The 44,304-nt window shown below is 46.4% G+C and carries 35 protein-coding genes and 1 other annotated feature (1 of these 36 cut by a window edge); of the genes, 1 reads left to right on the forward strand and 34 read right to left on the reverse strand.

All coding sequences use genetic code 11. The features are described from left to right. The 7 genes from BLR65_RS14730 to BLR65_RS14760 all read right to left on the reverse strand — a co-directional run. Window positions 1-27 carry the 5' end (the start) of a DRTGG domain-containing protein gene (locus BLR65_RS14730; protein ID WP_093794951.1) on the reverse strand. Its footprint begins 315 nt before the window's first position, so the window shows 27 of its 342 coding nt (coding positions 1-27); its start codon is at window positions 25-27; its stop codon lies off the left edge, out of view. 35 nt (window positions 28-62) lie between these two features. After that, window positions 63-1,391 (reverse strand): [Fe-Fe] hydrogenase large subunit C-terminal domain-containing protein, encoded by a 1,329-nt coding sequence (locus tag BLR65_RS14735; protein ID WP_093794952.1) that lies wholly within the window; start codon window positions 1,389-1,391, stop codon window positions 63-65. Between the two features lie 38 nt (window positions 1,392-1,429). After that, window positions 1,430-1,858: an ATP-binding protein gene (locus tag BLR65_RS14740; protein ID WP_093794953.1), complete on the reverse strand. Its 429-nt coding sequence runs from the start codon at window positions 1,856-1,858 to the stop codon at window positions 1,430-1,432. Then, window positions 1,837-2,217 (reverse strand): DRTGG domain-containing protein, encoded by a 381-nt coding sequence (locus BLR65_RS14745; RefSeq protein ID WP_093794954.1) that lies wholly within the window; start codon window positions 2,215-2,217, stop codon window positions 1,837-1,839. The genes BLR65_RS14740 and BLR65_RS14745 overlap by 22 nt, the downstream gene beginning before the upstream one ends. 282 nt (window positions 2,218-2,499) lie before the next feature. Next, entirely contained in the window at window positions 2,500-3,738 is a 1,239-nt protein-coding gene (locus tag BLR65_RS14750) for an O-antigen ligase family protein (RefSeq protein WP_093794955.1), read from the reverse strand. Window positions 3,739-3,838: 100 nt separating this feature from the next. Then, window positions 3,839-5,122 carry a bifunctional folylpolyglutamate synthase/dihydrofolate synthase gene (locus BLR65_RS14755; protein ID WP_093794956.1) on the reverse strand — a complete coding sequence of 428 codons (1,284 nt, stop codon included), beginning with the start codon at window positions 5,120-5,122 and terminating at the stop codon, window positions 3,839-3,841. A gap of 130 nt (window positions 5,123-5,252) precedes the next feature. After that, a complete protein-coding gene (locus BLR65_RS14760; RefSeq protein WP_093794957.1) occupies window positions 5,253-7,916 on the reverse strand; it encodes a valine--tRNA ligase in 2,664 nt (887 codons plus the stop codon). A gap of 49 nt (window positions 7,917-7,965) precedes the next feature. After that, window positions 7,966-8,190 (reverse strand) — a binding site (T-box leader). 466 nt (window positions 8,191-8,656) lie between these two features. Between BLR65_RS14760 and fdhF (BLR65_RS30940) the strand changes: the two genes are divergently transcribed. After that, a complete protein-coding gene (gene fdhF / locus BLR65_RS30940) occupies window positions 8,657-11,338 on the forward strand; it encodes a formate dehydrogenase subunit alpha (RefSeq protein WP_093794958.1) in 2,682 nt (893 codons plus the stop codon). A gap of 168 nt (window positions 11,339-11,506) precedes the next feature. Here the strand turns inward: fdhF (BLR65_RS30940) and BLR65_RS14770 are convergent, their stop codons facing one another. From BLR65_RS14770 to BLR65_RS14895, 27 genes are all read right to left on the reverse strand, one after another. After that, a complete protein-coding gene (locus tag BLR65_RS14770; protein ID WP_093794959.1) occupies window positions 11,507-12,013 on the reverse strand; it encodes a 4Fe-4S dicluster domain-containing protein in 507 nt (168 codons plus the stop codon). Between the two features lie 3 nt (window positions 12,014-12,016). Next, window positions 12,017-13,387: a [FeFe] hydrogenase, group A gene (locus BLR65_RS14775; protein ID WP_093794960.1), complete on the reverse strand. Its 1,371-nt coding sequence runs from the start codon at window positions 13,385-13,387 to the stop codon at window positions 12,017-12,019. Between the two features lie 12 nt (window positions 13,388-13,399). Then, window positions 13,400-13,945: a 4Fe-4S dicluster domain-containing protein gene (locus BLR65_RS14780; RefSeq protein WP_093794961.1), complete on the reverse strand. Its 546-nt coding sequence runs from the start codon at window positions 13,943-13,945 to the stop codon at window positions 13,400-13,402. 23 nt (window positions 13,946-13,968) lie between these two features. After that, window positions 13,969-16,128, reverse strand: coding sequence for a formate dehydrogenase subunit alpha (fdhF, locus tag BLR65_RS14785; protein ID WP_483880993.1), 2,160 nt, complete (start codon window positions 16,126-16,128; stop codon window positions 13,969-13,971). 439 nt (window positions 16,129-16,567) lie between these two features. Beyond that, window positions 16,568-17,782 (reverse strand): molybdopterin molybdotransferase MoeA, encoded by a 1,215-nt coding sequence (locus BLR65_RS14790; RefSeq protein WP_093794963.1) that lies wholly within the window; start codon window positions 17,780-17,782, stop codon window positions 16,568-16,570. A 14-nt stretch (window positions 17,783-17,796) separates the two neighbouring features. Further along, window positions 17,797-18,822 (reverse strand): molybdopterin-binding protein, encoded by a 1,026-nt coding sequence (locus BLR65_RS14795; protein ID WP_245692807.1) that lies wholly within the window; start codon window positions 18,820-18,822, stop codon window positions 17,797-17,799. 33 nt (window positions 18,823-18,855) lie between these two features. Then, window positions 18,856-19,659, reverse strand: coding sequence for a formate dehydrogenase accessory sulfurtransferase FdhD (gene fdhD / locus BLR65_RS14800; protein WP_093794964.1), 804 nt, complete (start codon window positions 19,657-19,659; stop codon window positions 18,856-18,858). Window positions 19,660-19,663: 4 nt separating this feature from the next. Further along, entirely contained in the window at window positions 19,664-20,593 is a 930-nt protein-coding gene (locus tag BLR65_RS14805; protein WP_245692808.1) for an aminotransferase class IV, read from the reverse strand. Beyond that, window positions 20,535-21,941: an aminodeoxychorismate synthase component I gene (gene pabB / locus BLR65_RS14810; RefSeq protein ID WP_093794966.1), complete on the reverse strand. Its 1,407-nt coding sequence runs from the start codon at window positions 21,939-21,941 to the stop codon at window positions 20,535-20,537. Before pabB ends, BLR65_RS14805 begins: the two co-directional genes overlap by 59 nt. Continuing rightward, the gene (gene pabA / locus BLR65_RS14815) at window positions 21,941-22,543 is read right to left on the reverse strand and encodes an aminodeoxychorismate/anthranilate synthase component II (RefSeq protein ID WP_093794967.1); all 603 of its coding nucleotides are present in this window, start codon (window positions 22,541-22,543) and stop codon (window positions 21,941-21,943) included. Before pabA ends, pabB begins: the two co-directional genes overlap by 1 nt. Before the next feature lie 115 nt (window positions 22,544-22,658). Continuing rightward, entirely contained in the window at window positions 22,659-24,404 is a 1,746-nt protein-coding gene (locus tag BLR65_RS14820; RefSeq protein WP_093794968.1) for an NADH-dependent [FeFe] hydrogenase, group A6, read from the reverse strand. Between the two features lie 2 nt (window positions 24,405-24,406). After that, on the reverse strand, window positions 24,407-25,708 hold the full coding sequence (locus BLR65_RS14825; RefSeq protein ID WP_093794969.1) for a complex I 51 kDa subunit family protein: 1,302 nt from the start codon (window positions 25,706-25,708) through the stop codon (window positions 24,407-24,409). Further along, entirely contained in the window at window positions 25,696-26,220 is a 525-nt protein-coding gene (locus BLR65_RS14830) for an NADH-quinone oxidoreductase subunit NuoE family protein (protein WP_093794970.1), read from the reverse strand. The genes BLR65_RS14825 and BLR65_RS14830 overlap by 13 nt, the downstream gene beginning before the upstream one ends. 249 nt (window positions 26,221-26,469) lie before the next feature. Beyond that, complete coding sequence (locus tag BLR65_RS14835; protein WP_093794971.1) at window positions 26,470-27,423, reverse strand: methylenetetrahydrofolate reductase; 954 nt, start codon at window positions 27,421-27,423, stop codon at window positions 26,470-26,472. Continuing rightward, window positions 27,420-28,097, reverse strand: a complete 678-nt coding sequence (locus BLR65_RS14840) for a methylenetetrahydrofolate reductase C-terminal domain-containing protein (RefSeq protein WP_093794972.1) — start codon at window positions 28,095-28,097, stop codon at window positions 27,420-27,422. Before BLR65_RS14840 ends, BLR65_RS14835 begins: the two co-directional genes overlap by 4 nt. Window positions 28,098-28,118: 21 nt before the next feature. Then, window positions 28,119-28,526 (reverse strand): hydrogenase iron-sulfur subunit, encoded by a 408-nt coding sequence (locus tag BLR65_RS14845; protein ID WP_093794973.1) that lies wholly within the window; start codon window positions 28,524-28,526, stop codon window positions 28,119-28,121. Then, window positions 28,527-31,364 (reverse strand): FAD-dependent oxidoreductase, encoded by a 2,838-nt coding sequence (locus BLR65_RS14850; RefSeq protein ID WP_093794974.1) that lies wholly within the window; start codon window positions 31,362-31,364, stop codon window positions 28,527-28,529. It lies immediately after the preceding gene. Between the two features lie 113 nt (window positions 31,365-31,477). After that, window positions 31,478-32,341: a CoB--CoM heterodisulfide reductase iron-sulfur subunit B family protein gene (locus tag BLR65_RS14855; protein ID WP_093794975.1), complete on the reverse strand. Its 864-nt coding sequence runs from the start codon at window positions 32,339-32,341 to the stop codon at window positions 31,478-31,480. Then, complete coding sequence (locus BLR65_RS14860; RefSeq protein ID WP_093794976.1) at window positions 32,338-32,931, reverse strand: 4Fe-4S dicluster domain-containing protein; 594 nt, start codon at window positions 32,929-32,931, stop codon at window positions 32,338-32,340. The genes BLR65_RS14855 and BLR65_RS14860 overlap by 4 nt, the downstream gene beginning before the upstream one ends. 33 nt (window positions 32,932-32,964) lie before the next feature. Then, window positions 32,965-33,756: a methyltetrahydrofolate cobalamin methyltransferase gene (locus BLR65_RS14865; RefSeq protein ID WP_093794977.1), complete on the reverse strand. Its 792-nt coding sequence runs from the start codon at window positions 33,754-33,756 to the stop codon at window positions 32,965-32,967. A 96-nt stretch (window positions 33,757-33,852) separates the two neighbouring features. Then, complete coding sequence (gene cdhD / locus BLR65_RS29845; protein WP_094607893.1) at window positions 33,853-34,821, reverse strand: CO dehydrogenase/acetyl-CoA synthase subunit delta; 969 nt, start codon at window positions 34,819-34,821, stop codon at window positions 33,853-33,855. Between the two features lie 21 nt (window positions 34,822-34,842). After that, window positions 34,843-35,598 carry an ATP-binding protein gene (locus BLR65_RS29850; RefSeq protein ID WP_094607892.1) on the reverse strand — a complete coding sequence of 252 codons (756 nt, stop codon included), beginning with the start codon at window positions 35,596-35,598 and terminating at the stop codon, window positions 34,843-34,845. A gap of 38 nt (window positions 35,599-35,636) precedes the next feature. After that, complete coding sequence (locus tag BLR65_RS14875; RefSeq protein WP_093794978.1) at window positions 35,637-37,607, reverse strand: ASKHA domain-containing protein; 1,971 nt, start codon at window positions 37,605-37,607, stop codon at window positions 35,637-35,639. 75 nt (window positions 37,608-37,682) lie between these two features. Beyond that, the gene (gene acsC / locus BLR65_RS14880; RefSeq protein WP_093794979.1) at window positions 37,683-39,026 is read right to left on the reverse strand and encodes an acetyl-CoA decarbonylase/synthase complex subunit gamma; all 1,344 of its coding nucleotides are present in this window, start codon (window positions 39,024-39,026) and stop codon (window positions 37,683-37,685) included. 126 nt (window positions 39,027-39,152) lie between these two features. Then, window positions 39,153-41,279, reverse strand: coding sequence for an acetyl-CoA decarbonylase/synthase complex subunit alpha/beta (gene acsB / locus BLR65_RS14885; RefSeq protein ID WP_093794980.1), 2,127 nt, complete (start codon window positions 41,277-41,279; stop codon window positions 39,153-39,155). Window positions 41,280-41,353: 74 nt separating this feature from the next. Then, window positions 41,354-43,294 (reverse strand): anaerobic carbon-monoxide dehydrogenase catalytic subunit, encoded by a 1,941-nt coding sequence (gene cooS, locus BLR65_RS14890; protein ID WP_093794981.1) that lies wholly within the window; start codon window positions 43,292-43,294, stop codon window positions 41,354-41,356. A 201-nt stretch (window positions 43,295-43,495) separates the two neighbouring features. Further along, the coding region (locus BLR65_RS14895; protein WP_143122586.1) for a formate--tetrahydrofolate ligase at window positions 43,496-44,304 on the reverse strand (809 nt) is incomplete at its 5' end.

Consider the following 44,304-nt stretch of genomic DNA (forward strand, 5'->3'; position numbering starts at 1 on the left):
AGCTTTCGTTAATTCTTGAACATTCACGAATACTCCTCCCAACACGGATTTATTAAAACAACCTACTTATCTTGATCCTTATCAAGCGGAGGGGGCAGCTTATCAGCCAAGTTTACCATTTCATAAGCCAAATCCCGAACCTTTTTGCGCAACAAAAATAAACAGTCCGTCATACTGGCCCGTCCTTGGGCAATGTCTTCAGCTAAAGCCTTGCAATTCGGCGAGCCACAGGATCCACAATCAAGTCCCGGTAAACTTTTCAAGGTAACATCCATCATTTCAATTTTGGACATCGCCTTATTTATATCTGCATCAAGACGAAGAGCGGGTTTGGGTTCGATCGCCCGCCGCCCGGCTACGCCGAGTTCAAATTCCGAATAATCAGAGCGTGGTCGTATGCCCAGTTTAGGATCCTGTGTCTTCTTCCTTTCAATCCGTTTTTTCATGCGATGTTCGGCCACATAATGATTTTCAACGGTCAGTGGACCGCCGATACAACCACCGGCACAGGCCAGTACTTCAATATAATCAACACTTTTCAATTTGCCTAAGGCAACTTGTTCCAACACATTCGTAACATTGTAAATATCATGTACAACCAATGTGTTGTCAACACCAATAGCAGATGTCTCGCCACCGGGCGCGGCCCAGCCGACACCTACCCAGGAAGCCTGGCGGCGGGCATCTTGATCATCGACAGATACAACCTTGGATAACTCGTGATAGATCTTGCTGATCGCAATAGCGCCACTAATACTCGATTTTTCCGTGCCAAGCGGCTGGTAAACTGCTGTCATTTTTGCCGGACAGGGCGTAATAAACCACGTACCAATCTCTTCCGGTTTAAAGTCATATAACCTTTCGGCTTCCGCCCTGGCTAACCGACCGGCCACTTCTACCGGAGCGTCAAACGGTACAATATGATCAATAATCTCAGGAAACTTGACCTGAATAAGCCTTACTACGGCCGGACAGGCCGAAGAGATAGCCGGGCGCAAAATATCAAGACGTTTGAGATAATCTTTGATCGCCAACGAGACAATTTCCGCTCCATGGGCAACCTCAAATACCTCATTAAAGCCCAGTTTTAATAAACCTGACAAAATGGCTTTAACCGGAATATCTTCATTAAACTGCCCATAAAGCGACGGTGCAGGCAAGGCGATATTATATTTATATTTTTGCAAATCAATCAAATCGTCTGTCACTGCCATTTTCGCATGGCTGGGACAATGACGGATACATTCACCGCAGTCGATACACCTGGACGATGTTATATGCGCCTTGCCACCGCGAATTCGGATGGCTTCGGTCGGACATCGTTTCGTGCAATTCACACATCCTTGACATCGTTCAGGTGCCAGCCTTACTGAATGATAACGCTCTTCCATCACTTTCACCACTCACCCTAGATATAGTTAAAACTCTATTAGTGGTTGATAATCATACTAAGTTTTGTTCCTATTCCTGGTGTAGTTTGAATATCTAACGTATCTGTGCAACGCGCCATATTAGGCAAGCCCATGCCGGCCCCAAATCCCATTTCGCGAATATGATCAGGTGCAGTCGAGTAACCTTCCTGCATAGCAAGATCAACATCACGAATTCCAGGACCTTCATCCTCTACACATAATTCAGTGCGATCCGAAAATATTTCTGCCCGAATGACGCCGCGATACGCATGGATAATTACATTCATTTCGGCTTCATATGCACTAATAGCAATTCTTCTAATAATCTCAGGACGCACACCAAGTTGCTGAAGAGTCCGCTTTATTTTGCTTGATGCTTCGCCTGCGCTGTCAAAGTCTCCGCCGATGAGGCTAAATTCCAATACTATTCCGTGTCGTGGCAGCAAAGAATTTCCTCCTTCGGCGAACACCCCGCCAACCCATCTTTATATAACATGCCGCAGGCTTCATACATTTGCCGTTCCGTCAGCAGTAGTGGTATCTTCATTTTTTTAGCCATTTCAATTACTTCTGAACCCGGCCTTTTACCGCGCACAAACATGATGGCGGCCAAATCACTCATTTCCGCAGTACGAATAACTTGAACATTAGTCAAACCAGTCAGTAACAGTGCATGTTCCTGAGTAAAAGCCAAAACGTCACTCATAAGGTCTGAACCACAGGCACTTTTTACTTCTCTGTTAAGCCACTCCGCCCCATAGAGTACTTCGGCATCCAGCAAGTTTTTGATATATGCTAATTTCACCACAGCACCTCCATGAGCTTCTATCTTAACCGGATTGTGCGAAAATTCACATGATTTCGCACAAAAAATTAAAGAGGGGATCAATCCTCTATATTAAAACCTAAGTGAACTAATATTTTTGATATATTCGCCCTACTTATTATAAATCCTGCTGCCAATTGTAATTTAATTAAGATTTTTACAAAAAATTACACAATATATTTGTTTTAGAAAATGATTCTCTTAAATATTATATAGGATATAACCCGCTACGGCAAAATGATAATTTATGCAAATAAGGTATTATTTGTAACGGCAATCAATATTCCATACGGCAACAATAATCGCATTTAAAAACCAAAATAACATCGACATCTGGATATTAAACATAATATAATCAGTAAACCCGTTTACCGCCAAACCAAGAATCGCCGCAACCACTCCCAGCATAACACCGGCTACCCATTTATTTTTCGTCCAGGTCAATATATTGATTGCCAGCTTAGTATGTTTATAGACAATGGATAAAAACACAATAAGTCCCGGAATGCCGATTTCAGCAGCAATATGCAAATACATGTTATGGGCATGGACAATTCTGGCAGCAGGGTTATTTAAGAAGAAATCGTATTCGGGATATACGAGCCAATAAGCACCCCAGCCTATACCTAAAAAGGGTTTGTCGCAGATCATGGCAACAGTACTTTCCCAAAGTGCTAGTCGCAGGGTCGATGAGGTGTCTGTCGGATTAAAGATGGACAGCAAGCGTTCCATAACAGCATCTTGGCAGAAAAATACAGCCAACGGAATAAGTAAAAAAAGCCATAACATTTTCCGGCTGTACAAGTGTCCACAAATCGCGATGACAGCCACAATGCTAAGCCATGCGCCACGCGAATAGGTAAGAACTAAACATATCCCCAACACCACTATAAGCGCAGCCATCAGTAACCTTTCTTTAGTTGATTCACTATGTAAGCCAAGACCGGCAGCCAAAGACATTACCACAACCAAAAAGCCGGCCAGTAAGTTCGGGTTCTGCAAGGTTGAAAAAACCCGTACTTTTAATTCGGGAAATTGTTCGCCATCTACCCATTGAAATGTCGATATATCCACTCCGTGAATGTATTGGTAAAACCCATAAGCAGACACAACAACAGCGGAAGCTAACACAGACCACACTAAACGCCGAAGCTGATACAGGGATGATAAATTATTAATAACTAGATAATAGGTTAAAATATACCGCCCCATTAAATGGTAATAATTATAAAAACTAAAGTTTTTGTCAGGCGATCCAGCGATTGACGCAGCCGATAAAATGACTAAAAGCCCAATAATTTTATCAAAGGGAGTATGTTTCAATAGCAATTTTCTAGATAATATCATCTTAGCTATCCATAGCAAAGTCCCTGCACTAAGAAACAGTGTTGTCAAGTTTAATGACAGCGGTAAAAAAAAGGCCACCGCTAAGATGCAGTGCTCGATCAGATAGTCAAGCCGATATTGATTTTGAGTATTAAACGAATATGCAATATGCACGGCTTCACCTACGATTAAAATTTTAAAGCCAAAGCATCACTGGCGCTTGAACTATGCCCCAAGCGCCAGTATTTATTATATACAATTATGGGGAGTTTGTCTACTTTCTAAAGATAATCTGCCGGGCTTCGCCAATCAAATACAAGGAACCGGCCACACAAACAATACCATTAGGCCCGGCAAGTTCTTTGGCTCGATCAATGCCCTGCTCAATAGAAGCAGCCGCTTCCACATGTCGGGCCTCTATTTCCTGGGCAATTTCTTCCGGTGTAGCTGCCCGATAAGAAAGCGGCTGAACAGTTACCACCGTATCACTGGTGCGAATAAGCTCACGGATTATTCCGGAAACATCTTTATCCCGTAAAATTCCCAAAGCAAATGTTATTTGTTTTCCCGGAAATACCTGATCGAGATTTTGGCGTAAGACCCTGGCACCATCAGGATTATGGGCACCATCGATAATAATAACTGGCTCACCGGGCACGATTTCAAACCGTCCGGGCCACTTGACTGTACTAAGGGCGCTCTTGATTGTCTCCGGAATAACACGCTGATCATTGGTTGCCATTAACAGCGCCGTCGTAACAGCTACCGCACTATTTTCCACTTGATGACAGCCAATAATATTCAGATCACTTTCCAGTTGACCCAAGCTGCCGGCGTTTATGGCGACTCGTTGTTTTCCGTCGGTCAAGCCTTTAAATTCACTAAAAAACTGTTCTTCTTTTACATAGACCGCAGCATGTTTCTCTTTGGCCGTCCGTTTGATAATAGCGAGTGCCTCGCCTCTTGCCGCCGTTACTACCGGCACACCCTCTTTAATAATGCCGGCTTTATGCCTGGCCACATCGGCAATCGTGGAGCCGCAGCGGTCCGTATGCTCAAGTGTGACATTCGTTATTACGGATATTTCCGGAATAATAACATTGGTAGAATCTAAAAGTCCGCCTAAGCCAACTTCAATAACAGCATACTCTACGCCAACGGCAGCAAAGTAGTAGAAGGCAGCAGCAGTAAGCACCTCAAACTCTGTCGGTTGTTCAAAACCGTCTTTTAACATTTGCTCAACAAAATGACTTGTATAAGTAACTGCCTGCGCAAATTCTTCTTTGGTTATTTCTTGTCCATTGACTACCATACGTTCCGGATAGTCATGCAGATGCGGTGACGTATACATGCCATTTTTAATTCCGCTGGCAGATAAAATGGCAGACAGCATCGCGGTTGTAGATCCCTTGCCGTTCGTACCGGTAACATGCAGGGATTTGAAACGACGTTCCGGATGCTGCATGAGCTCCAGCAACCGCTCAATGCGCGCCATTCCAAGGTTAATACCAAACTTACTTAGATTCTCAAGGTAGGCTAACGTTTGTTCATAATTCATCTGCTGCACCTCCGCTTTTTCGCATTATCAGCAAGGCTAACCTTGCTGATAATAAGTAAGAACGACTAAAGCTTCTGCCGGCGTCCTGAAGGACTTGGCACAAGCCAAGTCTTTTCTTAATACTGGATATCTATAAATGAGCCAAATAGGCCAAGCGTTCTTTAATTGCTGCTTGCTTCTCCAAATATTCGGCTTGCTTGGTTTTTTCCTTCTCGATGACATCGGCAGGAGCCTTGGCGGTAAAGCCGGGATTATTAAGTTTGCCGCTGATCCGCGCTAACTCTTTGTCAAGACTGTTTAGCTCTTTGTTTAGACGAGCAGTCTCTTTTTCCACATCAATAAGACCTTTAAGCGGCAAATAAATTTCCACACCGCTCACTACGGCCGTCATAGCGTTCTCAGGAATATCATCACGGCCGGTAAGAATAGTAATTGGCTCAGCAACAGCTAAGGTCTTAATATAAGCGGCATTGGCCTCTATTTGGTCTTTTAGCTCCCCTGACGCTATTTTGAGAATAACTTGACTCTTCTTACCCGGATGCACATTGACTTCGGCTCGCATATTGCGAACAGATTTTATTGTCTCCATGATAACGTTCATGAGCTGTTCATCCTGATGGTTAGCCAGTTTTTCATCTTCTCGCGGCCAAGTGGCCGTCATAATGCTAATTCCCCTGTGAGGCAGGTTCTGCCAGATGGCTTCGGTGATAAAAGGCATAAACGGATGCAATAGCTTTAAGGTGTTGCTCAGGACAAAACTTAACACATACTGAGCCACTTTGCGGCTGACCGCTTCGTCTTTATTATAAAGGCGGCTTTTGGCCAATTCGATATACCAATCGCAAAACTCATCCCAGATAAATTCGTATATCAGGCGGGCGGCTTCCCCTAGTTCAAAGTGCTCCAGATTGCGGGTTGCATCCAGGATGGTGGCATTATACCGGCTCAAAATCCAACGATCGGCAAGTGTGAACTGATTCGCATCAGGTTTGAAGTTCGAATCAAACCCTTCCAGGTTCATCAGAACAAACCGGGATGCATTCCAGATTTTATTGGCAAAGTTCCGGCTTGACTCAACCCGTTCCCAATAAAAGCGCATATCATTACCCGGGGTATTGCCGGTTATCAACATAAAACGCAACGTATCCGCGCCGTATTTGTCAATCACTTCCAGCGGATCAATGCCATTGCCGAGCGACTTGCTCATTTTCCGGCCCTGGCTGTCCCGGACCAATCCGTGAATAAATACATGCTTAAAAGGAATATTCTCTTGAAACTTAAGTCCCATCATAATCATTCTGGCTACCCAGAAAAAGATAATATCATAACCGGTTACTAAAACACTTGTCGGATAAAATTGTTGGAGTTCGGCTGTAGCTTGAGGCCAGCCCATGGTAGAAAACGGCCATAGCCCTGAACTAAACCAGGTATCAAGTACATCCGGGTCTTGTTCCACCTTGCCGCCGCATTTGGGGCAGGCTGTTACGTCCTCCCGGGACACAGTTACTTCGCCGCAATCTTCACAGTACCAGGCCGGAATCCGGTGTCCCCACCAGATTTGCCGGGAAATACACCAATCCCGGATGTTTTCCAGCCAATTTGTATAAATTTTTGTAAACCGTTCAGGTACAAATTGAATTTGGCCTGAATTTACCGCCTCGATGGCCGGTTTAGCCAGTGGTTCCATCTTCACAAACCATTGCTTGGAAATTAACGGTTCAACTACTGTGCTGCAACGCTGGCACTGGCCGACAGCATGGCTATGTTCATCAATTTTTACAAGATAACCTTGCTCTTTTAAATCGTTGACCAACACTTTACGGCATTCGTAGCGGTCCATACCGGCATATTTACCGGTGTCGGCCGCCATTGTGCCGTCCGGATTGATAACAACAATCTCGGCAAGCTTGTGTCTGAGACCCATTTCAAAGTCATTAGGATCATGAGCCGGGGTAACCTTGACGGCGCCTGTTCCGAAAGATGGATCTACATATTCATCTGCCACCAAAGGCAACCGGCGGCCAATTAACGGCAGAATCAAGTATTTACCAACCAGACGTTTATAGCGCTGATCCTCAGGATGGACAGCTACGCCGCTGTCTCCCAAAATGGTTTCCGGCCGGGTAGTCGCTACCGTAACATACTCATCGTCAGTACCCTCTACCAAATACCGTACATGGTAAAGATGACCCGGCTTTTCCTCATGTTCAACTTCAATATCACTGAGTGCGGTATTGCAGCGCGGACACCAGTTCGTAATCCGGGTTCCCTGATAAATAAGGCCCTGCTCATACAAAGTGACAAAAACTTCACGTACTGCTTGGGAGCAGCCTTCATCCATTGTAAAGCGCTCCCGTTCCCAGTCACACGAAGCGCCTAACCGTTTAAGCTGGTTAATAATCCGGCTGCCGTACTGGGCCTTCCAATCCCAAACCCTGTCAATAAATGCTTCCCGTCCCAGATCGTAGCGGGTCTTGCCTTCCTGTGCCAGAACCTCCTCCACTTTAATCTGCGTGGCGATACCGGCATGATCGGTCCCGGGCATCCACAGGGTATTATAGCCCTGCATACGTTTAAACCGAATAAGAATATCCTGCAGGGTTTCATCAAGCGCATGTCCCATGTGAAGTTGACCGGTTACATTAGGCGGCGGTATAACAATGCTAAAGGCTTGTTCTTCGGGGGCAACTTCCGCATGAAATAACCTGTTATCTTCCCAAAACTTGTACCATTTGGCCTCCACCGCCTGCGGGTCATAAACAGTAGAAATATTGTTAATCTGCTCTTGTTCCATATGGCCTCCTAAATAACACTTCTTAGTAATATAAAAACTCCTTCATCCACATAAGGACGAAAGAGCTTTGCTTCCGCGATACCACCTTGATTTCCGGCAAAAATGCGCCGAACACTCACATTGCCATAACGGGGCAGTCCGGCCACGCCTACTACATAACATTCAGCGAGGCGGCTCCTGGGTGACTTTCAACTTGCACATTGAGAAGCCTTTCAGCCAAGGGCTTCCTCTCTAGGCAGATATGCAAGCTTACTTTTCCATTCTTCGCCGTTTTTGCCTATAATTCATTTTTTATACTTACCCCGATAAATAAGTTACACGACTTCGCGAACAAAATCTAAGCTTTTTCCATGGAATTTTTAAAACTGTACTCCATCTTACATAGACATTTTGTTTAATTATAATAAATGGTAATTACAATGTCAATATTAGTATGTACTCCCTTATCGGGCAAAATATGTTCTTGAAAAATTACACATTATTTCCACTTTGTTGCCATTTCAGCCAAAAGCGATCTCGTTTCGGCGTAATATTCTTGCCCTTCAGAATAATCAGTTGACGCCATGCTCAATCAGTTTCTATAATAGGCTTAAGTTACCTCAACAGTTTAGATGCGCTACCCCTATATACACGAAAGGAGGATATTATTAACTAAATGTAGAAATTGATTCTTCTTAAATAATTTTCATTCAATGGTTTCTGTATTCTCTATACTATAGCAAGGAGTGTGATTGCAGTTAATGGTCAAACTAACAATTGACGGCCAGGTCATTGGCGCCGCTAAAGGAAGCACTCTATTAGAGGCTGCCCGGCAAGCAGGTATAACGATTCCTACTTTGTGCCATCTGGCTGATTTAACCCCGGAAGGTGCTTGCCGGGTCTGTGTTGTAGAAGTAGAGGGAGCCAGAGGGCTTGTTACCGCCTGTACCTATCCTGTCTCCGAAGGCCTAGTAGTACGGACGAACACGGCGGCAATCCGGGAAGCACGTAAAAGTGTAGTTGAACTTATTTTAGCCAACCACCCGCAAGATTGTTTATCCTGTCAACGCAGCCTGGATTGCGAGTTGCAGTCGCTGGCCAATCAACTGGGCGTCCGGGAAATTCGCTTTAACGGTGAACGCCGTAAATATGCCATTGATGACAGCAACCCCTTTATTATTCGCGATAATAATAAATGTATTTTATGCGGGCGCTGCGTCCGGGTCTGCCGGGAAATCCAATGTTGTGACACGCTTGAATGGACAAACCGGGGTTTTGATACCAAAGTAGCACCGGCTTATGACGTACCGCTTGTCGATTCAGCCAGTTGTGTGTTTTGCGGAACTTGTGTATCTGCCTGCCCGGTAGGTGCCCTTACTGAAAAACCAATGCACCAAGCAGGTTTACCGGATAAGAAAGTCAAAACAACATGCCCATTCTGCGGCGTAGGCTGCAATTTTGATCTAAATGTCAAAGATGATAAGGTTATCGGTGTTACCTCCAATGTAAACAGTCCGGTTAACGGCCGCCTAACCTGCGTAAAAGGCCGTTTCGGCATTGACTATATTCATAGTCCTGAGCGCCTGACCACGCCGTTAATTAAGAAAAACGGCAAATTTGTGGAGGCGAGCTGGGATGAAGCACTTGATTTAGTTGCTACAAGGTTTAATGAAATAAAATCCGTCCATGGCGGCGATGCGCTGGCAGCGCTTAGCTCTGCCCGCTGTGTCAATGAAGATAACTATCTTATGCAAAAATTCATGCGCGCAGTGATTGGCACTAATAACGTTGATCACTGCGCACGTACCTGACACGCCCCCACTGTGGCCGGTCTGGCCACTTCATTCGGCTCAGGTGCCATGACAAATTCCATCAACGAAATACCCCACAGCAAAGTCTTGTTTGTTGTCGGCGCCAATCCAACAGAAGCGCATCCTGTCATCGGCGCGAAGATGCGCCAGGCGCTCCGTAACGGTGCTACGCTGATTGTTGCTGATCCCCGCAAAACGGAACTGGCTGGCAAATCCCATGTCTGGCTGCGCCTGAAACCAGGCACTGATATTGCTTTAATCAATGGGTTAATGCATATTATCATTCAATCCGGCTGGCATGACAAAACCTTTATTGAATCCTGCACCCACGGATTTGACCAGGTTGCCGAAACCGTAGAAAAGTATACGCCGGAGTATGTGGAGCACATTACCGGTGTTCCCAAACATTTGTTGTTCGCAGCGGCGAAGATCTACGGCACTGCCGAACGGGCCCAGATTTTTTATACGTTAGGAATTACCGAACACGTTTGCGGCACAGACAATGTTATGAGTTTAGCCAACCTTACTCTATTAACAGGCAATATCGGCAAACCCTATACCGGCCTAAATCCGCTCCGCGGTCAAAATAACGTTCAGGGTGCCTGCGACATGGGCGCTTTGCCCAATGTCTATCCGGGCTACCAAAAGGTTGATTTTCCCATGGTTCAGGAGAAGTTTGAAAAAGCTTGGGGAGTTACGTTATCCGCTAAAGTTGGTCTCATGATTCCTGACATGTTCGACAAGGCTATCAGTGGCGAATTAAAGGCCATGTATATTATGGGTGAAGACCCTGTTTTAACAGACGGCGATGCCAATCATGTCCGCAAAGCGCTCAACCATTTGGATTTTCTGGTTGTCCAGAATCTCTTTCTCACCGAAACGGCGAAATTAGCCGATGTCGTATTGCCGGGAGCATCCTTTGCCGAAAAAGACGGTACCTTTACCAATACGGAGCGCCGTATCCAAAGGGTTCGCCAGGCCATCAGCCCGATTGGCAACAGCCGCGCCGACTGGCGTATCCTGACAGATTTATCCAGCCGCATGGGCTATCTGATGTCTTATAATCATCCGAGCGAAATCATGGACGAGATGGCTTCGCTTAGCCCGATCTATGCGGGTGTCTCCTTTGATCGCCTGGAAGAAGCGGGCCTGCAATGGCCGGTTCCGGACAAAACTCACCCCGGCACTCCGTATCTTCATGACAAAGGCAAGTTTACCTGCGGTATCGCCAGGTTTAAAGCCATTGACCACCAGCCTCCCGGCGAAGAACCGGATGCTGCTTATCCGTTCCTGCTGAGTACCGGCCGTATTCTCTACCACTATAACATCACTACCCCCGGCTACTCCAAAACACTGACCGACTTCCGTTCCGAAGAACAGGCCATGATTCATCCGGAAGATGCCAAGCGCCTAAAAATTCAGGACCAGGATAGTATTCGTGTTTCCTCGCGGCGCGGCCAAGTGCAAACGAAAGCCTGGGTTACAGACCGTGTCCCGCCGGGAGTTATCTGGATGTCCTTCCACTATCTTGCAACCCCGACAAATGAACTTACCAGCAGCAATGCAGATAAAACAACCAAAACCTACGAATATAAAGTATGTGCGGTTAACGTCGAAAAACTAAATGGCTGATTAACAAACAAACATCTGTGGCCTTTACTAAAAGTGCCACAGATGTTTTCTTAGTTAAACAGAGTTTATAACAGAATTCTGTTGACATAAGTGCAACCAGCGATTAGCGCTTTCGCCAAAGGCTCAGCGTTAGCCGGGTTTTCTAATACCTGGAGATGTAATCGTTTTTTAAGCGTTCCGTACGGCATTGACCCGTTTTTCTTTTACACTGCTAGCAATTGATTCCGGCAGCATAATCTTCAAGGCCTTAGTCGGACATTTTTGCACACATTGTGGCCCGTCAGGTATTTCGGCACACAAATCACATTTATAAGCCGTTTTTTGAGGAGCGTTTTCGGCTGTACGCGTCAAATAAACAGCCCCTATCGGACAAGCCAGCAAACAGTTTTTGCAGCCGACACATTTCTCGGCAAGCACATAAATTGCCTGCCCTCGATGCACAATGGCCTTCTCGGGACAAGCCTCCGCACAGGGGGCGTCTTCACATTGGCGGCATTGAATAGGGACGCTGATATCTTCTGTTTTAACTACCGACAATCGCGGTAAGAACGGCACGCTCTTAATTTCTTCGGTGCCAAGCTGCTTTTTGGTATGCGCTAACACACACGCAAGCTCACACGTGCGGCAGCCTATACATAAGTCAGGGTTGCCGATAACAAAAGCTGTGTCCAGCATGCTCTATCCCCTCCTTACGTAATGTGTGTGTAATAATTCATGCGATTTATGCCCCAGCGGTTTACCCAGAAAGTCCTTATAAAGTTTAGCCACCTCAGGATTCTCATGCGATTTTCTCAGCGGCAACTCTTCATCATGTTTATACATAGAATCCATGCGTTTGGCATAAACGTCTGTACGTTCGGTCTCTAACAGCACTTTCGGCTGACCGCCGCCGCTAATACACCCCTGCGGACAAGCCATAACCTCAACAAACTGGAAATCGGCGGTACCATTTTTTATTTGTTCAAGAACAGGCTCAACATTGGCCAAACCGGCAACAACGACTGTCTTAATCGTTAAATCGCCTACCTGAATAGTAGCCCGTTTTACTCCCTGGCTGTGGCGAACCTCCAGGATGTTGACATCATCTATGGGTTTACCGGTAATCAGTTCATAGCCAGTACGCAGTGCAGCTTCCATAACCCCGCCGGTAACGCCGAAGATATGCCCGGCACCGGTATAGTTTCCCAGTACGGAATCCGGTTTGCCAGCCTCAAGGTGTTTAAAATCAATGCCGGCATACTTAATTAAATTAGCTAATTCTCTGGTAGTCAGAACAAGATCGACATCCTGAAACCCGCTTGCTTTCATTTCCGGACGGGCAGCTTCAAATTTTTTGGCGGTACAGGGCATAACCGACACACTGACTATTTTCTTGGGATCTATCTTATCTACCTGAGCGCCGTATGTCTTGAACAACGCACCCGCCATCTGCTGGGGAGATTTACAACTGGACAGGTTTGCCTGCAAATCGTAATGCTCTTGCTCAACATATTTTACCCAAGCCGGACAACAGGAAGTAAACATCGGCAAAACACCATTTTCCTGTATCCGCTTAATAAGCTCACTGCCTTCTTCCATAATGGTCAGATCGGCTGTGAAATTGGTATCATAAACCTTGTCAAAACCTAATTTTCGCAAGGCGGTAATCATTTTGCCGGCCACCAGTTCACCGGATTCCATACCAAAGTCTTCTGCCAGGCCAACCCGGACAGCCGGAGCACATTGCACCATTGTCACTACATCAGGATCATTAAGCGCTTGCCATACTTGCTGCACGTGCCCCATATTATGTGCGGCAAACAATGGCTCTTTCACATTGTCTAGCAGACCGCGCTCCTGCATCTTAATTTCCCGGGGCTTAGTGGTCTCCGATTTATATTCCTGATAGGCACTGCAAATCTGCACACACTGGCCGCAGAAGCAGCATTTATCATAATTGATATCTACCGGCATTCCTTCCGGTCCGCCAATCGCGCCGACAGGGCATACATTCGTACATCGCTGGCAGCCGGTGCATAATTCCTGATCAATTTCAATTGTATATTGCATAGTACTCACCTCCTATTTTTTAAACATGCCGACAATTGTCGCGACAGCTTTTTTATTCTTTTCTTTTTTTTCCTTATGCGGCTCTACCAGCCGCAATGCTTTTTCCGGACAAACTTCGACGCAGATAGGACCTTTTTCACGGGTATGGCAAAGATCACATTTATTACCATATAATAGCGGTTTGCCTAAATTCTCCTGCATGACCTCTTGTCCGTTTATGAAACGGGGTACGAGTTCCACGGCGCCAAACGGGCAGGCCACCAGGCAGTCTTTGCAGCCTTTGCATTTTTCTGTCTGAATTAAGACTTTATCGCCTTCAAAATAAATTGCTTTTTGCAGGCACGCCTGCGCACAAGGTGCATCCTCGCAATGATGGCACTGCACCGGCATAGTCACCTCATCCACGCGGGTGACAAACAACTTGGGAAATACAGGGGTGTCAATGTTGCCTGCCGTAATCCCCTCAACATTATGGGATACATGGCAAGCGATTTCACAGGCCTTACAGCCTATGCATTTCTCCCCGTCCCCAACAACAAACGGGCTCAACTTTTCCATATTTACCTCCTTAGCAATAAGTTTTACTCCGCAACAACAGCACCCAATTTACGTTTAAGGTCGTTATAGGCGGCAGTAAGCTCCTCTTCGGCCTTTTTCTGATCTTGGATAGCTTCCACTTTGACTGCACAATACTTATATTCAGGAGTTTTGGAGATGGGATCGACAACATGAATGGTCAGTTCATTGCACGCTCCTATCCACCACTGATACGTCATATATACAACACCGGCGCGTACCCGGTCTGTCACCAAGGCTCTGGTAACAACCGAGCCACGGCGGGACGTCACACGTACCAGTTCTTCTTCCTCAATACCAAGTTTTTCGGCATCGTCAGGATGAATTTGGAGATAGCCCGGCTCATCGGCTAGCTTGGCGAGTCCCCAGCAGTTGCCGGTCATCGTGCGCGCGGAATAATGTCCAACTTCGCGCACGGTGGATAGAACCAGCGGATATTCCGCATCAGGCTTCTCAACCGGCGGTCGCCATTCAGTGGCAAAGAAATTGCCTTTCTTGCTAGGAGTTTGGAATACATTGCCTTTGAACAAATAAGGTGTGCCTGTATCCTCTGCTGTTCGGCACGGCCACTGGATACTGCTCAACCGTTCAAGTTTTTCATAGGTTGCCCCGGCAAAGCTGGGAGTCAAACTAATCATTTCATTCCAAATTTCCTCGGTATTTTTATAGTTCATTTCATATCCGAGACGTTTTGCTAATTCGCCAATAATTACCCAGTCGTCCTTAACGTCGCCTTTAGCTTCTACCGCTTTACGGAAGCGCTGGAACCGGCGGTCCGCACCGCTAAATACTCCGCCATGTTCCCCCCAGGCGGTCGCCGGTAGAATGACATCGGCATGCAAAGCCGTTTTGTTCATGAAAATGTCCTGCAGGACGACTAACTCTAACTCGTCCAAGGCCTTTCTCACGCCGGCGGCATCCGGGTCGCTCTGGACAGGATCTTCGCCAATAATATAAAAAGCTTTTAACTTTCCTTCTTCCACACAGTGGGGAACATCAGTGAGTGCATACCCCACTTTATCCGGTAAACTCTTCACACCCCAGGCCTTGGCAAATTTTTCGCGATTTGCCGGATCGGTAACCGACTGGTAACCGGGGAACACATTCGGCAGTGCTCCCATATCACAGGCACCCTGCACGTTGTTTTGTCCGCGCACAGGCCCAATGCCTGAACTGGGTTTGGCAATTTGTCCGGTTAACAGGCACAAACTGCCCAATCCTTTAACCACGTCAACGGCTTGGTTGTACTGGCATACACCCATACCATAGAGGATAAATGATCTTGCCGATTTGGCGTAAATTTCCACGGCTTGTTCCACAAGTTTGGGATCAAGGCCTGTAATCTGCTGTGCATACTCTGGCGTATATTTAGCCACAGTTTTTCTGTATTCTGCAAAGCCTGCCGTATACTTTTCTATATATTCTTTATTTTCCCAGCCTTTTGCCAGAATTACATTAGCAAAACTATTAACCGCCGCCATGTTGGAACCATTCTTTATCGGCAGCCAGATATCGGCAATTCTGGCGGATTCCGTTTTCCGGGGATCGATAACAATAATCTTGGCCCCTTTTTCTTTGGCTTTTACAATCCGCCGGGCCACCAGCGGGTGAGCGTCTGCTCCGTTATAGCCAAAAATAAACAAACAAGTGGCATCTTCAATTTCCGGAATGGAATTTGTCATCGCTCCGCTACCAAATGATGCAGCCAGACCGGCTACAGAGGGAGCGTGTCAAACACGGGCGCAATGGTCGACATTATTGGTGCCGATCACCGCGCGCATAAATTTTTGCATCAGATAATTAGGTTCGTTACCCATCCCCCGGGCCGATCCGGAACCCATAATTGCATCAGGCCCATATTTCTCTTTAATCGCCTTTAGTTTAGCAGCTACAAAATCCAGTGCTTCATCCCAGCTAACTTCCTGAAATTCATCACTCCGATTGTACCTGAGCAACGGCTTGGTCAGACGTTTGCTCGCAATTTTAGTGTCGTTTAGAAAATCCCAGCCATAGTGACCCTTCAAGCAGAGTTCACCTTCATTAATGTGTCCGTTTGCTGGCTCAGCACCGACTACTGTGTCGTTTTCCACCAGTAAATACATCTGGCAGCCAGCGCCGCAATACGGACATACTGTCAGAACTTTTTCCAAAGTTCTCCCCCCCAACTAGAATTTTTAGCACTTGAGTAGGCTTTTCCTGCAATTCAGTCTAAAATTATTGCTTTTGGGATCGAAATATTAATCTTTTGGTTTTATTCCATCTTTTTGAAAAAACTCCTGCACGATTTTGAAAAAATTTTCACAAAGTTTTTTCTAGTCACACTATTATTTACCAAATTGCTGCCCGTGTCCGCTTGGTTACTGATAATCCAACATAATAATCGTCGATCCAAAAAGCTTTCCCCAATGATTGTTTTCTGCGAAAAACTGCTTTCCGGAAAGAATATGACAAGCTTACTAAAAGAGAAAAACGACTGTCTATCTCAGCCGTTTTTATTAAGCAACAGAATGTATAACTTCATTCTGTAGACATAAGTATAGTCTTGGTTAACGTTTTCGTCAATGGATCAGTGTAGCCAGTTTTCTGGTATGACAAATTTTCTATTTAAGCATCCGCTAGTAAAATTACTTCTACCTCGGTTCCTGCCGATAATGGCGGCGAATTTTCGGGAACAACGATTAATGCATTCGCTCTAATAGCCGCTTTCAGCATGCCGTTGCCTTGCCTATGTAATGGCTCCACTAAAATATTGGCATCTGTTTGCCAGCACCGCGCCCAGACAAAACGCTTGGCACCCGTCTTTTTCATAAAAGGTGAAGCCAATACAGCCCGGATCTGCGGCCGCCACCAAACCTTACGGCCTCCCATTTTCATTAACGCCGGCCGAACTAATTGTTCAAATGAAATTGCGGCCGCTGCGGGGTTGCCTGATAGGCCAATATACAGCTTGCCAGCCCGGATTCCCGCCAGCACAGGCATTCCCGGCTTCATGCTGACCCGGTCAAACAGCAGCGTAATCCCCATCTTTTTATACACTTCACCAATAAGATCGTAATCGCCTACCGAGGCACCGCCGGTGGTTATAAAGACATCACAATCGGCAGCCGTTTCTAAAAAGCGCGAAATTTCGTCAATATTGTCCGCGACATTACCTAAAAGTACTGCCTGAGCGCCGGCTTCCGCTACCTGGGCGCTCAGCATGTAGCTGTTGGAATTGCGAATTTTTCCCGGTACCAATGGACAATCAATGCCTAGAATCTCACTGCCGGTAGCTATCAGGGCCACACGTGGCTTACGAAAAACGTAAGGCCGGCTCTTGCCGAGAGCAGCCAACATTCCCATTACCCCGGTATTTATGATAGTTCCCTGGGCAACGACCTCTTCACCTTGAGAAATTTCTTCCCCCTGCAGGCATATATTTTTTTCTGCGCCGCCGCCGCTTAGAATACTTACACGCTCTTCCTGACTGACCGTATCCTCCAAACGAATAACGCCTGTAGCTCCGGGGGGCAGCGGAGCCCCCGTCATAATGCGGCAAGCCGTCCCGGTACTAATCGGCTTACTGGGATTTTCGCCTGCCGGTACGTAGTCAATCTGGCGAAGAGTTACCGGATTTGCGGGAGTTGCGCCAGCCACCTCCTCGGCAATTATGGCATAGCCATCAAGTGGTGACCGATCAAACGGTGGAAAATCCATGTCGGCAATTACCGTCTCAGCCAGGATCCGCCGCCAGCAGTCCTGCAATACCACTTGTTCCTTAGGCATTACTGACACTAAATCAAGTAAAATTTTTTGCGCGGTCTCTAGTTGAACTGACATGAGAGCATTCCTCCTTACTTTCCAAACGGACAATGAGGATATACGCATTCCTCACAGCCTTTGCATAAACCGCCATATCCCATCTCAGCAAAATCCTGCTTTGTCAATCTTTCGCCGGCCAATATTCGAGGAAATACCAAGTCCAATACGGTTATTTTTGAAAACATGCCGCATGCCGGCAGCCCAAGTATGGCGATTTTATCCAAATAAGCCAGCATAAACATGGCACCTGGCAATACCGGTGTCCCATAGGTTATCACTTCGGCACCGGTTGCCCTGATCGCATCCGGCGTTACGTCATCAGGGTCAACCGACATGCCACCGGTAACAATAATGATCTCTACGCCGTCATGAACATAATCCATAATGGCCTGCGAAATTTTCTCCGCATTGTCAGGTTGAAAGGTAATACCGCTAAAGACCGCTTGATAGGTTGCTATTTTTTCTTGCAGCACCGGCCCGAATCTGTCCTGGATACGCCCATAAAAGACCTCGTTGCCGGTCGTAATGATTCCTGTTTTCAAAGATTGTAAGGGTTTTACGGCAACAATATCCTGATACTCACCGGCTATTTTTTCCGCAGCTTCAACCAGTTGACGGTCGACAATCAAAGGTATCGCCTTCACCCCGGCCAGCGGTTCATCTTTTTTTACCAGCAGATTGCTGTGTAAGGTCGATAACACAATATAGTTAACCGAATTTATTTTCGTTACCGCTTCGCGATTGACTTTCAGAAGGCCGGCCTGTTTGGCAACAATCTGTACTTTACCCTCTGACGGCTCTTTAAAAAACGTATTGGTGCCGCCTACTGCCGCAGCCAGCCGCTCAGCCGCCTCATTCTCATGGAGCTGGCCTTCCCCCAATTCAAAAAGATAAATATGTTCCTTGCCAATATTCAGCAGATGGGGAATATCCTCTTTTTGAATAATATGTCCTTTTTTAAAAGCCGGTCCTTTATACTCACCGGGAACAATTTTGGTCATATCGTGTCCTAGTACCATACCAACCGCATCCTGTATCCGTACTTTTTTTAGCGCCACTTGCTACATCCTCCTTATTGCCTTGCCGGTTGTTCAGCTTTCGAGTCCTAAAACCCGTTCCGGATGACTATATACGTTTAAACGCTTCCCCCGCGCAAAGCCAACAACTGTCACACCAAGCTCTTCAGCCATATCAAGAGCCAAGGTTGTGGGAGCTGAACGGGCAATAATAACCGATATGTTCATTTTGCTTACTTTTAGCAATATCTCCGAAGATACCCGTCCGGAAAAAACCAGTATCTTATCCTGCGTACTAACTCCTTCCAGCAAACACCGGCCATACAGTTTGTCGAATACGTTGTGCCGCCCAATATCCTGGCTCCAATAAATCAATTCGCCATGTGCCGCCAATGCACCTCCATGCACACCGCCAGTAAGGCGAAATGTTGCCGATGCGGCCTCCAATAATTCAGAATAGTGCATAGCCTCAGCCGGAGTAAGTGTAATCTTGGTATCTACCGTCTTAGCGGTCAAAATATCATTGACAAAATAAAAGGCACTGCGCCCCTTACCGCAGCAGGCTGTTAAATAGCGTTTTAAAAACATTTTTTCCGCGGCAATTTCTCCGGAAACGGTTGTAACATGAATAACGCCCGTTACCGTATCAATAGTAAGCGTCTTAATGTCGTCTACTTTTTGAATAATACCCTCTGTCGCCAGAAACCCTACAACCAGATAATTTTCCTCGCCGGCGGCAGCCAACATCGTTACCAGCTCTTTGCCGTTCAAATAAATGGTAAGTGGAATTTCGTCAATAACCGGCTCCTCTGTCGTTACAATCTCTTGCCCGTGAATTTTTATAACAGGATAGTTAGTCGTTCCTTTGAGGGCATCCATGGTTTCACTCCTTTGCGGTAAGTTCACGGTAGAGTTGTATTAGCTTAACCGTAAAATATCCTCGACCCGCCGTCTGCGATTTGCCGACAGGACAACCGTCAAGCATTTTTACCGGAATCACTTCCATGATGGAACTTGTCAAAAAGATTTCGTCGGCGTCTGCCAGTTCTTCCGGCCTGACTTGCCGTTCCTCCACAATAATTCCCGCCGCCTTGGCCAACTCGATAATCGTACTACGCGTAATACCGGGCAGTATCCCGCTATAGATATCGGGAGTAATCAGTCTGCCCTCACTAGCCATAAACAAATTACTCATCGAACCTTCGGCCACAAATCCGTCGGTATTCAGCATAAGTGCCTCCTCAGCTCCTTTTGCTTTAGCCTCCTGTTTCGCCAGGATGTTATCCAGATAGTTGGCAGATTTTATTTTTACCAGCGGCGAAGATAAATTACGCCGGAACGCAACCGTAGTTACACTCCAGCCAGCCGGCGGCAGCGGCGGCGGCAGCGGCGATGCAAACACAGCAATTGCCGGTTGACCGCAGCTTCCCGGATCAGGTCTGGGAGTTCCCTGCCCTCTTGAGCAAGTAAGACGCACCGAAGCATTAGTTAACTGATTATCGTTTAATACACTGGTTATCGCGTCGCTGAGTTCGGCATACGGTGGAAGCTTGGGCCAGCCCAGGAAATCTGCGGCCGCTTTCAAACGGTTTATATGTTCTTTAAACTTAAATACTCTGCCATGATAAGCCCGCATAGTTTCAAACAAACCATGACCGTAGAGAAAGCCGTGATCAACAGGAGTCAAAACGGCTTCGGCGGCAGAGACAAGCCGGCCATTAAAATAAATAATCATTTTACCACAGCCCTTTGCTTTATACCTGATACCCCAACGCCCGCATAAGCGCCCTGGCTTTATCCAGGCTTTCCTCATACTCAAGCTCAGGTACGGAATCAGCGATAATACCGCCGCCTACTTGATAGTAAGCGCGGTCCCCCTTAATGACAAATGTTCTGATAACAATATTTAAATCCGCATCACCGTTAAAATCGATATAGCCGATCGACCCGGTATAAATGCCGCGGCGTACCTGCTCAAGCTCATCAATAATCTCCATGGCCCGTACTTTGGGCGCACCGGTGATTGACCCACCCGGAAAAGAGGCTGTAATTAAGTCTATTACATCTTTTCCTGGAGATAGTTTTCCGACCACGGTTGACACAAGATGGAAAACTGTCGCATATTCTTCCAGCCGGATTAAATCCGGCACACGCACACTGCCAAATTCACATACCCGTCCCAAATCATTGCGCTCAAGATCAATAATCATCACTAATTCAGCCCGGTCTTTCTCACTGGCAGCTAACTCCTCCCGCAATAGCCGGTCGGATTCAGGATCTTGCCCCCGCGGCCTTGTACCCTTAATTGGCCTTGTCTCAACCATTCTGTCTGTTACCAGCATATAGCGTTCCGGTGAGGCACTGGCGACGATCACTTCGCCAAAATTCAAATACGAGGCAAACGGCGCGGGATTAATATGACGCAAATAGCGATAGAGTTCAAAAGGTGGAACAGTTACTTTAGCATTAAATCGTTGGGTTAGGTTAACCTGAAAAATATCACCGGCGGCAATATAGTCAATACCCTTTTGCACCATGTCACAATGACCTTTGCGGGTAAAGTTTGATTGATAATCCCCTGCGGGAATTTGCGGTTCAGGTTCCGGCAGCGGCTTAGCCTGAGCCAGCAAAGCCACTAATTCGTTAATGCGGTTCTCGGCCCGCGCCCGCCGGCATAGTTCGTCCCGTTCAGGAAAACCGTTGGCGGCAATCAAAGTTTTATTGGTATGATGGTCAAAAATAAGCACTGTATCATAAAAACCTAACATACAATCAGGATTATTTAAATCATCGATACTTAAGTCCGGAATATTTTCCAGCAGATACCCCATATCATAACCAAAATAGCCAATAACCCCGCCTGTCAAAGGCGGCAAACCAGGAACTTTTTCCGTTTTATAGATTGCGAGCAGCCGCTTCAATTCGGCGAAAGGATTGCCTGCAAAGTTGCGGCACCCGCCTTTTTCCTCAATATGGATGGCCTGTCCTTTACTTGAGAACACCAAAAACGGGTCACGGGCAATAAACGAATAGCGTCCCACGCCGTTACTATCTTTGCCGCTGTCCAAAAATACACTGTAAGGCTGCTGGGCAAACAAGGCAAAAACTTCAGCAGGCGATACTGTCACTGCGATTTCACGAATCATCGGTATCGGGTTCATCACCGGCAAACCCCTTTCGTTTGGCATGTCCAATTAGGATTTAATGCGAGAAAGTTTTGGAGCATGGCGTGTCCGTCCTGAGTCAATATTGATTCCGGGTGAAATTGGACACCCTCGATCGCATATTTTTTATGACGAATCCCCATAATTTCTCCTAAATCTGTTTCAGCGGTAATTTCAAAGCAAGCAGGCAATGTTTCTTTTTTCACAATAAGTGAATGATAGCGGGTAGCGGTAAGCGGACTTTCAAGCCCTGCAAAAACGCCTTTACCATCATGATAGATTTGTGAAGTCTTGCCATGCATCAGGCGTGGCGCCCGCACAACCTCCCCGCCGAAAGCCTGTCCGATAGCCTGATGTCCAAGGCAAACGCCGAGCATTGGTATTTTCCCTTTAAAATACTGAATAAGCTTAAGGCTAATGCCGGCTTCATTTGGCGTACACGGACCGGGGGAAATAATGATATGGTCCGGCCGCATATCTTCAATTTGCGCCAGAGTAACTTTATTATTACGAAAAACCCGGATATCCTCTCCCATTTCACCAAGGTATTGAACGAGATTATATACAAAGGAATCATAGTTGTCGATCATCACGATCATGCTGCATTCCTCCCGGCACTATTGTAACATAGCCTATAATTGCTACACAAATTCTGTTTGACCAAAAAATGAGGACGGCTCCATTATAAGCCGTCCTCATTGACTTTACAAGCTCTTACTTGTTGCGGGAATGGTAATGCGTATGGAGAAGTTCATGGGATTTATGGCTGAGAGGCTTGCCCAGGAATTCGTCATACAGGGCCTGTACAGCCGGATTTTTATGAGACTGGCGGATGGCTTTGTCACTGTCGATCTGATACAGGCCGGCCATCCGGGCTTCCTTAGTCGCCGCAGTTGTTCCCCAAGGTTGACCGCCGCCGCCGATGCAGCCGCCAGGGCAGCACATGATCTCAACAAATTGATAATCACATTCGCCTGCTTTGATTTTATCCAGAATCACTCTGGCGTTCTTCAGGCCATTGGCAATCGCAACTTTTACTTTTTTGCCCTCAAGGTCAACTTCCGCTTCTTTTACGCCGGTCAGACCGCGAATATCCTTAAAGTCAACATTGGCAAGCTCTTTGCCGGTAGCAACTTCATACACGGTACGCAGGGCGGCTTCCATAACGCCGCCGGATGTCCCGAAGATGACAGCCGCGCCTGTGGAAATACCGAGCGGCGCATCAAACTCTTCCTCGGCAAGCTGATTAAAATCAAAACCTGCCTGTTTGATCATCCGTGCCAGCTCGCGGGTAGTCAAAACAACATCTACGTCACGATAACCGCTGCTGTTCATTTCCGGACGGGCACTTTCATATTTTTTGGCCGTACAGGGCATAATGGAAACCGATACTATTTTGCCGGCGTCAATTCCCGCTTTTTGCGGATAATACGTTTTCGCCAGGGCGCCAAACATTTGTTGCGGCGATTTACAGCTCGATACGTTAGGCAGCAATTCCGGATAGAATGTCTCAACAAAGTTGATCCAGCCCGGGCTGCAGGAGGTAATCAGCGGCAAAGCACCGCCACTGCTCATTCTTGCCAGCAACTCATTGCCTTCTTCCATAATGGTCACGTCAGCGGAAAAGTCCGTATCAAATACTTTATCAAAGCCCAACCGGCGAAGAGCAGCTACCATCTTGCCGGTAGAGATGCTGCCGGGAGCCATGCCAAATTCCTCACCCAGGGCAACCCGCACTGCCGGCGCTACCTGGACTATGACATGTTTGTCCGCGTTGCCAAGGGCCTGCCATACTTTTTCGGTTTCATCTTTTTCGTAGAGTGCGCCTACCGGACAGACGGCTACGCACTGGCCGCAGTATACGCAGGTCGTCTCTTGCAAGGGGCGGTTAAAGGCGGTGGAAATTTCATATTCCACTGAGCGGTGCGCGGTGTTAATCGCGCCAACTGTCTGAACTTCCTGGCACATTTCGACACAGCGGCCGCATTTTACACATTTGGCCATATCACGGACAATGACGCCGCTCGCGTCTTCAATTGGCAACTGTTTGGGTTCGTTTTTAAACAGTGGCTTGCTGATGCCAAAGTCGCGCGCCAGTTGTTGCAATTCACAGCTTGTGCTTCTTACACATTTCAGGCAGTCTTGCGGGTGCTCCGCCAGGATAAGCTCCAGAACATCTTTTCTGGCTTGGCGGACAGTCGGACTGTTAGTGATAAATTCGGCTCCGTCCCATACTTCATTGCCGCAAGCGGTTTTTAGTTTTCTCTGACCCTTAACCTCAACTACGCAGATACGGCAGGTAGCACGTACTTTCAGGTCAGGATGGTAACATAAGACAGGAATGTTTACCCCCGCCATTTTGGCGGCATCCAGGATAAGTGTGGTTTCCGGGCAGGCTACAGGAATGCCGTCAATGGTTACATTTACGATTTTATTAGGATCTGATGCATGATGACCCATCACTACTCACCTCTTTCCTGTTCAGTAAAGCAGACTTTGGCCGGACATTGCTTATGCAGGTGATCTTCAAATTCCGCCTTGAAGAGCTTCCAGCAGGTATTTAAGGCAACTGCCGCCGATTGTCCCAGACCGCAGAAGGACGCGGTCGTCATCGTCCCAATCAAGCGTTTGAGAACAACCAAATCCTCCTGGGTAGCTTCTCCATCGGAAAGTTTGCTCAGAATGGCATAGATTTGCTTGTTACCTTCCCGGCAGGGGGTGCATTTGCCGCAGGATTCATGAATGAAGAACTCGGTTACGCCTTTGAGATAGTCAATCACACAAACATCTTCGTCCATTACGACCACAGCGCCTGAGCCTACACTTAAACCGGCGCCTTTGAGGGCTTTGTAACAATAGACTGTGTCAAGCTGGGTTTCATTGCCAATCGGGCCGGACTGACCACCCAGATGGAAGAATTTCAGTTTTTTGCCGCCCGGAATACCGCCGCCTAGCTCCGGATCGTAAATGGCGTCCCTTAGCGTAATCCCAAACGGAATTTCAAATACGCCGCGATTCACAACATTACCAGACAAGCAGATCAGTTTCGTACCACCGCTATCTTGGGTACCATAACTTAAGAACTTCTCGCCACCCTCTACTACGATGGTCGGAATGCTGGCAATGGACTCGACATTATTAACCAATGTCGGCATGAGGAACAAGCCAACTTCCGCCAGATGAGGCGGCTTAATGCGCGGACGACCGGCTTTGCCTTCAATGGAGTTCAACAGAGCGGAGTTTTCGCCGCATACATAGGCACCGGCACCGGTCATAATATGAATGTTGAATTCAAAATCAGTGCCCAGAATGTTCTTGCCAAGATAGCCGGCTGTAACGGCATGATCAATGGCGCTCTGGAAAACTCTTTGAATGGCCCGGTATTCACCGCGGATATAGATATAGCCGTCATGGGAACTAAACACATAACCGGCAATAATCATGCCTTCAATTACTCTAAGCGGGTCCTGTCCCAGCAGGATTTTATCTTTGAACGTTCCCGGCTCGCCTTCGTCGGCATTAATGACAATATATTTGGGAAACTCAGGAATTTCCAGCAACTGTTCCCATTTGGAACCGGCAGGATAGGCAGCACCGCCGCGACCTAACAATTTCGCTTTTTTAACTTCCTCAATGATTTCTGCCGCTTTCATGGTGAAAGCTTTTTTAAGTCCCTGGAAGCCGCCGGCTTTTACGTATTCTTCAACAGAATCCGGACTGATTACGCCACAATTACGGGAAATCAGTTTATTTATTTTTGACATGAGGACACCCCCCGGTAACTAGTAACAATTTCAGCTACCTTGTCTGCTGTCAGGTTGCCATAAACGTCGTCGCCAATCTTGGCTACCGGCCCAATGTCGCAGGCCCCAACACAACTGGTGTGCAGTAAGGTGAAGAGGTTGTCCGGCGTCGTCTGGCCCAGCTTAATGCCTAATTCTTCTTCAAACATTTTTACAACGGCATCGGCTTTGGTTACATGGCAGGGCGTACTCTTGCAAATCTCAATTACATATTTGCCTTTTGGCTCAATATTAAACATTGCGTAGAAGGTTAGTACATCGTGGACTTTGCTTATGGGTAGTTCTAATTCACGCGCAACGACTTCAGCCCACTCTTCGGCCACATAATTTTCTCCGGAAGCACACTGAATATCCAGTAAAATTGATAACAGCTGCTCTTTTTGCTTATCATACTTATTGATTATTCCCATGACTTGCTCATACTGCTTGACAATTCGTAATGCCTGGTCCTTGGTTACTTTTGAACAACACATTCTTGTTATCTCACCCTTTCTTTTGTTGCATTATTGATAAGCCAGCACATTAAGGATAGTAACAATAATTAATAGTATATGTCAAGCGTTTACTTTGTGAAAATTTGCTCAATTTAATTTATGTTAGCGTATGGAGTGCAACAATTAATAGAACTTAGGGTCAGCCAATTCTCGAGGCTGACCCGATAGTTCTCCCTAAGCTTATCCTTCTAAATCAGTGCTTAGCCAGATGACGGGAATGTCTTATCCCTATTCAACTTTGGGACGAGGCAGGAAACCTGCACCTTTAACGATTTCAGGCAATGCAGCCTCCCAGCCAACAGGCATGATATGAATACCAGCTACTCCCGGGATTGTCTTGAGCTGGTTGCACAATTCGATTGCCACTTGGATGCCTTCTTTCTTAGGATCCTCAGTTTTCTTCATGCGCTCAATCAAGCTGTCGGGAATTTCCATACCGGCAACGTCTTTTTTCATGTACTGCAAAGCTTTTACCGAACGCACCGGCAGAATACCGGCAGTAATCTTAGTTCTTTCATGAATACCGCGGTCAACGACCATTTCCATAAAGCGGGCAAACTTCTCCACATCGAAGATTGCCTGCGTTTGAATAAAATCAGCACCTGCGTTTACTTTCTTTTCAAGCCGGATGGCCCGGAATTCAAACGGATCGCCAAACGGATTTTCTACGGCACCGATAAAGAACCGTGGCTCATCGCTCTTAATGGCAACATCGGATAAAAATTTCTTTTCATCCCGCATTTTTTTAACCATCGAAATCAGTTGCACGGAGTCAACATCATACACATTCTTACTTGTCGGATGATTGCCAAAGGATTGGTGGTCACCGCTTAAGCACAAAACATCGCGGATTCCCAGGCTGTAGGCCCCGAGCAAATCGCTCTGCATAGCAATACGGTTCCTATCCCGGCAAGTCATCTGAATAATTGGGGTCCCGCCGCCCTTCATTACATGAATGCCGGCGGCAATACTGGACAAACGCACAATGGCCGTTTGGTTATCGGTTAGATTAAAGCCATCGACGATATCTTTCAACTCACCGGCATGATACTCCAAATCATGACCGTTCGCGTGTTGGGGGGGGCCAAGCTCGCCTGTTACCACAAAGTGGCCAAGCGAGTACAGTTTTTCCAGTTTACTATCTGTTTTTAAAATTGCTTTTTTATCAACTGCTTCGCTCATAACCGCACATCCTCCCTCACAATTTTGCGAGGACCGCCGTCTCTATTCTTCGACCAGTTTTTAGCCGGTAATACCTCTGTCATCAGGTCCAGACGCCCTTGGCCTTTTAGGCGGTCATAGATAAGCTGCCATGCACACGGAGTATCCTTGCTGACTTCGCATACCCCGTTCTGCGAACCGCCGCACGGACCGTTTAACAGGCTCTTGGAACAGCGGATGATCGGACAAACGCCACCGGTTTTGGCAAGCACACACTCGCCACACAGCATGCAACGTTCTTCCCAGACACCATGTTCAATAGCGGCACCGGCAAATTTAGTATTTTGGCCTGGTACAAAGATGATCTCAGGATAATTCTCAGCCATGAACTGTACGCCAACACCGCAAGCCATGGAAACAACAACATCAACATCCTTGAGATGCTCTTTAAACCTGACCACATATTCAGGATCACATTGACGCTCATACGTAGCTGTTTCAATCTGCACAGGCTGACCGTCAACTTCCATTTTCATACGCAGGGCACTAGCCAATATATCGGTTTCTTTCTGACCGCCGGACAAACAGACAGTAACGCAACCGCCGCAACCGGCAACCAATACTTTTTTCACGCCTTTTATGGCTTTAATTGAATCAGCAATTTCTTCAATCGGCTTGATTTCTGCAACTATCATATCGCTTGACTCGTCTCCTTTCTAGGCCTTCCGGGCCTTAAGCGGACTCGGACCTAATTTCTCAAGCAGTCCGGCCATCTCCCGGGCGATATGGGCGAATCGCGGACCGTGAGTTCCGGATACGTTGTACATAACCAACCGTTCTCCGCCAACTCCCACTTGATCCAGTATTTCTTGTATGTGCTCCAAACGTTTCCGGGCACGTAAGCTACCTTTCACGTTCATGCACTCATGTTCAGGACAGCCAGCGACAAATACAGCGTCAGCGCCTTTTTCAAACGCTTCTAACAGCAATCTGCCATCAACTTTACCAGCACAAGGTAATTCAATGGTTTCGATTGTAACGTTAACATCGGCTGGTGGGCCAAGATCAGAAGTAATCAATGCACACATGCGGCAAACAAAGCCAACAACCTTACCATCACTCATCTACCCCACCTCCGTTAACGCAGTCTTAACCCGGGCAAGTACCTCATCATCCTGGTAATGATGTACAAAAATAGCCTTATTCGGGCATTCAGATGCACACATACCACAGCCACGACAGTCAGCAGGCGGAATGTAGGCAGCGCCCATTTGCTTTTTCTCGCGAGTGATTTGCGGAATACCATACGGACATGTCCGTACACAAGTTAAGCAGGCAGCACATTTTTCCCATTCAACTTCAGCCACCATGCCCCCCATCATCAGCATAGGCTGAGCTAAAATACGGGCTGCACGGCCGGCTACCCCCTTGGCCTGAGTCAAACATTCCACAACTGATTTCGGGCCATGGGCTGCACCGGTAATGAAGATGCCGCCCCCAGGGAAGGCAATTGTGCCAAAGTTAGAATGCGTCTCCGACAGGAAGCCGTCGGCGTTTACCTGGATTTTAAACAAATCAGCTAGCTGACCGGCTGCCGGCGACGCCGTTTGTGCCACTGCCAAAATGACCTGATCAGGCCTTATGTCCAGTTCAAGCCCAGATTGGGGATCTTTAACCTTCATAGTCAAGTTGCCAGCACTATCTTTTTGCAACACCGGTTTATCAGCTTCTTCATAATGCACAAATACCACGCCTGCTTTGCGTGCTTCACGGTATTTCAGTTCAAGATAACCGGGAGTACGGATGTCACGCGACAAAACATATACGTTAGCATCAGGATTTTGTTCCTTGATCTTAGTCGCCGCATAAACCGTTTCCGCGCAGCAAGTGCGGCTGCAGTATTTATGTTCCTCGTTCCGGGAACCAACGCATTGTATGAAGACATAAGTTGACTCGCCTGTCCCCGGTAAACGTCCGTCTGCCAAGCGGTGCATGGCTTCAGGGCCGGTAATAACCCGTTGGTCCTGACCATATAAATATTCGGTTGGCGTATAGGCAGTCGTACCTGTAGACAGAATCACTACACCATGTTCAATTTTTCTAGTTGTCTTACCTTGTTCGGTAGCAACCGTTGTAACAAACTGTCCTTGGCGGCCTTTAAAATCGACGACTTCGGAATTAAGCAAAACCTCAATCTTATCGTTTTTCTCAACCTGTTTTTCCAAATTCTCAATAGTTGCCTTGAGATCCTGAGTTTCCAGGCTGCCGGTAAGATCGCGGACATATCCCCCAAGAACAGTGTTTTTCTCAACCAGCGTACAACCAAACCCACGGTCGGCCAAAGCCAAAGCGGTAGCCATACCGGACACACCGCCCCCCACAATGAGAGCGTACGGCACAACAGTCTCCGCATGCCATTTAAGCGGCTTATATGTTGTTACATCGCTCACTGCCCGGGTAACAATTTGGTTGGCAGCGCCAGATGCTTTATCCGGATTATCATCCCATGCTTTCAGCGGTACGGTGGCCATTTCCACAAGCATCCGGTTTAAACCGGCAGCCTGTACTGTTTCTTGGAATAGATTCAAATTATGTTTAAGAACGCAAGGTGCGACAACAATACGATTTAGTCCCTGCGTAGCAATGAGTTTTTGTATTTTCGCTATAGCCTCAGGCTGGCATACTGCTTGGTCGCATTCAACAATAGATACTCCCGGTAGTTTTTGGGCTGTTTCCGCAACAGCATTGCTATCCGCTCCCATAGCTGCCAAGCCGCCTTTACAGAGGAATATCCCTACCCGGACAGGTTCTTTGCTGATATCACGTTCCGGTACCGGTTTGCGCGCCGGACGACCTTCCGGTTTTCCCAACGCCCGGGCTGTTGCCGCCGCAGCGGCACTTGCCAGTGCCATAGTCTCAGGAACATCCAGCGGTCCTTGGCTGCCGCCCACCGAAAATACCCCAGGGCGTTTGGTAACTACCGGATCAAGCGGATCGGCCTGTACAAAACCGAAATCATTGAGCGGCACCCGCAATATTCCGGCCGTTTCTTGTAAACGTGCAGACGGACGAATACCTGTCGCCAAGACAACCAGGTCAAAATCTTCTTCAACCGGTTTAGTGGCCGCAGCATAATTAATTGACAGTTTTTCAGTTACAGGATCTTCTTTAACTTCAGAAATCATAGTGCGAACATAGCGAGTACCTAACTCCTGAGCTCGCGATAAAAAGGTATCAAAATTTTTGCCGCATGCCCGTAAATCAAGATAGAAAACCGTTACATCTGTTTTGGGAGCAAATTCTTTGGCTAATATTGCTTCTTTGGCGGTAAACATACAGCAGATTGCCGAACAGTATTCCCCTTTGGACACGACATCCCGGGAGCCCACACACTGTATAAACGCAATCTTTTCTGCACATTTTCCGTCCGATGGCCGCCTAATACATTCTGAGCGATAACGGCTTTCGGATAAGAGATGCTCAAATTCTAAGCTGGTAACAACATTTTTATAGTACCCGTATCCTAATTCTCCTTTTTGGGAGACGTCATACATGCTGAAACCGGCTGCCAGAATAACCGCTCCGACGACAAGTTTTTGGGTAAGCTTGCCGGCTTGGGCATCACTGATGGTAGCCTGGAAGTGACCTACATCCCCTTGTAGTTCGACCAGCTTGCTACTGGTATAAATGTGCACAAGTGGATTATTAGTGGCGCGGGTAATGAGCGAACCCAGCACCGTACTGGATGCATGAAGATTCCCCCCCAAATACAAAGCAGAAATATTCACCTGATCTCCCCAGACACAAGCATTCTGCTTGTCTTTATCGGAAGAATCGATTAATTTCCCACCAAGATTTGCTTCATCTGTTACCAAATGAACAGGATATCCTGCCCCAGCTAATTCCAGAGCCGCCTGCAGACCGGCAATGCCACCGCCAATAACGAGCACATCCCTTTGCATGGCTCTCACTGCCTTTCGCTAAAATATCATATTTCGCCATCATTACATAGCTGTATAACCAGAGAGAAACCGGACATAGCTATATAATAGTTCTGCCGGTTTCTCTAAAACGGTTACAACAGGTGCAATGATGTCAAGAGCGGTATGGGATCAATTATATGTTTCTTCATCCATTTTTTTGCTTCCGGATGCCCAAAGCTAATTCCTAGCAATTCGGTGAAGAAAAATATGGGTATAGGTTTTTCAATTTCTTTCTGCCTGGTGTCCAAGGTCATCTGACACAGCGGGCAAGCAGTAACGATCGCGTCAGCATCTGCCCGTTGCGCTGCAGTTACCAGTTTTTTAGTTATTTCATAAACGACGTCAGTACGAGGCACTGTCAAGCTGCCACCGCAGCAATCCGTTTTATAGGACCATCGTTTTACATCGGCTCCGGTCATTTTCATCAGTTTATCCATAGCTTGCGGCTGTTCAACATCATCAAAGGCTACGTAAGTAGGCCTTGTCAGCAGACAACCGTAATAAGGAACAACTTTAAGGCCTGTGAGCGGCTTCTTAACTTCCGGCTCAACTCTGCCGATAATCTCTTTCCTCATGATAACTTCCAGCGGATGGGTAACATGAACCGTAGCATTATAGGCGGCCCCCATGATACCTTTCAGTTCTTCGTTAGCATCTTTTGCTTCCGGAGTACCTTCACGCACATAGTGATCAGCAGCCTTTACAAGGTTATAGCAGGCAGCACATGGCAAAACAAGTTCTTTTTGCTGTTCGGCTTCAGCAATGACTAAATTTCTCAGCGGCAAAGCAAGTGCAAGAAAACGGTCAGTCGAGTGGCCGGCAGTGGCTCCACAGCAATTCCATTCCGGGAGTTCAGTCAGTTCAAACCCCAAGGCATCAAATACAGCCTCTGTGGCCATATTATATTCTTTGGCTGTGGAGTGTAGCGAACATCCTGGGTAATAGCCTAATTTCATGTCGCCTTTTTCTCCTTTGCTCTCTTGAAAATTTTCTTAATTTCGCCCTTACGCCGCTTGAGGGCATTATGAGGCAAAAATGGCATCTTACCCCGCTTTGTCATTTCTTTGCCGAGATCCATGTCTGCAAAAAAATCGCCTGTACAGAACTTGTAAAGCCCCATAAGTCCAACTTCATAGTTACGACCCTCGCCGCCGATTATGGGGAACCCTTTCATGGAATCAAGAAACAATTCGTAAAATAATTTGACATTGTAATGGCTGGCCGGAATTTTATCTTCGGCAATGGTTTCCATTTTAATGGTATCCATAACCTTAGAGGTATCAATACCGTTCGGACACCTTACGGCGCAAGTCTTACAGCCAACGCACAGCCAAGGAGTATTGGATTTAAACACCTTATCCTTTTCTCCCAGCTGAATCATGCGCAATATTTCGTAATTGTTATGATCCATGGCAAAATTTATCGGGCAGCCACCGGCACACTTCATGCAATGATAGCATGAGCTAATTGGCTGATGAGATTTTTCTTCGATTTCCTGGCAGAAAGAAGTTTTCCCTTTACTGGGTTGATTTACCGTTGACATCATTGACCTCCTTTCCTGGGCGTAAACCCAGCGGTATTACCGCTGTCTGAACACCTTAGCGTAGGAGTCACAGTAAATATCTTGGTTAAGGATTAAGCGGGCAGTTGCAATAGCATCAACCAACGCTTCGTCATTAGCATCACAAATAGCGGAATCCAAGCCAGCAGTCATGGCCATTACGGCAAAAGTGCGGTTAATAATCGAACGATGCGGGCTTTTTTGCGAAATATTGGAAAGACCAACCGTAGTTTTGGGAGGAGGATTGGAAATCATTTTGATTTGGCGAATGGTCTCTAAAGCTTCAACGCCATGTTCCTGTGCCACGTTAACTGGTAAAATGATCGGGTCAATAAACAGATTATCCGGCTGCAAACCATATGCTTCCGCATTGGCGACAAATTCCATAGCCATAGCCACACGGTCATCAGCACTCTTAGGAATACCAACTTTGTTGATGCACAAGCAAACAACATCGGCTTGATATTTTGCTGCCATTGGAAAAACTCGGTCGATTTTTTCTTGCTCGCAACCGATAGAGTTAATTAATGCGCCTGGTTTTCCATAAACTTCCAAGGCTTTTTCCATAGCGTCATAGTTAGTGGTATCAATTGCCAGTGGCAAATCAGTGCATTCTTTTAAAACACTGACCATCCAAGGGAGGTCAACAGTTTGATCTTCGGAGTTAGGTCCGGTGTTTACGTCAAGGTAATGCGCGCCGCCTGCTTTTTGTTTGGCAGCCCACTCTTGTAGCGGCTTCGGGTCATGCTCCCGAATAGCCACACCGATATCCTTGAACATACCATTAATTCTTTCGCCAATGATAAGCATTAATAAAATCCTCCTCGATAATATTATTTTTTGGGGGAACTTTTATATCTAATCTAATTTAAGAAAGGTTACTAGAAGCTAGCGATAATGACATGTTTAGATTTCAGGTTTAATCATTAATTGTTCAGCATTTTTCTTAACAAGACGAACGGCTTCCGGATGACGAAGTACCATGATGTGTGCACCGCCCTGTAAGAGACCGGCAGCAGTCATAGCTTCCCAAAGGATAGCGCGTTCTCCCTGGTCGCCCCAATTCGGGAAATCTGCTTCCAAAGCATTAGCTTCTTTAGCACGCCATGCCTCATGACCAATTTGGCAAATAACAGGTTGGGACAGCATTTTGTCGCCCTGCAGAGCGCCCAGACGGCCACGTTCAAGAATGGAATACGTATACTCAATACCATAACCCAGAGCAGCAGTAGCCGGGTCAATAATGACATTTTCCGGGGCTAAGCCTAACTCGGAAATAAGAATGTTGAGCTGTTTACAAATGTTGATATCCAGTGGGCTTTGCGCCAGTACTTTATGCTTGTGAACCATAGCGGCAGCAGCAACCGACTTATAGCTGTCCTGTTTAGCTAAACCAATTAACAGGTTTTCACCAGCAGCAGCTTCAGCAACAACCGGTAAAACGGCGTTATCTTTTTCTTCTTCGCCGCAACCAACAACGATAAGAGGAACACCAACAGCAGCGAGTACATCTTTAACAACCTTAGCGCACTCTTCCGGGCTCTTATTGCCGTTATCAGGATGAGCACCGTTAAGTTTAATATAGATTAAATCAGCGCCGAATTCTACACATTTTTTTGCCCAGGCAACCGGATTATCCATAACATCGGCATATACTTCTTTCAGGAACGGATGCCAATCTGGTTTAATATCTTCGATTTCCATTGCAATAACGGGTTTTAAAGGCATATCTCCTTCAAAATGGAGAAACGGCATCGTGGAATCGCCGCCAACGGTTACAGTGCTGGTCCGAGTACCACCTTGCTCCTTGGTTGCACCAAGGGTAACGGTATTGATTTTACCGGAATATCTTTCTTTCAACATATTAGTTGCCATAGTTACGCTCCTTCCAAACATTTAGATTTGCACTTCTTTACAAATGGCGTTAACCGCCTGCACAGCCGCTGAATTATCAGGTAAATCAAATAGCGGCTGGCTCAATAAATCAAATTTGGCTACCTGAGGATCATAGGGAATGATACCAATCAGTTTTAGACCGGTTTTATCGATTTCGCCCTGTAAAGCGGTAATATCCTCGTCATGCTGCGTTTTGGTCAAAATCAAATAAATGTTCTTTACATTTGATTTAAGTGTATCCACAAGATGACGAACACGGCCTGCCGAACGAATACTGCGAGCCGAAGCATCGCTGATTACAAACATATAATCAATATCCTGAGTTACTCGGCGGCTGATGTGCTCCATGCCAGCCTCATTATCCATGAGTACATAACCGTAATTTTTGCCGAGTTTATCCATATAGCCTTTCAGGAGGTTGTTAGGAAAACAATAGCAACCTGGACCTTCAGGACCGCCCATCACCAGCATATCAACATAATCTGATTCAACCAATGATGATTGGAGTTTATACTCAATATATGTTTCCTGGGTCATACCAGCAGGAATATTTTTGGGATCCTTGGTACTGGTTAGCAACTCAGAGATTGTTTGTTCAACCTCCATCCCCAGTGCTTCATTCAAGTTGGCGTTGGCATCTGCGTCAACTGCCAGAATGGAGCCCTTATTGTTTTTAACCAAATAACGGATCAGTAACGCAGTAAAAGTTGTTTTACCGGTACCGCCTTTTCCTGCCACTGCAATTTGTTTTGCCATGTCTTAAAACTCCTTTCCCTGCACCCAAAATCAGTATACTAAAGACTGACATTGGGGAATAAAGTTAAATCAGTATGTGGAATAAACAAGGATGAGACAAATTCATCCATAAACAGATTGCCAACCGATAATTCAATATACGTCATTTTACCTGCCAGATTATTAGCTTCCTGCCAAGCTTCCTGCGACAACAGGGCCATACAGGCTCCTTTTGCCGAGGTATTGCCGACATACTTGTACTTTTCTACAGGTATATCAGGCAACAGCCCAATGGCAATTGCGTCAGGAATATTGAGATAGTTGCCAAATCCGCCTGCCACATAAATATTCTCGATTCCATCAAGCTCAAAACCGACTACATTTAAAAGTGTGCGAATTCCGGCAAATACCGCGCCTTTTGCTCTGAGCAGATTTTTGACATCAGCCTCACTAATAATGATATCACGATTGATATCTGTATCTTCACGCCAAACAAGAACAAACTCAGGTCCTGCCTCACCAATGCGCATCCGTTCAGTTGGCAGGTTGGTTTGAAACTTGCCGGCCCGGTCAATGACGCCGGAACACCTTAACTTAGCCAAGCAGTCGATAAGGCCTGAACCGCAGATACCAACAGGCTTACCATTATTAATAGTCGTATAGGAAATTTCATAGGTTTGAGGATCTATTTCCAGCCGTTCAATAGCGCCATGCATAGCCCTCATACCAAACGTAATGCCTGAGCCTTCGAATGCCGGACCAGCGGAACAGGAACAGGTTACCAACCAATCGCCGGCCCCTAATACCATTTCACCATTGGTACCGATATCAATCAGGAGGGATATCGGTGCATCTTCGTTGCCCATCTTGGTAAATAAAGTACCGGAAACGATATCACCGCCGACATAACTGGCAACTGACGGATAACTGAACACTAAAGCGTCAGGATGTAATCTCAGCCCTAATTCCTTAGATTTTACAACCGGATAGAAGTTAGTCGTCGGAATATAGGGCTCCAAGCGAATAAACTTAGGATTAATTCCCAGGAATAAATGCGCCATGGTGGTATTGCCGGCTGTCATCATTACGCGGATATCAGTTTCTTTGATATGACGCTGTTTGACCAATAAATCCATAATCAAGGTATTAATGGTGTCAATAATACTTTGATGAACGGTTTGCAGGCCATCTTGTTCTTCAACAGCATAGACAATACGGCTGATGACATCATCACCAAAACGGGCCTGACGATTATGCGTACCTGCAGTATCCACCACTCTGCCTTTTTCAAGGTCAAGCAGGTAAGCGACTACTGTCGTCGTACCAATATCAACAGCAATACCGTAAAGCGGCTGATGGGCGTGTCCAGGCTCAATGGCAATTATTTCAGCCTTGCCGCCAATCTCAGATAGCAATACAGTAACTTTAAACTGGGCCGTCCGCAGGATCTCCCCCAAATTCCGAACAAGCGGGAGAGGAATTTGAATATCCGTACATTTAATTTCTTTCTTTAGAGCCATGGTCAACCGGTTAAGGTCATCACGGTTATCTTGCAGGGAAGCTGCAGGCAGAGTTAGGCGGACACGTTTACAAAGTGGCTTAAGCGGATAGCCGTTAAGCGGGCTTTCTTGTTTTTCCAGAAGCAGTTCTTTAAGCTGCCACACACGCAACAAATAATTACTTAAGGCATCCGAAATACCCTCGCCTATTGAGGAACGTTCCACTAGCACCTGATGTTTGGTCAGCGCTGAAGTTTGGGGTATTTCGACAACCAAATCCTCATCCTGAACCAAACTCTGGCAGGCAAGATTAAAGCCTTTCTCGGCAATTCTTGTTGCTAAATGACTGTCTCTTCTGGCTTTTACACTGCCACTCTGAATCTTAACCGCACATTTGCCGCATGTACCGTCACCACCGCAAGGAGCTTTTATCTCGACGTTTGCTTTGCTTGCGGCAGTAAGCAGGTCAGTTCCCGGCTCTACCTCTACTTTAACTCCTGCGGGAAGAAATGTTACAAACCGTTTGTTCATCCTTAACTACCCTCCTGACTAGTTGAACCAAGGCTGCTGTTATCTTGTTTCAGGCAACACAATTATATGCTGGTCTTACTTCATAAGTTGGGGGTAATTAGCTTTGGCGAAAGCCGGAATACCAACTGCTTCTTGTGGTCCAACAATTACGTTATAGCTGGAAATTTCTTTCAATTTGCCGCTAATAATGGCAACATATCCAGGAATAACAATACTGTTGTGGTTAACTTTGTCCATAACGCCTGAGTTTTTAACAAATTCATAAATAGGCTCGGCAACAAATTTACCTGATGCCCAACCAGTAAGAACGGAGGAACCGTCAGTATCAACAGCTACAATATAACCGGGGATTTTGCTGCCGACAACTTCGCCTTCAACGGCAAAGTAGGTAAGAGCAAAGTTAGTGCAAACATATACCGGACAATCAGGAGTAACATCGCCGATCTCGTACACTTTGCCTTCAACAGCCATTGGTTTTTGCGGGTCAGTGTAGACGTTCATGCGCCATGCCATCAGCGGCAGTAAATGATGTTTTTCATCCGCTTTCATGCAGATGATGCTGGCATATTTAGCAACATAAGTAGCAGCTTCTACTACTTCTTCTTTAGCATCAGTAGCTAATGTGCAAGCAAGCATCGGATAGCCGAACGGACGGAATTTTTTCTTAATGGCCAGACGACGGGCGTTAACCATTTCAGCAAGCGTTTTGGCTTGGGCAGTATTGCCAAAGTCAAGTACCAGTTCTTTGTATTCTTTCGCTACTTTTTCTACTAAAGCAGCAGTATCATCAAGACCGTTGCCTTTTACTACAACCGGGCAATTGTTGGCTTTAGCAAGGGCTACAACCTTTTCCCAGTTTTCAGCAGTAGCGGCATGAATAAGCGGCTTCTTAGCAGCTACGGCAGGAACAGCAGCTTCCAGAGCAGCAAGGTCACCGGCCAGCAGCAGAGCAAATTTAGCTTTAGCAGCTACGGCTTCAACAGCAGCTTTAAACTTGGCGGCATCTTTGGAGCAGTTAGTAACAGCGACCATTTGAATAGCCACTTGTTGACCAACACGATCCATTACCAGTCCATTAATTTTTTCAATCTTAGCGTCCAGTTCTGCGCCGGACAAAGTATCGGAAATCTGAATAGCTAATGCAGTAGGATGATAGAAAGTTTTATCATGACGGAAGAGGACGGTTTCGTCACCCATTACAACTTCTTGTTCACCAACACCAACTTTTACAGTTTTTACAGGCGGTGCAGTGGCTGCGCCTAAAAATTCTTTAGCAGCCTCAGATGCATGCGGGCACATGTCAAGGGATGCTTTACCGTTTGCCATTGCCATAGCAAAAGCCAGGCAGGTAGGTGAACCGCACTCTTTACAGTTTGTTTTGGGTAGTTGTTTGAAAATATCCAAACCTGTTAACGCCATTTTCTCTTCTCCTTTCGAATATAAAAACTCAAAATAAATTATAAGAAGCGGGGGCACATTTGAATACTAAAAATTAAATTCTCATAATGTGCCCCGCATTCCTCCTTAAAAGAGTAACAAATTACATTACATCATCGGATCCATTTTCAGAGCCGGATGTTGTTTTTCTTCCAGGAACGGCAGAATTTCGTCCTCAGTGGTGCCTACAGTTTCGTCAGCAATCTTATCAACAAAATCTGCGCCCAGACCTTCATGTTCTGCAGCGTCAATAAGGTCTTGACCTAAGAATTCTTTGAGTTCTTTCGGCATCCAGACAAGACGGGCTAGGCCACCGTCGGCTTTGATAAACTTTTTACTGGTAATGTACCGACGACCGAGACCCATGAAACCAGGAGTTTGCATACCGCCGCCGCAAGTGCCGGCCAAAGCGGAGAAGGTCATGCCGCAAGGAGTTTCGCCACCATGTTCACGCGTGGTGATCATGATGCCGTTACACATCGGTAATATTGCCATTATCGCCTCAAAACATCCGCAAGATGTCATCGGGTTTTCCATAAGAGTATAGAAGTTTACGGCTTCGACCGTGTTGTGGGAATTAGCATAAATGAAGTCATTCAGGTTTTTCCACTGGCCTTTTTCAGTATCAAGGCATTCGCCTTTGTCAATCGGCTGATTAGGGCCAAGCGGATTGATTTCGTTCGAAGCTTTGGCGTCAAGCCAGCTAACAGCACCGCATAAGCCTAAGCGTTCCGGCGATACGACACACACATGGTTTGGTGCAAAGGACTGACAGAGCGTACAAGAATAATATGTTTCAACATCATCAGTAAGGCCTTTGAGGCGAGCGTCACGGGCGGCATATTTTTCAATAGCGATCTTGATTTTGTCTTCGATAACTTCTTTATCAGTAATAATGGTAACTTGTACCCGGTCAACGATAGCGGGGAAATCGGATTTGAATTTCGCAATCAGGATTTCGCCGAAGTCTCTAATTTTGAAACCGGCAGCATGGGCATTTTTGCCGATACGCACCCACATCATATTACGCTGGGCTACGTGCCACAAACCTTCGCCATAGTTCAGGTTGTAGTGAATGCGGCGTTCAAGTACGCCTTCGAAGTCTTCCTGCATTTTACGGCCATAGATATCAACCATAAAGCCAAGCGGGAATATACTACCTTCCGGCATTTCATCAATTTCCGGTCCGATCACTTCGATCTTACCGTCTTCTACTTCATCAACGCCACACATCCGCACAAGCTCGAAGCTGGTGGAACGGCCGCCGCCAAACTCAACATAAGCGTCTTTCTTACGGATGGTTTCACCTTCGAAAGCAGGTCCAATGGTGATCGGTACAGGGATATCAACAATTTTCAGTTTAATGCCGCGCAATTCCAGACCAAGTTTGACAATTTTTTCGTAGTCTGGTTCGGATTGATACCAGTCGGGAATCTCTTCGGCTACCGGCTGATCGGTAACGGTCGGGAAGCCCATGAACATCGCGCCGAATTCGGCAGCATATTTAACAACATCATTAGGTCCAAGCTGAATCACAAACGCAAATACGCGTTTTGCCTGATATTCAATCGCCCGTTCCCGCTGACCGGCAGGAATACCGCCGAAAGCCAGACCGGCACGGAAAGCAAAGTTAACGGCATGGATAACCTGGGTAAAGTTGCCCAGCGGGAAGGTTATGAACTCTGCACCGATTTTTACGTTTTCTTCGATACATTGTTCAATAACTTCGTTAACCAGGAAGATCATGATGCCTTTGGCTTGCAGGTCTTTCACCATTTTAGCCGTAGATTTGCTGTCTTTACCTTTACCTACGATTACGGCAACACCAGGGATGGTTTGGTCAACCAACGGTACGCCGAATTTACGCAGAATCGGGTCGGGAACAAAACCACAATACGGATATTGATCAGGCTTTACGCCTTTAAGATAACGCAGCGCTTCGATAATTTCAGCAGCATACAGAGTTGCTTCACCGTTCAGTTTAGCATTTTCTAAGGTTAATTCCTCTTTGATGTTAGTAGTCCGGATTCTATTAAGAATCGGAGCAAGATCACCGATTGTATTTACTTCTTCACCGCTTAAGGCAGTAATTACCGGCAGTCTGTAAGCAGTATCAGGATATTTAACCGGGCAGTCAGCACCATGTACCTTGATGGCTTTCGCCAGAAGAATTTCCGCATAGCTGGTAGCTGTGACAGCACCTTCATAAGCGCCTTTAAAAAGCTCCATAGACATATTGTTTTTCGTCCTCCTTCATAGAGTCAATTTCTCAATATTAAACGGTAGCTATTGGATTTGAAACGTTCCTATTATTTGCTAGCTTCCCTTGCATCACGGGCTTTTTTACGCATAGCATTCTTCCAATTACGTTCTTCGAGAATTTCAACCATTCTTGCTGAAGCTTTATGAGCATCAGGCTCCCAGAAGAAGAAACCGCCAAATACATCTTCAGCAATTTTGGTAACAACATCATTAACAAGTTGGCTGCCAACAGTCGGAGCTATAACACCAACATGTGTCGGATTACCATAAGCAACATTCCAAGCACCGATAGCAACTGCCTTTTCAGACATAGCTTCCGGAGCACTAACAACAAAAGGAATATCAGCGTTATCAACGCCCATTTCGTTTGCCATAGCGGTAGCAAAATCCTGAACACGGCTGTTGTCAACACAAGAACCCATGTGGAACATCAACGGCAATTCAGCTGTTAAACCTGCTGCGGCATTCAACCGGGCATGGAATTTTTTCAGACCTTCCCCTGCATATTTTTTCACAGCTTCGCCATTCATCAAACCAGCTAAAGCATGTGCCTGAGCAGAGCAGCCGGTAGCTAGCAACAATACGTCATTTTTCGCCAATTCCTGAGCAATAGTGGTATGGTTAAAGTCATGAGTACCTTTCAGGTTATTACACCCAATAAGAGCGGCAACACCTTTAATTTCACCAGCGGCGATAGCATCGGTAACAACTTTCATCGGAGACTCAGGATTGATTTTTTTAAATATATTATACATTGCTTCCAGACTGAAACCTGCAACAACAGTATTCCTAATATTAGGAATGCAAACTTTATCTTTATCACGATTCTTAAAGGCTTCAATTGCCAAGCGAATGATTTTCTTGGCGCTATCCATTGCGTGCTGCTCGTCAAATGCAAAATGATAAGCACCAGGAATCTTCATAATAGGCATAGTCGTAACGATCTTAGTATGGAAGCACTCAGCAGCAGTACGTATGCTAGGCATAATGCACTGAACGTCAACAACCATTGCATCCATAGCGCCTGTCATAATGGCCAATTCTTGCGTACTAAAGTTAGTGGCGATAGGCACGCCTTCACGCATCAATACTTCATTACCAGTACAGCAAATACCAACCAAATTAACACCAGCAGCACCGGCAGCTTTTGCCTCTTCCTGCATCTCTTTAGCAGCAGTAACAACTACTTGACTAAGGAGCGGGTTATGACCATGGAGGGCAATATTAACTTTATCTGCTTTAATAGCGCCTAGATTTGCCTCAGTAACAACAGGAACACCAGTCCCAAACAGAATATCCGACAAGTCAGTAGCAAGATGTTCACCGGCAACATCACTAAGAGCAGCCTTTAAGCCGCCAAAGATAATGTTTACCGGGTCAGCGTCAACCCCGATATGGGTTTGGTGCAATAATTTGGCCAAGCTAAGGTTGATACCGCTAGGCATAATAGTAGTATCACGGAACTTTTGATTTCTTGTCTCATTAGAGAATTTAGTGATCCAGGTAAGTTCCTTAGATTCATCAACTTCGGCAAACTCTTGCAACGCAAGCATGGCAACATCTTTAGCAATTGCCATTATATCGCGGCCTTCAGTCTCAACACCAATTTGTTTGGCGACTCGCATAAGTTTATCAGTATCTGTAATTTTATAATCTTTAACTTTGCCTTCCGCAACATGCAGGAAAGTCTCGGCAATTTCCCGGCCATGGTCGGAGTGAGCTGCTGCGCCACCGGCAATATAGCGAACGGTGTTACGGGCAACGATTGTGTAATCCATAGCGCCACAAACGCCTTTGTTGCCACCAGGTTTCTTGGGCAGAATACGGCAAGGGCCTTGCAGACAGATACGGCAGCAGATACCAGTATTACCGAAGGTACAACGAGGCTCTTGGGCTTTGGCGCGGTCAAATGTTGTTAAAAAGCCAATTTCTTTGGCTTTATCCAGCATCTGGGTGGCTGCCACGTCGATTGTTTTGTATTCGGACATTCTTCTTTTCCTCCCTATGTTCATCATAGTTGTTTTTCACTTGAGTCTACTTACAAGGAGCTTAGCTAGCAGAGTTGGATCATGAGGATTTTTTCACAAACTCTATCTGCAGGTATTCGCCCTTGAGTGGACGAATACCTGCAAATTTAAACTACAATTTTGAAAAAATTTTCACATGTCTAAGCAATTTTTTATTATTACTTAGAACAGGCCGCTAACCTTACCGGTATTCACATCAACATCAATGCGGCGGTAAGCAGGATCAGAGCTGGTTCCTGGCATTAAGCTGATTGCGCCGGCCATCGGGCAGAGGAATTTAGCGCCGCCATAGACCAGAACGTCGCGGATTGGCAGTCTCCAGCCTTTCGGAACACCTTTCCAGGTAGGTTCATGCGATAAGGATAGGTGACTCTTAACCATCATGGTGCAATAATCAGCATATTTCGGATCAGCTTCGAATCTTTGGGCTTTTTCCTGAGCCAGCGGCGCCCAGTCAACGCCGTCAGCACCATAGACTTCCTTGGCAATCATTTCTACGCGTTGACGCAGCGGCATTTCCAGCGGATACAGATACTTAAAGTTAACTTCTTCTTTACAGGCATCCATAACAGCGTCAGCCAAATCAAGCGCACCGTCGCCGCCTTTGAGCCAATGCTGGGAAACCGCAGCACGGGCACCGGCCTGTTCGGCGATTCTCTTAACCAAAGCATGTTCGGCCGGCGTATCGGTGTAGAACGCATTAATACATACTACCGGTTTGATTCCGGATTTTTTGATCATGTTGATCAAATGTACCATGTTTTCGCAGCCTTTTTCGAGCAGGCCCAGGTTTTCCTTGGTATATTCGTCAGGCAACGGACGGCCCGGTATAACGGTAGGTCCACCACCATGCATCTTGAGCGCGCGCACGGTAGCTACCAGGATCGATACATTGGGTTTGAGTCCGCTCAGGCGGCATTTAACGTTCCAGAATTTCTCGAAGCCGATATCAGCAGCAAAACCGGACTCTG

The organism is Sporomusa acidovorans, assembly GCF_900101845.1.
In the GTDB taxonomy this organism is placed as follows: Bacteria; Bacillota; Negativicutes; order Sporomusales; family Sporomusaceae; genus Sporomusa; species Sporomusa acidovorans.

Coding starts and splice junctions, on each gene's coding strand:
- BLR65_RS14735 (WP_093794952.1), bottom strand. CDS start 1,391: ATGGAAGAGCGTTATCATTCAGTAAGGCTGGCACCTGAACGATGTCAA.
- BLR65_RS14755 (WP_093794956.1), bottom strand. CDS start 5,122: ATGAATTATGAACAAACGTTAGCCTACCTTGAGAATCTAAGTAAGTTT.
- BLR65_RS14760 (WP_093794957.1), bottom strand. CDS start 7,916: ATGGAACAAGAGCAGATTAACAATATTTCTACTGTTTATGACCCGCAG.
- BLR65_RS14770 (WP_093794959.1), bottom strand. CDS start 12,013: ATGCTGGACACAGCTTTTGTTATCGGCAACCCTGACTTATGTATAGGC.
- BLR65_RS14775 (WP_093794960.1), bottom strand. CDS start 13,387: ATGCAATATACAATTGAAATTGATCAGGAATTATGCACCGGCTGCCAG.
- BLR65_RS14780 (WP_093794961.1), bottom strand. CDS start 13,945: ATGGAAAAGTTGAGCCCGTTTGTTGTTGGGGACGGGGAGAAATGCATA.
- BLR65_RS14790 (WP_093794963.1), bottom strand. CDS start 17,782: ATGTCAGTTCAACTAGAGACCGCGCAAAAAATTTTACTTGATTTAGTG.
- fdhD (WP_093794964.1), bottom strand. CDS start 19,659: ATGGATGCCCTCAAAGGAACGACTAACTATCCTGTTATAAAAATTCAC.
- BLR65_RS14805 (WP_245692808.1), bottom strand. CDS start 20,593: ATGAGGAAAGCCTGGATAAAGCCAGGGCGCTTATGCGGGCGTTGGGGT.
- pabB (WP_093794966.1), bottom strand. CDS start 21,941: ATGAACCCGATACCGATGATTCGTGAAATCGCAGTGACAGTATCGCCT.
- pabA (WP_093794967.1), bottom strand. CDS start 22,543: ATGATCGTGATGATCGACAACTATGATTCCTTTGTATATAATCTCGTT.
- BLR65_RS14820 (WP_093794968.1), bottom strand. CDS start 24,404: ATGGGTCATCATGCATCAGATCCTAATAAAATCGTAAATGTAACCATT.
- BLR65_RS14825 (WP_093794969.1), bottom strand. CDS start 25,708: ATGTCAAAAATAAATAAACTGATTTCCCGTAATTGTGGCGTAATCAGT.
- BLR65_RS14830 (WP_093794970.1), bottom strand. CDS start 26,220: ATGTGTTGTTCAAAAGTAACCAAGGACCAGGCATTACGAATTGTCAAG.
- BLR65_RS14835 (WP_093794971.1), bottom strand. CDS start 27,423: ATGAGCGAAGCAGTTGATAAAAAAGCAATTTTAAAAACAGATAGTAAA.
- BLR65_RS14840 (WP_093794972.1), bottom strand. CDS start 28,097: ATGATAGTTGCAGAAATCAAGCCGATTGAAGAAATTGCTGATTCAATT.
- BLR65_RS14845 (WP_093794973.1), bottom strand. CDS start 28,526: ATGAGTGATGGTAAGGTTGTTGGCTTTGTTTGCCGCATGTGTGCATTG.
- BLR65_RS14850 (WP_093794974.1), bottom strand. CDS start 31,364: ATGCAAAGGGATGTGCTCGTTATTGGCGGTGGCATTGCCGGTCTGCAG.
- BLR65_RS14855 (WP_093794975.1), bottom strand. CDS start 32,341: ATGAAATTAGGCTATTACCCAGGATGTTCGCTACACTCCACAGCCAAA.
- BLR65_RS14860 (WP_093794976.1), bottom strand. CDS start 32,931: ATGATGTCAACGGTAAATCAACCCAGTAAAGGGAAAACTTCTTTCTGC.
- BLR65_RS14865 (WP_093794977.1), bottom strand. CDS start 33,756: ATGCTTATCATTGGCGAAAGAATTAATGGTATGTTCAAGGATATCGGT.
- cdhD (WP_094607893.1), bottom strand. CDS start 34,821: ATGGCAACTAATATGTTGAAAGAAAGATATTCCGGTAAAATCAATACC.
- BLR65_RS29850 (WP_094607892.1), bottom strand. CDS start 35,598: ATGGCAAAACAAATTGCAGTGGCAGGAAAAGGCGGTACCGGTAAAACA.
- BLR65_RS14875 (WP_093794978.1), bottom strand. CDS start 37,607: ATGAACAAACGGTTTGTAACATTTCTTCCCGCAGGAGTTAAAGTAGAG.
- acsC (WP_093794979.1), bottom strand. CDS start 39,026: ATGGCGTTAACAGGTTTGGATATTTTCAAACAACTACCCAAAACAAAC.
- acsB (WP_093794980.1), bottom strand. CDS start 41,279: ATGTCTATGGAGCTTTTTAAAGGCGCTTATGAAGGTGCTGTCACAGCT.
- cooS (WP_093794981.1), bottom strand. CDS start 43,294: ATGTCCGAATACAAAACAATCGACGTGGCAGCCACCCAGATGCTGGAT.